The organism is Mycolicibacter sp. MU0102 (genome assembly GCF_963378105.1).
Taxonomy (GTDB): Bacteria; Actinomycetota; Actinomycetes; order Mycobacteriales; family Mycobacteriaceae; genus Mycobacterium; species Mycobacterium holstebronense.
In genome coordinates, this window is sequence record NZ_OY726398.1 from 1199467 (window position 1) to 1256432 (window position 56966).

At 68.0% G+C, this 56966-nt stretch carries 53 protein-coding genes, 3 pseudogenes and 1 riboswitch (2 of these 57 only partly in view); of the genes and pseudogenes, 37 read left to right on the top strand and 19 right to left on the bottom strand.

Going from position 1 to position 56966, the window contains the following annotated elements; translation table 11 throughout:
- Both metE and RCP37_RS05680 read right to left on the bottom strand, forming a co-directional pair.
- Positions 1-12 carry the start of a 5-methyltetrahydropteroyltriglutamate--homocysteine S-methyltransferase gene (gene metE, locus RCP37_RS05675; protein ID WP_373693110.1) on the bottom strand. It extends 2292 nt beyond the left edge of the window, so 12 of the gene's 2304 nt are visible here — the first part of the coding sequence; its start codon is at positions 10-12; the stop codon falls past the left edge of the window.
- A gap of 121 nt (positions 13-133) precedes the next feature.
- Positions 134-347: riboswitch (cobalamin riboswitch) on the bottom strand.
- 44 nt (positions 348-391) lie between these two features.
- Positions 392-1052 (bottom strand): annotated as a pseudogene (locus RCP37_RS05680) (SDR family oxidoreductase).
- Between the two features lie 114 nt (positions 1053-1166).
- Here RCP37_RS05680 and RCP37_RS05685 point away from each other — a divergent pair.
- The 4 genes from RCP37_RS05685 to RCP37_RS05700 all read left to right on the top strand — a co-directional run bounded on the left by RCP37_RS05685 (position 1167) and on the right by RCP37_RS05700 (position 4430).
- The gene (locus RCP37_RS05685) at positions 1167-2312 is read left to right on the top strand and encodes a thiolase family protein (RefSeq protein WP_308485990.1); all 1146 of its coding nucleotides are present in this window, start codon (positions 1167-1169) and stop codon (positions 2310-2312) included.
- Positions 2309-3106, top strand: a complete 798-nt coding sequence (locus tag RCP37_RS05690) for a crotonase/enoyl-CoA hydratase family protein (RefSeq protein WP_308485991.1) — start codon at positions 2309-2311, stop codon at positions 3104-3106. The genes RCP37_RS05685 and RCP37_RS05690 overlap by 4 nt, the downstream gene beginning before the upstream one ends.
- Before the next feature lie 5 nt (positions 3107-3111).
- A complete protein-coding gene (locus RCP37_RS05695) occupies positions 3112-3630 on the top strand; it encodes a gamma carbonic anhydrase family protein (RefSeq protein ID WP_308485992.1) in 519 nt (172 codons plus the stop codon).
- An 80-nt stretch (positions 3631-3710) separates the two neighbouring features.
- A complete protein-coding gene (locus RCP37_RS05700) occupies positions 3711-4430 on the top strand; it encodes a CPBP family intramembrane glutamic endopeptidase (RefSeq protein ID WP_046284411.1) in 720 nt (239 codons plus the stop codon).
- A 13-nt stretch (positions 4431-4443) separates the two neighbouring features.
- Here the strand turns inward: RCP37_RS05700 and RCP37_RS05705 are convergent, their stop codons facing one another.
- Positions 4444-5253 (bottom strand): enoyl-CoA hydratase, encoded by an 810-nt coding sequence (locus RCP37_RS05705; RefSeq protein WP_308485993.1) that lies wholly within the window; start codon positions 5251-5253, stop codon positions 4444-4446.
- A gap of 51 nt (positions 5254-5304) precedes the next feature.
- Between RCP37_RS05705 and RCP37_RS05710 the strand changes: the two genes are divergently transcribed.
- Genes RCP37_RS05710 through RCP37_RS05720 form a run of 3 tightly spaced genes read left to right on the top strand, consistent with a single transcriptional unit; the run spans position 5305 to position 8224 of the window.
- On the top strand, positions 5305-6390 hold the full coding sequence (locus RCP37_RS05710; RefSeq protein WP_046284419.1) for a CaiB/BaiF CoA transferase family protein: 1086 nt from the start codon (positions 5305-5307) through the stop codon (positions 6388-6390).
- A gap of 42 nt (positions 6391-6432) precedes the next feature.
- A complete protein-coding gene (locus RCP37_RS05715; protein ID WP_308485994.1) occupies positions 6433-7185 on the top strand; it encodes a 3-hydroxyacyl-CoA dehydrogenase in 753 nt (250 codons plus the stop codon).
- A gap of 40 nt (positions 7186-7225) precedes the next feature.
- The gene (locus tag RCP37_RS05720) at positions 7226-8224 is read left to right on the top strand and encodes an NAD(P)H-dependent flavin oxidoreductase (RefSeq protein WP_308485995.1); all 999 of its coding nucleotides are present in this window, start codon (positions 7226-7228) and stop codon (positions 8222-8224) included.
- Between the two features lie 57 nt (positions 8225-8281).
- Here RCP37_RS05720 and RCP37_RS05725 read toward each other — a convergent pair whose 3' ends face one another.
- The 3 genes from RCP37_RS05725 to RCP37_RS05735 are packed head-to-tail and all read right to left on the bottom strand — an operon-like array spanning position 8282 to position 10979.
- A complete protein-coding gene (locus tag RCP37_RS05725) occupies positions 8282-9238 on the bottom strand; it encodes a fumarylacetoacetate hydrolase family protein (protein WP_308485996.1) in 957 nt (318 codons plus the stop codon).
- Positions 9235-10341, bottom strand: coding sequence for a VOC family protein (locus tag RCP37_RS05730; RefSeq protein ID WP_065039383.1), 1107 nt, complete (start codon positions 10339-10341; stop codon positions 9235-9237). Before RCP37_RS05730 ends, RCP37_RS05725 begins: the two co-directional genes overlap by 4 nt.
- Positions 10338-10979 carry a TetR/AcrR family transcriptional regulator gene (locus RCP37_RS05735; RefSeq protein ID WP_065039384.1) on the bottom strand — a complete coding sequence of 214 codons (642 nt, stop codon included), beginning with the start codon at positions 10977-10979 and terminating at the stop codon, positions 10338-10340. Before RCP37_RS05735 ends, RCP37_RS05730 begins: the two co-directional genes overlap by 4 nt.
- Before the next feature lie 90 nt (positions 10980-11069).
- On the opposite strand from RCP37_RS05735, the gene RCP37_RS05740 reads away from it, so the two are divergent.
- From RCP37_RS05740 to RCP37_RS05755, 4 genes are read left to right on the top strand one after another with little or no spacing between them, the layout of a single operon-like run.
- Complete coding sequence (locus RCP37_RS05740; protein WP_308486952.1) at positions 11070-12602, top strand: bifunctional 3-(3-hydroxy-phenyl)propionate/3-hydroxycinnamic acid hydroxylase; 1533 nt, start codon at positions 11070-11072, stop codon at positions 12600-12602.
- Positions 12599-13453, top strand: a complete 855-nt coding sequence (locus RCP37_RS05745) for an alpha/beta fold hydrolase (protein WP_308485997.1) — start codon at positions 12599-12601, stop codon at positions 13451-13453. The genes RCP37_RS05740 and RCP37_RS05745 overlap by 4 nt, the downstream gene beginning before the upstream one ends.
- The gene (locus tag RCP37_RS05750; RefSeq protein ID WP_065039387.1) at positions 13450-14466 is read left to right on the top strand and encodes a VOC family protein; all 1017 of its coding nucleotides are present in this window, start codon (positions 13450-13452) and stop codon (positions 14464-14466) included. The genes RCP37_RS05745 and RCP37_RS05750 overlap by 4 nt, the downstream gene beginning before the upstream one ends.
- Positions 14467-14480: 14 nt before the next feature.
- The gene (locus RCP37_RS05755; RefSeq protein WP_308485998.1) at positions 14481-15512 is read left to right on the top strand and encodes an amidohydrolase family protein; all 1032 of its coding nucleotides are present in this window, start codon (positions 14481-14483) and stop codon (positions 15510-15512) included.
- A 74-nt stretch (positions 15513-15586) separates the two neighbouring features.
- Here RCP37_RS05755 and RCP37_RS05760 read toward each other — a convergent pair whose 3' ends face one another.
- A complete protein-coding gene (locus RCP37_RS05760) occupies positions 15587-15712 on the bottom strand; it encodes a hypothetical protein (RefSeq protein WP_096867583.1) in 126 nt (41 codons plus the stop codon).
- A 143-nt stretch (positions 15713-15855) separates the two neighbouring features.
- On the opposite strand from RCP37_RS05760, the gene RCP37_RS05765 reads away from it, so the two are divergent.
- Positions 15856-16494 (top strand): class I SAM-dependent methyltransferase, encoded by a 639-nt coding sequence (locus tag RCP37_RS05765; protein ID WP_308485999.1) that lies wholly within the window; start codon positions 15856-15858, stop codon positions 16492-16494.
- Between the two features lie 7 nt (positions 16495-16501).
- On the opposite strand, the gene RCP37_RS05770 is transcribed toward RCP37_RS05765, so the two are convergent.
- On the bottom strand, positions 16502-17215 hold the full coding sequence (locus tag RCP37_RS05770) for an SIR2 family NAD-dependent protein deacylase (protein WP_308486000.1): 714 nt from the start codon (positions 17213-17215) through the stop codon (positions 16502-16504).
- A 28-nt stretch (positions 17216-17243) separates the two neighbouring features.
- Between RCP37_RS05770 and RCP37_RS05775 the strand changes: the two genes are divergently transcribed.
- Positions 17244-17627, top strand: coding sequence for an Rv1152 family transcriptional regulator (locus tag RCP37_RS05775; RefSeq protein WP_308486001.1), 384 nt, complete (start codon positions 17244-17246; stop codon positions 17625-17627).
- On the opposite strand, the gene RCP37_RS05780 is transcribed toward RCP37_RS05775, so the two are convergent.
- Together RCP37_RS05780 and RCP37_RS05785 are read right to left on the bottom strand one after the other, a co-directional pair.
- Positions 17624-18445, bottom strand: coding sequence for a class I SAM-dependent methyltransferase (locus RCP37_RS05780; protein ID WP_308486002.1), 822 nt, complete (start codon positions 18443-18445; stop codon positions 17624-17626). The genes RCP37_RS05775 and RCP37_RS05780 overlap by 4 nt on opposite strands.
- Positions 18446-18470: 25 nt before the next feature.
- Positions 18471-18986 carry a DUF1697 domain-containing protein gene (locus RCP37_RS05785; protein ID WP_308486003.1) on the bottom strand — a complete coding sequence of 172 codons (516 nt, stop codon included), beginning with the start codon at positions 18984-18986 and terminating at the stop codon, positions 18471-18473.
- 63 nt (positions 18987-19049) lie between these two features.
- Between RCP37_RS05785 and RCP37_RS05790 the strand changes: the two genes are divergently transcribed.
- Both RCP37_RS05790 and RCP37_RS05795 read left to right on the top strand, forming a co-directional pair.
- The gene (locus RCP37_RS05790; protein ID WP_308486004.1) at positions 19050-19493 is read left to right on the top strand and encodes a PPOX class F420-dependent oxidoreductase; all 444 of its coding nucleotides are present in this window, start codon (positions 19050-19052) and stop codon (positions 19491-19493) included.
- 44 nt (positions 19494-19537) lie between these two features.
- Complete coding sequence (locus RCP37_RS05795) at positions 19538-19711, top strand: DUF5302 domain-containing protein (RefSeq protein ID WP_308486005.1); 174 nt, start codon at positions 19538-19540, stop codon at positions 19709-19711.
- Positions 19712-19720: 9 nt separating this feature from the next.
- Here RCP37_RS05795 and RCP37_RS05800 read toward each other — a convergent pair whose 3' ends face one another.
- Positions 19721-20017 carry a DUF732 domain-containing protein gene (locus RCP37_RS05800; protein ID WP_308486006.1) on the bottom strand — a complete coding sequence of 99 codons (297 nt, stop codon included), beginning with the start codon at positions 20015-20017 and terminating at the stop codon, positions 19721-19723.
- 223 nt (positions 20018-20240) lie between these two features.
- On the opposite strand from RCP37_RS05800, the pseudogene RCP37_RS05805 reads away from it, so the two are divergent.
- From RCP37_RS05805 to RCP37_RS05820, 4 genes and pseudogenes are all read left to right on the top strand, one after another.
- Positions 20241-20309: pseudogene (locus RCP37_RS05805) on the top strand (DUF2510 domain-containing protein); the annotation flags it as partial.
- Positions 20310-20420: 111 nt separating this feature from the next.
- A complete protein-coding gene (locus RCP37_RS05810) occupies positions 20421-20927 on the top strand; it encodes a DUF4352 domain-containing protein (protein ID WP_308486953.1) in 507 nt (168 codons plus the stop codon).
- A gap of 275 nt (positions 20928-21202) precedes the next feature.
- Complete coding sequence (locus RCP37_RS05815; protein WP_308486007.1) at positions 21203-21814, top strand: HhH-GPD-type base excision DNA repair protein; 612 nt, start codon at positions 21203-21205, stop codon at positions 21812-21814.
- Complete coding sequence (locus tag RCP37_RS05820) at positions 21811-21957, top strand: DUF1059 domain-containing protein (protein ID WP_308486008.1); 147 nt, start codon at positions 21811-21813, stop codon at positions 21955-21957. The genes RCP37_RS05815 and RCP37_RS05820 overlap by 4 nt, the downstream gene beginning before the upstream one ends.
- Here RCP37_RS05820 and RCP37_RS05825 read toward each other — a convergent pair.
- A complete protein-coding gene (locus RCP37_RS05825; RefSeq protein WP_308486009.1) occupies positions 21951-22820 on the bottom strand; it encodes a DUF4349 domain-containing protein in 870 nt (289 codons plus the stop codon). The two genes, RCP37_RS05820 and RCP37_RS05825, sit on opposite strands and share 7 nt — an antisense overlap.
- Complete coding sequence (locus tag RCP37_RS05830; protein ID WP_308486010.1) at positions 22778-23773, bottom strand: Rv1157c family protein; 996 nt, start codon at positions 23771-23773, stop codon at positions 22778-22780. The genes RCP37_RS05825 and RCP37_RS05830 overlap by 43 nt, the downstream gene beginning before the upstream one ends.
- Before the next feature lie 186 nt (positions 23774-23959).
- Between RCP37_RS05830 and RCP37_RS05835 the strand changes: the two genes are divergently transcribed.
- On the top strand, positions 23960-25255 hold the full coding sequence (locus RCP37_RS05835) for a mannosyltransferase (RefSeq protein WP_308486011.1): 1296 nt from the start codon (positions 23960-23962) through the stop codon (positions 25253-25255).
- On the opposite strand, the gene RCP37_RS05840 is transcribed toward RCP37_RS05835, so the two are convergent.
- Positions 25233-25517 carry a 4a-hydroxytetrahydrobiopterin dehydratase gene (locus RCP37_RS05840; protein ID WP_308486012.1) on the bottom strand — a complete coding sequence of 95 codons (285 nt, stop codon included), beginning with the start codon at positions 25515-25517 and terminating at the stop codon, positions 25233-25235. The two genes, RCP37_RS05835 and RCP37_RS05840, sit on opposite strands and share 23 nt — an antisense overlap.
- A 33-nt stretch (positions 25518-25550) precedes the next feature.
- Between RCP37_RS05840 and RCP37_RS05845 the strand changes: the two genes are divergently transcribed.
- The 14 genes from RCP37_RS05845 to RCP37_RS05910 all read left to right on the top strand — a co-directional run bounded on the left by RCP37_RS05845 (position 25551) and on the right by RCP37_RS05910 (position 43122).
- Positions 25551-25955, top strand: a complete 405-nt coding sequence (locus RCP37_RS05845) for a (deoxy)nucleoside triphosphate pyrophosphohydrolase (protein ID WP_308486013.1) — start codon at positions 25551-25553, stop codon at positions 25953-25955.
- Positions 25956-26108: 153 nt separating this feature from the next.
- Positions 26109-29831 (top strand): nitrate reductase subunit alpha, encoded by a 3723-nt coding sequence (locus RCP37_RS05850; protein WP_308486014.1) that lies wholly within the window; start codon positions 26109-26111, stop codon positions 29829-29831.
- Positions 29832-29835: 4 nt separating this feature from the next.
- Positions 29836-31443, top strand: coding sequence for a nitrate reductase subunit beta (gene narH / locus RCP37_RS05855; protein ID WP_308486015.1), 1608 nt, complete (start codon positions 29836-29838; stop codon positions 31441-31443).
- Positions 31440-32108, top strand: coding sequence for a nitrate reductase molybdenum cofactor assembly chaperone (gene narJ, locus RCP37_RS05860; protein WP_308486016.1), 669 nt, complete (start codon positions 31440-31442; stop codon positions 32106-32108). Before narH ends, narJ begins: the two co-directional genes overlap by 4 nt.
- The gene (gene narI / locus RCP37_RS05865) at positions 32105-32854 is read left to right on the top strand and encodes a respiratory nitrate reductase subunit gamma (protein WP_308486017.1); all 750 of its coding nucleotides are present in this window, start codon (positions 32105-32107) and stop codon (positions 32852-32854) included. The genes narJ and narI overlap by 4 nt, the downstream gene beginning before the upstream one ends.
- Positions 32851-33168, top strand: coding sequence for a DUF732 domain-containing protein (locus RCP37_RS05870; protein ID WP_308486018.1), 318 nt, complete (start codon positions 32851-32853; stop codon positions 33166-33168). Before narI ends, RCP37_RS05870 begins: the two co-directional genes overlap by 4 nt.
- A gap of 8 nt (positions 33169-33176) precedes the next feature.
- Positions 33177-33560 carry a RidA family protein gene (locus RCP37_RS05875; RefSeq protein ID WP_308486019.1) on the top strand — a complete coding sequence of 128 codons (384 nt, stop codon included), beginning with the start codon at positions 33177-33179 and terminating at the stop codon, positions 33558-33560.
- A 39-nt stretch (positions 33561-33599) separates the two neighbouring features.
- On the top strand, positions 33600-33989 hold the full coding sequence (locus RCP37_RS05880; protein ID WP_125079740.1) for a MarR family winged helix-turn-helix transcriptional regulator: 390 nt from the start codon (positions 33600-33602) through the stop codon (positions 33987-33989).
- A 61-nt stretch (positions 33990-34050) separates the two neighbouring features.
- Entirely contained in the window at positions 34051-35934 is a 1884-nt protein-coding gene (gene typA / locus RCP37_RS05885; protein WP_308486020.1) for a translational GTPase TypA, read from the top strand.
- A gap of 65 nt (positions 35935-35999) precedes the next feature.
- Entirely contained in the window at positions 36000-37907 is a 1908-nt protein-coding gene (locus tag RCP37_RS05890; RefSeq protein WP_308486021.1) for an ABC transporter family substrate-binding protein, read from the top strand.
- Between the two features lie 227 nt (positions 37908-38134).
- Positions 38135-38950: a hypothetical protein gene (locus RCP37_RS05895; RefSeq protein WP_308486022.1), complete on the top strand. Its 816-nt coding sequence runs from the start codon at positions 38135-38137 to the stop codon at positions 38948-38950.
- Positions 38951-39012: 62 nt separating this feature from the next.
- On the top strand, positions 39013-39918 hold the full coding sequence (mshB, locus tag RCP37_RS05900; protein ID WP_373693160.1) for an N-acetyl-1-D-myo-inositol-2-amino-2-deoxy-alpha-D-glucopyranoside deacetylase: 906 nt from the start codon (positions 39013-39015) through the stop codon (positions 39916-39918).
- A gap of 174 nt (positions 39919-40092) precedes the next feature.
- Complete coding sequence (locus RCP37_RS05905; RefSeq protein WP_308486954.1) at positions 40093-40497, top strand: hypothetical protein; 405 nt, start codon at positions 40093-40095, stop codon at positions 40495-40497.
- A 78-nt stretch (positions 40498-40575) separates the two neighbouring features.
- A complete protein-coding gene (locus RCP37_RS05910; protein WP_308486024.1) occupies positions 40576-43122 on the top strand; it encodes a bifunctional FO biosynthesis protein CofGH in 2547 nt (848 codons plus the stop codon).
- Between the two features lie 66 nt (positions 43123-43188).
- Here RCP37_RS05910 and RCP37_RS05915 read toward each other — a convergent pair whose 3' ends face one another.
- The 4 genes from RCP37_RS05915 to RCP37_RS05930 form a co-directional block, all read right to left on the bottom strand.
- Positions 43189-45708, bottom strand: coding sequence for a PE family protein (locus RCP37_RS05915; RefSeq protein ID WP_308486025.1), 2520 nt, complete (start codon positions 45706-45708; stop codon positions 43189-43191).
- A gap of 437 nt (positions 45709-46145) precedes the next feature.
- On the bottom strand, positions 46146-49613 hold the full coding sequence (locus RCP37_RS05920) for a PE family protein (protein ID WP_308486026.1): 3468 nt from the start codon (positions 49611-49613) through the stop codon (positions 46146-46148).
- Positions 49614-50069: 456 nt separating this feature from the next.
- Positions 50070-52085 carry an NADPH-dependent 2,4-dienoyl-CoA reductase gene (locus RCP37_RS05925; protein ID WP_308486955.1) on the bottom strand — a complete coding sequence of 672 codons (2016 nt, stop codon included), beginning with the start codon at positions 52083-52085 and terminating at the stop codon, positions 50070-50072.
- Positions 52086-52131: 46 nt separating this feature from the next.
- Entirely contained in the window at positions 52132-52680 is a 549-nt protein-coding gene (locus tag RCP37_RS05930) for a PadR family transcriptional regulator (protein WP_308486027.1), read from the bottom strand.
- A 164-nt stretch (positions 52681-52844) separates the two neighbouring features.
- Between RCP37_RS05930 and dapC the strand changes: the two genes are divergently transcribed.
- On the top strand, positions 52845-53945 hold the full coding sequence (gene dapC / locus RCP37_RS05935; protein ID WP_308486956.1) for a succinyldiaminopimelate transaminase: 1101 nt from the start codon (positions 52845-52847) through the stop codon (positions 53943-53945).
- 8 nt (positions 53946-53953) lie between these two features.
- Here the strand turns inward: dapC and RCP37_RS05940 are convergent.
- Positions 53954-54640, bottom strand: a pseudogene (locus RCP37_RS05940) (HNH endonuclease family protein); the annotation flags it as partial.
- Between the two features lie 93 nt (positions 54641-54733).
- On the opposite strand from RCP37_RS05940, the gene RCP37_RS05945 reads away from it, so the two are divergent.
- Together RCP37_RS05945 and pruA are read left to right on the top strand one after the other, a co-directional pair.
- Entirely contained in the window at positions 54734-55636 is a 903-nt protein-coding gene (locus RCP37_RS05945; RefSeq protein ID WP_308486028.1) for a pseudouridine-5'-phosphate glycosidase, read from the top strand.
- 36 nt (positions 55637-55672) lie between these two features.
- Positions 55673-56966, top strand: partial view of an L-glutamate gamma-semialdehyde dehydrogenase gene (gene pruA / locus RCP37_RS05950; RefSeq protein WP_308486029.1) — the 5' portion only. 338 nt of this gene lie beyond the right edge of the window; 1294 of the gene's 1632 nt are visible here — the first part of the coding sequence; it begins with the start codon at positions 55673-55675; its stop codon lies beyond the right edge, outside the window.

Below are 56966 nucleotides of genomic sequence, written 5' to 3' on the forward strand. Positions count from 1 at the left end.
TTGATCCTTCAATTGACGAGGGTGGGTCAACGCCAGCAGTCGCCCAGCTGATCCGGTCCCGTGCCTATATATAAAGCACTATAACCCTCAAAACCAGACGCCTATTCCGCGAGGCGTTGATCCGCCGGGCGCGGCGCGCCCAGCACAACGGGCAGGTATTCGGACTCGCAGGCGCGCACCGAGGTGCTCCTAATGGCCGTCGCTTCCCAGTCCGTGGGCGAGCCCGTGACCAGTGCTTATGACGGCGGTCGTTCCTGCATACCGCTGCGGGACAGTCCCGGATTCTCACCGGGTTCCCTCTTGCGCTCCATGGAAAACTGCGTAAACCGTGGTGCGCTCGATGCCGAGGCCGCCTGGCGGCGACAACGGCAAACCAGTTGCGTGATCGAGATTACTCGGCTCGACCGGCCGCGAGTGCCTCCGGGATCGGGGTCTGGCCGTCGTTGAACTCGATGGTGCGACCGACGGTCGACGTGTCGGCCAGGCACGCCGCGATCACCTGTGCGACGTTGCCGCGGGAGACCTGCCCCTTGCCGGTATCGGGGCCAACAGCGATCCGGCCGGTCGCCGGATCCAGGGTGAGCCGGCTCGGGCCCAGCACCGTCCAGTCCAGATCGGTGGCACGCAGATGGGCGTCGGCGGCGGCTTTGGCCTGCGCGTACGGAAAGAACGGATCGTCGTCGGGAACTCCGTGATCGGGACCCGCGCCGAAGTAGGACACCATCACGAATCGCCGCGCGCCGGCTTTTGCGGCGGCGTCGATGCTGCGAATGGCGGCGTCGCGGTCGACGGCGTAGGTGCGTGCCGGGTTGCCGCCGCCGGCGCCGGCGGAGAACACCACCGCATCGTGGTCGGCCACGAGTCGCGCCAGGGCGTCAGTGTCGAGCTGCTCGATGTCGGCCACCACCGGAACCGCACCAGTGACCGCGACCTCCTCGGCGTGGTCGGGGTTGCGGAACACCGAACTGACCTGGTTGGCCGCTATGGGCGAGGATGCGGGCGAGCAGCAGGGCAATCTTGCCGTGGCCGCCGATGATCGCGATGCGTGCCATGGATTCGACGGTACGCGGAAGCCTGGAGTGACCCCCGTTGACGCCGGCCGAGCGCGCCGGTCGACAATCGAGGCAACAAGACCCGAACGAACTGAAACGAATTAAGGAGCACCCATGGCTGAAGCCGTCATCGTCGAAGCGGTGCGCGCGCCTGTCGGCAAGCGCAACGGCGGACTGTCCGGGGTACACCCGGCCGAGCTGTCCGCCCAGGTGCTCAACGGGCTGGTCAACCGGGCCGGCGTGGACCCGGCGCTGGTCGACGACGTGATCTGGGGTTGTGTCATGCAGGCCGGTGAGCAGGCCTTGGACATCGGCCGCACGGCGGTGCTGAGTGCGGGATGGCCGGAGAGCGTGCCCGCGGTGACCGTGGACCGCCAGTGTGGATCCAGCCAGCAGTCGGTGCACTTCGCCGCCGCCGGTGTGATCGCCGGACACTACGACGTCGTGGTCGCCGGTGGCGTCGAGTCGATGTCGCGTACCCCGATGGGTTCCTCGCTGGCTAACGGCGGCCGGCCGTACGGGGATTCCTTCAAGGCGCGCTACAGCCAGACCCCGAACCAGGGCATCGGTGCCGAGATGATGGCCACCCAGTGGGGGTTGAGCCGTACCGCGCTCGACGAGTTCGCGCTGGCGTCGCACGAAAAGGCCGGTGCCGCACAGGATGCCGGCGCCTTCAAGGACGAGATCGTCTCGATCACCGACTCCGAAGGCAACGTCGTCAGCGAGGACGAGGGCATCCGCCGCGGTACTACGCTGGAGAAGATGGCCCAGCTCAAGCCCGCCTTCAAAGAGGACGGCGTGATCCACGCCGGTAACTCCAGCCAGATTTCCGACGGCTCGGCGGCGCTGCTGTTCATGTCGGCGGCTAAGGCACGTGAACTGGGCCTGACCCCGCTGGCTCGGGTGCACACCGCGACGCTGGCCGGCTCTGACCCGGTGATGATGCTGTCCGGCCCGATCCCGGCGACTCAGAAGGCGCTGCAGCGCTCGGGTCTGAGTGTCGACGACATCGGCGTGTTCGAGGTCAACGAGGCGTTCGCCCCCGTGCCGATGGCCTGGCTGGCCGAGATCGGTGCCGACCCGAAGAAGCTCAACCCCAACGGCGGGGCGATCGCGCTGGGCCACCCGCTCGGCGGATCCGGCGCCCGGATCATGACCACCATGCTTTACCACATGCGCGCCAACGGAATTCGCTACGGTTTGCAGACCATGTGCGAAGGCGGCGGCCAGGCCAACGCCACCATCCTGGAGCTGCTGTGAGTGAAGGGGCCGTTCTGGTAGAACGGCTTGGACAGCTGGGCAACGTCCTATTGATCACGATCAACCGGCCCGAGGCCCGTAACGCGATCAACGGCGCCGTCAGTGCCGGCATCGGCGACGCCTTGGCGCAGGCTCAAGACGACGACGAAGTGCGCGCGGTAGTGCTCACCGGCGCCGGCGACAAGTCGTTCAGTGCCGGAGCCGACCTCAAGGCGATCGCCAACCGGGAGAACATCTACCACCCGGAGCACCCGGAGTGGGGTTTCGCCGGCTTCGTGCAGCACTTCATCGACAAGCCCGTCATCGCGGCGGTCAACGGCACAGCACTGGGCGGCGGCACCGAGATCGCGTTGGCCAGCGACCTGGTGATCGCCGAGCAGCGCGCCCAGTTCGGGTTGCCCGAGGTCAAGCGTGGCTTGATCGCCGGTGCCGGCGGGGTGTTCCGCATCGTCGACCAGTTGCCCCGCAAGATCGCGCTGGAACTGCTCTACACCGGGGAGTCCATCTCGGCGGCCGACGCGGCCCGCTGGGGACTGGTCAACCGGGTGGTCGAGGACGGCGGGGCACTGGAGGCAGCCCTGGAACTGGCCGAACGGATCACCGGCAACGCGCCGTTGTCGGTGCGGGCCAGCAAGCGGATCGCCTACGGCGTCGATGACGGCGCCATCCCCGGCGAAGTGGACGGTTGGGCCCGCACCGGCCGGGAATTCTCCGCGGTGCTGCGGTCCGAGGACGCCAAGGAGGGACCCCGGGCGTTCGCCGAGAAGCGCGCACCAGTGTGGAAGGCGCGTTGAGCGGCGTGCCCGAGCCGCTTCTCATCTCCATCCGCGGGCGCGCCCCGCAGCTACACCCGGAGGCCTGGGTGGCGCCCAACGCCAGCCTGATCGGCCAGGTCAGCCTGGCCGCCCGGGCCAGCGTCTGGTACTCGGCGACACTGCGTGCCGAGGTCGAACCGATCGAGATCGGCATCGACACCAACATCCAGGACGGCGTGACCGTCCACGTCGACAAGGAGTTCCCCTGTCGAGTGGGGGCGCACGTCAGCGTCGGGCACAACGCGGTGCTGCACGGCTGCACCATTGAGGACGACTGCCTGATCGGGATGGGAGCGATCGTCCTCAATGGCGCCGTCGTGGGGGAGGGCTCGCTGGTCGCGGCCGGTGCCGTCATCCCGCAGGGGATGGTGGTGCCGCCGCGGTCACTGGTGTCGGGGGTGCCGGGACGGGTGCGGCGCGACCTGAGCGAGGCCGAGGTCCGCAACAATCGGCACAACGCCGCGGCCTACCGGCGACTGATCGAAGTCCATCGAGCGAACTAACGCATTTGGGCCACCGGCCGCCGTTCGGCCGCTACGTTTTAGGGACGTTGCTTAACCCGCCGCTGATGGGACGTCCTCCTATGACCCAGATCAGTCCAACCCGCCCCGGCCTGCTGCGTGAGATCACCGACATCATGACCAGGGTCGCCCTGCCCTATCACGAGCCACGGGCAGTGGTGCAACGGCGGCGCGCCGTCGTCGGAGTGGTCGTGGTGATCGGCGCCGCGGTACTGGCCGCCATGCACAGCAAGCTTCCAGGCGACGCGGCGTTCTACTGGCTGTCGCTGGTCTTGGCCGTGGTGTGGACGGTGGGGGCGGTGGTAGCCGGACCGCTGCACCTGGGGGTGTTGCGGTTCCGCGGACGCAACGAGCGGCCGGTGTTCACCGGAACCGGCGTCGGCCTGGTGCTCGGCGGGGTGTTCCTACTGGGCGGGCTTGCCGTGCAAGACATTCCGCCACTGGCCGACCAGGTGGTCGCCATCTTGGCCTACACCACCGAAGTCTCCTGGCGGCTGGTGGTGCTGATCGCTCTGGTCAACGCGATCGCCGAGGAGTTGTTCTTCCGCGGCGCACTGTTCAGTGCGTTCGGTCGCCGCTCCCCGCTGGTGTTCTCCACCCTGCTCTACGTCGCGGCGATGATGGCCGCGGGCAACCTCATGGTGGGGGTGGCCGCGCTGGTGCTCGGTACCGTCTGCGCCCTCGAGCGGCGCGCTACCGGTGGGGTGCTGGCTCCGGTGCTGACCCACCTGGTGTGGGGGCTGGTGATGGTGCTGGCGCTGCCCCCAATCTTCGGGATGTAGGCGCCCTCAACCTTTACGAGTCGGTGAAATTGGGGGAGCGCCGCTCCTGAAACGCACGAGCGCCTTCGCGGAAGTCGTGGGCGTTCAACAGGATTGACTGCCCCACGTATTCGCGGTCCAGGGTGGCATCCAGCTCGGTCAGCGTCGCGGTGTTGATGGCGTGCTTGGTCTTCGCGTACGCCGCGGCGGGCCCGGCCAGCAAGCCGGCCAGCAGCTTGTCCACCTCGGCGTCGAACTCCTCGGCCGGGTACACCGCGCTGATCAGCCCCCAGTCCAAAGCGTCGGCGGCCGACAGCCGTTCAGCCAGCAGCGCCAACCGCATGGCACGGGTCCGGCCCACGGCCGCGGCGACCAAAGCGGACGCGCCACCGTCGGGCATCAACCCAATCTTGGTGAATGCCAACAGGAAAAAGGCCTTGTCCGAGGCCACGATCAGATCGCAGGCCAGGGCCAGTGACACACCGATACCGGCCGCCGGGCCCTGCACTACGGCCACCACCGGCCGCGGCAACGCGACGATCGCCCGGATCGCGCGATTGGCCTCGACGATGATCTCCGTTGCCAGTTCATCGCTTGCATCCTCGGCACTGATCCCGGCACCGGAGCAGAAGCCGCGCCCCGCCCCGCCGAAGCGCACCGCACGCACGCGCGGGTCGCGGCCGGCGGCTTCCATAGCGTCGGCGATACCGGCCAGCACACCGGTGGTCACCGAGTTGAGGCTGTCGGGGCGGTCGATGGTCACCGAGAGCACCCCGTCGGTCAGGGTGACGGACACGCCCGCCACCGGGGCCAGGGTGTCGATGCCGGAGTCGATTGCAGTCATGGCCCTCACCCTAGGATGCACATCACACAGGCACACGACGAGGAGGCAGATATGGCGGGACCACTGGCGGGGCTGCGGGTCATCGAACTGGCCGGGATCGGGCCGGGACCACACGCAGCGATGATCCTCGGCGACCTGGGCGCCGATGTGGTCCGCGTGGAGCGGCCGCCGAAATTCGGTGGCGGTGCCAGCAAGGACACCATGCTGCGCAACCGCCGCTCGGTGACCGCCGACCTGAAGTCGCCGGAGGGCCGCGACCTGGTACTGCAGCTGGTCGCCAAGGCCGATGTGCTGATCGAGGGATTCCGTCCGGGTGTCACCGAGCGACTCGGCCTGGGCCCGGAGGACTGCGCCAAGGTCAACGAGCGGCTGATCTACGGCCGGATGACCGGCTGGGGGCAGACCGGCCCCCGCGCTCAGCAGGCTGGCCACGACATCAACTACATCTCGCTGAACGGCACTTTGCACTCCGTCGGCCGCAAGGGGGAGCGCCCCGTGCCGCCGCTGAACCTGACCGGTGACTTCGGCGGTGGGTCGATGTTCCTGCTGGTCGGCATCCTGTCCGCGCTGTGGGAGCTGCAGCGTTCCGGCAAGGGGCAGGTGATCGATGCGGCGATGGTCGACGGGGCCAGTGTGCTCTCGGCGATGATGTGGAGCTTCCGCTCGCAGGGACTGTGGAGCGACGAGCGTGGCGTCAACATGCTCGACACCGGTGCGCCCTACTACGACACCTACGAATGTGCCGACGGGAAGTACGTGTCGGTCGGCTCGATCGAGCCGCAGTTCTACGCCGAACTGCTGGCGAAGCTGGAGCTCGACCCCGCCGAGTTGCCGGCGCAGAACGACGTCAGCGGTTGGCCGGTGCTGCGGGAGAAGCTGACCGCGGCGTTCGCCGCCCACGACCGTGACCACTGGGCCAAGGTGTTCGCCACCTCCGATGCCTGCGTGGCGCCGGTGTTGGCGTTCAACGAGGTGCAGGCCGACTCGCACATCACCGAGCGCGACACGTTCTACGACGTCGACGGTTACTTGCAGCCGATGCCCGCGCCGCGGTTCTCCCGCAGCGTTCCCGACGTCCCGACCCCGCCCGCCGTTCTGGGAGCCGACAACGAGTCCATCCTGAGCGACTGGGTATAGTCCCGACCAACCAGACGGTTGGGACTGAGAGGGGCCAAGAGAGTGCAGATCAAGGACGCGGTAGCCGTTGTCACCGGCGGTGCCTCCGGGTTGGGATTGGCGACGGCAAAACGCCTGCTGGACGCCGGTGGGCAGGTCGTGGTGATCGACCTCAAGGGCGAGGACGTGGTCTCCGAGCTCGGTGACCGGGCTCGCTTCGTGGAGGCCAACGTGGCCGACCCCGAGGCGGTCGGTGCGGCCCTGGACGTCGCGGAATCTCTTGGCCCCGTGCGGATCAACGTCAACTGCGCCGGAATCGGCAACGCGATCAAGACGCTGAGCAAGGACGGTGCCTTCCCGCTGGATGCCTTCACCAAGATCATCCAGGTCAACCTGATCGGCACGTTCAACGTGCTGCGCCTGGCGGCCGAGCGGATCGCCAGGACCGAGCCGATCAACGGCGAGCGCGGCGTGATCATCAACACCGCCTCGGTGGCGGCGTTCGAGGGCCAGATCGGGCAGGCCGCCTACTCGGCGTCCAAGGGCGGCGTGGTCGGCATGACGCTGCCGATCGCCCGTGACCTCTCGCGTGACCTGATCCGGGTCTGCACCATCGCTCCGGGCCTGTTCAAGACGCCGCTGCTGGGCTCGCTGCCCGAAGAGGCGCAGAAGTCGCTGGGTGCGCAGGTGCCTCACCCGTCGCGGCTCGGTGACCCCGACGAGTACGGCGCCCTGGCCGAGCACATCATCAACAACCCGATGCTCAACGGCGAGGTCATCCGCCTCGACGGTGCCATCCGGATGGCACCCCGATGAGCGCTTGCGCGAAGAGCATCAAGCAGAGCTAGGAGTCCTTATGGCAATTACAACGAAGTTCACCGAGACGTTCGGGGTCGAGCACCCCATCGCCCAAGGCGGCATGCAGTGGGTGGGTCGCGCGGAGTTGGTGGCGGCGGTCGCCAACGCCGGGGCGCTGGGTTTCCTCACCGCGCTCACCCAGCCGACGCCGGCTGACCTGGCCAACGAGATCGCCAAGACCCGGGATCTCACCGACAAGCCGTTTGGGGTCAACCTGACCATCCTGCCGGCGATCAACCCGCCGCCCTACGACGAGTACCGCCAGGTGATCGTCGACGCCGGCATCAAGATCGTCGAGACGGCGGGCTCCAACCCGGCGCCGCACCTGCCGATGTTTCACGACAACGGAATCAAGGTGCTGCACAAGTGCACCTCGGTGCGGCACGCCGTCAAGGCGCAGAGCCTGGGCGTGGACGGCATCAGCATCGACGGGTTCGAATGTGCCGGTCACCCGGGTGAGGACGACATCCCGGGCCTGGTGCTGATCCCGGCTGCCGCGGCGCAGATCGAGATCCCGATGATCGCCTCCGGTGGGTTCGCCGACGCTCGCGGCCTGGTCGCGGCGCTGGCCCTGGGTGCCGACGGCGTCAACATGGGCTCGCGGTTCATGTGCACCGTGGAGTCCTGCATCCACCAGAACGTCAAGGAAGCCATCGTCGCCGGCGACGAGCGCGGCACCGAGCTGATCTTCCGCTCGCTGCACAACACCGCGCGGGTGGCCAGCAACGCGGTGTCTCGCGAGGTCGTCGAGATCCTCAAGAACGGCGGTCAGTTCCCCGACGTCCAAGAGCTGGTGGCCGGTGTGCGCGGCCGCCGCGTCTTCGACGAAGGCGACGTCGACGCCGGAATCTGGACGGTCGGCACCGCGATGGGGCTCATCAACGACATCCCGACCTGCGACGAACTGGTGTCGCGGATGGTGTCCGAAGCCGAGGAGATCATCCTCGGACGCCTGGGCAACATGGTCGAGGACGACGACGAGGAGAACGTCGCCTAGCGACTGCCGGAGTTTGCGTAGAGGGCTGCGATCCGATTCGGGTCGCAGCCCTTTGCGTTAGGCGCCGGTTGCAGAGGCGGCGTAGCGCACGGTGTTGCGTTGGGCGCCCAAGTCGATCGCCCCGTCGTCGGTTGCCACGGCGGCTTCGACGATGTCGCCGTCGCGCAGGTAGCGGGGATTGCCGGCCTGCCGTTTGAAGAAGGCCTTCCACTTCAGTGCCGGTGGCAGTAAGGAGCCGAGGATCTCGATCGGCTTGGGCGGGGCGCTGAGCGCGGTGCCGGCCGGAGTGCCGGTCAGGATCAGATCACCGGCGGCGAGATTCTGGAATCGGGTCAGGCTCTGCAGGGCCTGGAGGGGCCGATACACCATGTCGCCGTCCACGGTCATGTCCTGACGGATCTCGCCATTGACCGCCAGGCGAAGGCGCAACTGCCCGAACCGTGCCCAGTCTGCGGCGTCGAGCAGCACCAGAGCCGGGCCGACCGGGGTGAATCCGGGGTAGGACTTGGCCTCGTAGAACTGGGTCTGGGGCAGTTGGACGTCACGGGCGGACACGTCGTTGGTGACGACCAGGCCGGCGATCAGCTGCGGCAGGTCGGCCTCGGAAATCGTTGCACCGACCGGGATATCACGACCTACGACGAGGCCGATCTCGACTTCGTAATCGAGCAGGCGGACATGGCTGGGCTTGACCACGTCGTCGAACGGGCCGGTGATCGACGCGGAGGCCTTGCGGAAGAAGGTCAGCGGCACCGACGCGGGGTTCATGCCGGCGTCTTTGATGTGCGAGACGAAGTTGGTCATCTGGGCTATCACCCGGCACGGCACTGTCACCGGGGAGAGCAGGGCGAGCCCGTCCACCGGCACGCTGTCGTGACTGCCCGCCGCGGCTTCGATGGCGGCCCGATCGGCCAACAGCTCTCCGGTAGTGGTGGCGCGCGAATCGATCCGGGCGGCTCCGGTCGGCGTACGCACCCACCAGCCGTCGGCGGTGCGAAGTACGGAAACGGTCATGAGGAGGCAACTTTCAGTAGGCCGGCCAGCCGGCGGACGTCGAACTCGTTGTCGCCGCGCAGTGCGGCCAGGATCGCGCGCGCCTCACTGGGCGCCGTCCGCACCTCGGTGCCGAGGAAGTTCTTGCTGGCCGGTGGTCCCCACTGGGCCAGCCCGGACGCGGTGAAGGGCGCCCAGCCCGGCTCCACGGTGTTGTCGAACATGTCACCGTCGGTGAAGTGTTCCACCAGAAAGCCGTCGGGATCGCGCCAGTAGTCAAAGATCTGGCTGCCCTGGATGTGGCGGCCGACGCCCCAAGACCGGTGATATCCCAAATCTTTGAGGTACTCGCCGCCGGCGGCCAGGGCATCGAGGTCGCAGACCTGATACGCCGAATGCACGTAGCGGTCGGCTGGGCCCAGCGCGATCGCCAGGGTGTGGTGGTCGGCCGGGGTGGTGCCCCGATCGCAGCGGATAAAGCTCATGGTCGGTCCGCGCTCGCGTTGCCCGGGGAAGTACTGAAAGTCGCTGACGATCATCCCGAGGGTGTCCAGGTACCAGTTGAGCGTCTGAAGGTATCGGGTGCTCTGCAATACCACGTGGCCAAGGCGTTGCACGATTGCCGGTGTGCGCGTCGGGCGTTGGGTGGCGTTGGACCTGCGCACCGTGTGGCCGACGTTGAAGAGCTGCGGGGTTTGCGCCGGCAGGGCGTCGAGCTTGTGGGTGGACGATACGACCCGGACCACCATGCCGTTGGGATCGAGCAGGTTGACGCTGACCCCGCCGAGCGATTCGGGCAGCGGGGCGACGCGGCCGTCGGTGGCGGATGCCAGCCGAGTCAGGTCCGCCGTGTCTTGCGCACGAAAAGCAGCCCCGCGAAAACGGTTTCGGCTCCCGCGTCGGATGATGACGCACGGTTCGGCGGCGTCCGCGCCCCGCAGATGCAGTTCCTGCTCGGTCCGCAGTGCGGTGGCGAACCCGAATGCGTGGGCAAACTCCTCTGCGCGCGCCAAGTCGGGCTTGTCGAACTCCAGCCACGCCAGGTCCTCGACCTTGATGATCGGCTTGGTTGACCGGCCGATGTGTTCACCGCGGTGTGCGCCCTGGGTGCTGTGCAGCGTCATCGTCCGGCGTTCTCGGCGTTCTCTGAGAGCAGGCGCAGCGCCGTGCTGTAGAGCGCATTGGCGTGCATGTCGAACATCTCGATGAGATCGATGGCCTGCTCGTCGACTTCGTTGGCGATGAACAGGCCGTCGGCGCCGGCGATGGCATAGGTGACCAGCTGACGCATCTGGGTTTCGGTGAGTCCCGGGGTGAGTTCGCCCAAAGTCTGGGTCAGTGCAACGGCAGTCTGGGTACGGGCCTGGATGAACATCGCCCGTGCCCGCGCCTCGATGGGCCGGCGTTCCAGCGCCAGCATCAGCCCGAGTCGGATGAAGTCCGGTGATTCCAGCAGGGCCTTGGCGATCTGCATCGCCAGCCCCTGAACCCGCTCGTGTGCGGTGCCCTCGGCGGGGACCTGCCAGGCGCTGAGCCAGCTAACGAAACTGCGCTCGATGACGGCGGCGATCAGATCGTCCTTGTTCTTGAAGTGCCAATAGATCGAGCTGGCGGGCAGCTCGCACTTGGCGCTGACCAGGGCGATGCTGGTGCCTTCGTAGCCGCGCTCGGCGGCGATCTCGGAGGCGGCATCGAGGATGCGCTCGCGAGAGAGCTCGCCGTCAACCCGTTTGCGTCGCTGTGGCTGACTCGTTTTCGCCATCGCGTCTCTCCTGGAGCCTTGACTCTGTAGTGATCGCTACATTACCGTAGCGATCACTACAGAACAAGTTTCTCGGAAGCGAGAGCGGGCATCGTGAGTACAGACACCTACGACGTGGCGGTGATCGGCTATGGGCCCACCGGTGCCACGGCCGCCAACCTCTTGGGTCAATTCGGCCTGAAAGTGATTGTGGTCGAGCGTGATCCGGATATATATGGCCGTGCCCGCGCGATTTCCACCGACGAAGAGGTCATGCGTGTTTGGCAGTCGGTCGGTCTGGCCGAGCGACTGCAGCAGGACATGCTGCCCGACCTTCCGTTGAATTTCGTTGACGCTGCCGGTGTCCCGTTCATCGATCTGAAGATCACCTCGCGTGGGTGCGGGCACCCGCCGCAGCAATTCCTGTACCAACCGGCCGTCGATCGCGTCCTGCGTGAGGGCGTGCAGCGCTTCGCGAATGTCGAGGTGTTGCTGGAACACGAATGCCTGCGCCTGCTGTCCACGGGTGACGACGTCGAGCTCCTCTGCGCCGACCTTGGTACCGACACCTTCAAGAGGCTCCGCGCCCGCTACGTGATCGCTGCCGATGGGGGAGCGTCGCCGACCAGGGGACAGTTGGGGATCGGCTATTCGGGTCGCACCTACGGCGAGCGCTGGGTGGTCATCGACACCAAAGTCCTGCAGGAGTGGGATGGCTACGACCGGTTGCGGTTCCACTGCAATCCCGCCCGGCCGATGGTCGACTGCCCGACCCCGTTGGGGCACCACCGCTGGGAGTTCCCCGCCCGAGCCGGTGAGGACGAGCAGAAACTCCTACTCGAGGAAGAGATCTGGAAGGTCCTGGGTGTCCAGGGCATCACCCCCGAGCACGTCAAGATCCTTCGGGCGGTGATCTACAGCCATCATGTCCGTGTCGCCGATCGCTGGCGGGTGGGCCGGGTTTTCCTGGCCGGCGACGCCGCGCACGCCATGCCGCCGTGGATCGGACAGGGTATGTCCTCCGGCGTGCGTGACGTGGCCAACCTGTGCTGGAAGCTCGCGGCGGTACTCAACGGGCTGGCGCCGGAAGGGCTGCTGGACTCCTACCAACTAGAGCGCAAGCCGCACGTCACCGAGACCACCCGGCGTGCCCGGATGGTCGGGCGAGTCATCACCGAACGTAACCGGGCCATAGCCGTAGTGCGCAACCATGCCATGCGTGCGCTGACGCGCGTGCCCCTGGCACGTTCCGCGTCACAACGCCGGATGTGGGTTCCCGAAGCCCGCTACGCGGAGGGCTTCTTCTCCGAGAGTCGACATCGTGCCGTTGGATGGCAGGTCCCGCAGCCGTGGATCACCGCCGGCGACGGCACCAGCATTCGCCTCGACGATTTGCTGGGCGGCGACTGGGCCATCCTGCACACCGGCCAGCTACCACCGGGCGCGGACGACTGGATGGAACTGGGTATCCCAGCGCACCGGATCTCCGATCCCGGCCTAGTGCGTTGGCTGCGCAGCAGAAAGGCAACCACGGTGGTGCTTCGCCCGGACGGATTCATCTACGCCGCAGCCGGATCCGGAAAATCACTGCCCGCGCCCCCAGACGGCTACTCCGCCGCAGTAAGAAATGAGGTAGCCGCATGACCGCCACCGACATGATCGAGCGCACCGTCGCCGTGGCCGGCCGACCGATATTCCTCACCGAGGCCGGCAGCGGGCCCGCGGTAGTGCTGCTGCACGGCGGGGGACCGGGCGCCACCGGGGTGTCGAACTATTCGCGCAACATCGACGCACTGGCGCAGAACTTCCGCGTCATCGTGCCCGACATGCCCGGCTACGGGCGCTCTGGCAAACACGTCGACCAGGCCGACCCGTTCGGCTATCTGGCGGCCACGGTCCTTGGCCTACTTGATGAACTCGACATCGGCACCGCGCACCTGGTCGGCAATTCCTACGGCGGGTCATGCGCGCTGAGACTGGCCCTGGACAACCCGGCCCGAGTGGGCAAGCTCATCCTGATGGGCCCGGGCGGCATCGGGACCACCCGTGGCCTTCCGACCCCTGGACTGCGAAGTCTGTTGTCCTACTACGGAAGCGACGGGCCCAGCCGCGCCAAGCTGGAAGCCTTCATCCGTACCTATCTGGTCTACGACGGCGGCTCGGTTCCCGACGATCTGATCGATCTGCGCTACGCCGCCTCCATCGATCCAGAGGTGGTGGTCAACCCGCCGCTTCGCCGGCCTTCGGGACCGACGGCGCTGCGGACACTGTGGCGGATGGACCTGACTCGCGATAAGCGCCTGAAGGAATTGGCCACCCCGACTCTGGTGCTGTGGGGACGCGACGACAAGGTCAACCGGCCCGCCGGCGGCCCGCTGCTGGCGAACCTGATGCCCAACGCCGATCTGGTGATGACCGCCCGCACCGGGCACTGGATGCAGTGGGAGCGCGCCGAACTGTTCAACCGCATCGTCACCGAGTTCCTCGCACCATGACCACCATCGCCGCACCTTCGCTATTCGGCAACGTCCGCCTGGGGTACGTCGCCGTCGAGACGCAACGGTTCGCCGATTGGCGACGATTCGGTCGCGACGCCATCGGCATGCACGTCGACGACACGCTGCCCGATGTGATGCGGTTCCGGCTCGACGACAACGCATGCCGATTCCTACTGCGTCGCGGCCCGGCCGAGGACGTCACCGCGCTCGGCTGGGAACTGGATGACCACAGCGGTTTCGATGAGGTCGCCGCGCGGGTGGCGCGGCACGCGGTGCCGGTTGTCCAGGGGACCGCGGAGGAGGCAGCGCTGCGCGGGGTCGAGCGGCTGGCGCGATTCCCCGGACCCAACGGTCTGGTCCAGGAGATCTTCACCCGGCCCCAAGCCGCCGACGGGCCGTTGGAGGCCGCGGTGCGCGGGGGATTTGTCACCGGCGAAGGCGGTATCGGCCACGTCGCCATCACCACCAAGCGGCCGCAACAGATGCGCGGCTACTACGCCACGGTGTTTGACGCGCGGCTCTCCGATCTCATCGACGAGACGATCAGCGGGGTCAAGGTCAAGATCCGATTCCTGCGGGTCAACCAACGCCACCATTCGGTGGCGATTGCCGCCGTGAACCGCCTGCCGATCAACCCGATCCGCACCCGCGTGCAGCACGTCAACATCCAGGTCGCGGAGCTGGACGACATGACCGCGTCCTATCAGCGGGTCAAGCAACTGGGTTTCGACATGGCACTGGCCGTCGGGCAGCACACCAACGACCGGGAGCTGTCGTTCTACGCCAAGACGCCGTCCGGTTTCGAATGGGAAGTCGGGTGGAACCCCCTCGTCGTCGACGAAACCACCTGGGAGCCCACCACACATCAGGGCATCAGCACCTGGGGCCACACTCCCGAAGGCCACACCGTCATCGACAAGCTCAAGCAATTCGGGGCGGGCGCGGCATCGCTGCTCCACCGCGAAGACATGGTCGCCGCCTTGTCGGGGGCAGGCATTCCCGACAACTGATCCGAGGAGCCCCGATGCTGCGAATCGACACCCATCACCACCTGATCCCACCCGACTATCGCAAGGCTCTGCGCAAAGCCGGGATCGACGAAGCCGGGGGACGGGCGCTCCCGGAATGGAGCGCGGACGCGTCGCTAGAGGCCATGGCCGACCTTGATGTAGCCACCGCGATCTTGTCGGTGTCGACCCCTGGCACCACCTTCGTATCCGGCACGGACGATGCCGCGGCGTGGGCGCGCGACCTCAATGACTACACGGCGGCCCTGGTCGCCGCGCATCCCGACCGGTTCGGCTTCTTCGCCACCATCCCTATGCCGCATCTTGATGCGTCGGTGGCCGAAGCCACCCGCGCACTGGACGAACTCGCCGCCGATGGTGTGGTGCTGCTGGCCAACAGTGCCGGCGTGTACCTGGGCCAAGACGGGCAGGACGAGCTGTTCACCGCGCTGAATGAGCGCTCGGCCGTGGTGTTCATTCACCCCGCCGATCTGCCGGGGCCGGCCGTACCCGGGGTTGCCCCGTTCGCCACAGATTTCCTGTTGGACACCACACGCGCCGCTTACCTGTTGGTGCGCAACGGTATTCGTCGCCGCTACCCGAAGATTCGTTTCATATTGAGCCACGCCGGGGGTTTCGTGCCGTATGCGAGTCACCGGATGGCGGTCGCAATCATGGGCGACACCGGCCGGAGTCCCGCGGACAGCCTCGATGATTTCGCCAGCTTCTACTTTGATACTGCGTTGTCATCCAGCGCCGCTGCGCTGCCGACCCTGTTGGCCTTCGCGAAACCCGGGCATGTCACCTTTGGCTCGGATTGGCCGTTTGCGCCGATCGCCGCGGGGAGATTGTTCGCTGCTGGTCTGGAGACCTATGCCGGTCTGGATCGAGCCGACCGTGATGCGATCGACCGGACAAATGCGGTGGGGCTTTTTCCTCGGCTCGGCGTTGGTGCCGCTGCGATCCGCCAGCCGGTGATGCAGAAGCTGCGGCACTCAGCCAGTCGTTACGCTGTGCGGTCCTTGGCGCGCATGATCAGTCAAAGCTGAGGTGTCGTCCGCAAGGCGGCGACCTGCGCGCAACCGCACCTATTGAAAGGCGCCGCTGTCGCGGCGCCGATCAATCAGCTGGCCAGCGAATGCAGGCCGTCGAACTGCTCCGAGGTGTCGCCCTCGACGAGGAAATCGCCGTGGTAGAGGGCCTCGAAGTCAACCTTGATGACGTCGGCACTTGAGTCGTCGATCCACATGAGCCTGAGCTTATTGGTCACTATTAAGGAATCATTGAGTCACGTTTCGGGAAATGGTGGCAATACTACTGACCGGTAGCCTTTGCGGGGCCTGTGCTCGGGGACCTGCCAGCGACCCGCTCCACCGAGCTAGGGTGGCTGCCATGAGCGCACCGGACACCCTGGACAACCCGCTGTTCGCCCGGATCTGGACCTTCATGTCCAGCCGCGAGACCGACTGGTTGCGGGACCGCCGCCGAGAAAACCTCGAGGGTTTGTCCGGGCGGGTGCTCGAGATCGGAGCCGGCACCGGCAGCAACTTCGGCTTCTACCCGGACACCGTGACTGAGGTGGTGGCCGCCGAACCCGAGTCACGGCTGCGGGATGCCGCCGTGTCTGCTGCTGCGGCCGCGTCGGTGCCGATCACCGTGGTGGCGAGCACCGTGGAAGCCTTGGACTCCGGGGAGCCCTTCGACGCGATCGTGTGCTCGCTGGTCTTGTGTTCGGTCGATCGTCCCGAGGACGTGCTGCGCCAGCTGTTCGCCTTGCTGAAGCCCGGCGGGGAGCTGCGCTACTTCGAGCATGTCGCCAGCGCCGGGATGCGCGGCGGACTGCAACGGCTGGCCGACGCCACCTTCTGGCCCCGCCTGTTCGGCAACTGCCACACCCACCGTGACACCGAGCAGATGATCACCGCTGCCGGCTTCGTCGTCGACAGGGCGCGGCGCGGGCATCAGTTCCCGGCGTGGGCGCCGGTGCCGGTGTCGGAGTTCGCGCTGGGCTCGGCCAGCCGCCCGGCCTGATACAGGGTCAGCCCAGCAGAAACGGCAACCGCTGCGCCATGCCCGGCAGTGCTGCCGAGGCGGTGGTTTGCAGGAACACCGTGGCTCGCTCCGACAGCGGCGTCGGCTCCGGGTTCACCTGGATGACGGTCTTGCCCAGCTCCAGCGCTCGTTCGGGCAGGCTGGCCGCCGGATACACCAAGCCAGATGTGCCGACCACGATCAGCGCATCGGCGGCGTCGACGGCCTCGACCGCTGCGTTCCACGGCTCGTCGGGTAGCTGTTCGCCGAACCACACCACGTCCGGGCGGATCAAGCCGCCGCACTCGCACTGCGGGGGCATGATTTCGAGTACGGGCTCTGCCAGCTCGGGCAGCTGCGTGTCGTGCGGTTGCTCGCAGTCCGAGCAGCGGAACGTGAACATCCGGCCGTGCAGATGGTGAACCGAGGAACTGCCGCCGCGCTCGTGCAGATTGTCGACGTTCTGGGTGATGACCTGGACGTCGGCGTGCTGTTCCCAGTCCGCGATCGCGGTATGGCCCAGGTTCGGCTCATAGCGGCGGGCCAGCTGGCAGCGCCACACATACCAGCCCCAGACCAGTTCCGGCTGCCGATTCCAGCCGTCGATGCTGGAGACCTCGTAGGGGTCGTACTGCGACCACAGCCCCTTCTCGTCATCGCGGAAGGTAGGTATCCCGCTCTCCGCTGAGATCCCTGCGCCACTGAACACCACCACCCGCACGCCACCAAGATAGCGGGATACTGGCCAAATGGACTTCGCCGACCTGCTGGTAACCGACGTGCATGCCGACGTGCCGCTGTTCGAGCAGATCAGGGTCGCGCTGATCGAGGCGGTCCGGGCCGGATCACTGCCCGCGGGAACCCGGTTGCCTACGGTGCGTGAGCTGGCGAGGCAATTGGGCCTGGCGGTCAACACCGTCGCGCGCGCCTACCGCGAGTTGGAAGCCGGCGGCGTCGTCGAGACGCGGGGCCGATTCGGCACCTTCGTGGCAAGCAGTGACCCGGCCGATGCGGCCATGACCCAGGCGGCAAGCGCTTTCGCGGCCGCGGCCCGGGCGGTCGGTTTGAGCAAGGCCGATGCGCTGCGCTACCTCGACACGGCCTTCGACAGCGCCGGAAGCGGTGCTTCTTAGCCGAATTCGAGCAGGGTCAGGGACGGACGGACCGGGTCTAGGAAGCGCAGCCGATAGGCGCTCGAGAGCAGGGTGTTGAACAGCCAGCCGCGCCCGGCCGGCAACGGCAGATCGCGAACGGCCCGGATGCCGGGCATGGTGTTCACCAGATCGGCGGCCTCGCTCACCGACAGGTTGAACGGCATCGGCGGCGCCTTGTACCGCAACGAGGTCCACACCCCGCGGCGGATCAGCATCGCCATCAACGGCGGCGGCACATCGAAGAGCAGTCGCCCGCCCGGGAAGCGGCGGGCACACTCGGCGATCAGGGCGAGCGACTGCTCAGGCTGCAGGTACATCAGCAGGCCCTCGGCGCTGATGAACACGCCCTTGTCCGGGTCGACCTGGTCCATCCAGCTGTAATCCAACGCGGATTGGGCGCACACCGAAACCTGCGGCGACGCCGGCAGAAGCCGGGTGCGGATGTCGACGATCGGTGGGAGATCGACGGTGAGCCAGCGGAACGCGGCGTCGGGAACGCTTGCGCTCACCCGCCAGAAGCTGGTCTGCAAGCCCTCGGCCAGGGCCACCACGGTGCCCGACGGGTGCTGGCGCAGGAACTGTCGGGTCTGGTCGTCGAAGGCCAAGGCGCGCAGCGCGATGTCTTGACGTGTCGGCCCGAATTTCGCGAAATCGAAGTCGATCGACTCGGCCAGGCTGATCGCCATCGGGTCATCGATGATCCCGTCGGGACGGCGGGCCTCTCTGGCCCGAGCGTTCAAGGTCAGCAACGCGGTTTCGGAGACCCCGGTCAGGGTGACTTTCTGTGCCTGGCTCACGTCTGCGACCTTACCGGTGCGCGGCTCAGCGCAGCATTTTGTTCAGGGTGCGCAGGTTGCGGGTGGTGGTGGTCGACTTGTACCGCTTGTTGCCCATCGTCTTGCCCACGGTGCTGGTCAGGGTGTCGCCCTTGGGGATCTGCCAGTAGATCACCCCGTCGCCGGGGGCGATCTTCTCGTCGGTATCTGCTGCCAGCTTCGACAGTTCAGTCAGCGCCGCGTTGTCGGCGACGAACGTGACATAGGAGTGCACGTCGGGAATCTCGGGTTCGAAGGGATAGGCCGCCACGATGTCGCGCACCGTCTCCACGTCGTAGACCAGCACCCAGGCCTCGTAGCCGAAGCGCTCCCGCAACGCGGCCTCGGCGGCGGCGCGCACTTTCGCGGCATCGGCGGGCGAGTCCAGCAGCACGTTACCGCTGGCCAGCAGCGTGCGGACCTCGGTGAATCCGGCAGCGGCCAGGGTGGCGGCGACGTCGGCCATCTTGAGGTTGACGCCGCCGACGTTCACGCCGCGCAGAAACAGCGCATACCGGGTCATGAGGCGACCTCCAATCGGTGGAAGAACGGTGGCAATAACCGGACGCGTCGGTAGGCTTCGATCATGGGACGCCAGGTATTCGACGACAAGTTGCTTGCCTTGATCAGCGGGAACTCGCTCGGCGTTTTGGCCACGCTCAAGAAAGACGGGCGCCCCCAACTGTCGAACGTGCAGTACTACTTCGACCCGCGGTCTCTGGTGGTGCAGGTGTCGATCACCGAACCGCGCGCCAAGACCCGTAATCTGCGCCGCGATCCCCGGGCGTCGCTGCTGGTCGATTCCGACGACGGCTGGTCCTATGCCGTCGCCGAGGGGGATGCGCAGCTGACGCCGCCGGCTGCCGCGCCCGATGACGACACCGTCGAGGCGCTGATTGCGTTGTACCGCAACATCGCTGGGGAGCATCCGGACTGGGACGAGTACCGCCAGGCTATGGTGACCGACCGTCGCGTGCTGCTGAAGCTGCCGATCCATCACCTGTACGGCATGCCGCCGGGCGTGCGCTGAGCATCTCCCACCGGTAGGCCATGCGCTGGGCTAGGCTCCTGGGTATGCCCGAATCAGATTCCGCCGCAGACGAGAACAAGCGCAAGTTCCGGGAGGCGCTGGAGCGTAAGAAGGCGAAGTCGGCGGGCGGCTCCGACCACAAGGACGGCGGCGCCAAGCAGTCACGGTCGCACGGGCCGCTGGAGAGCCGTCGGGAATTCCGCCGCAAGAGCGGGTAGTTCGGGCCGTTACTGCACCGGGCAGGCGTACTTGCGCGCCACGTCCATCGCCCGCTGGTTCGCTCCGGGTCCGACGACCCCTTGCGCGGCCAGTTCCCACCCGATGTAACCGGGCAGGCCGCCTTCGCACGCCTGGTGGGCGAGGCGCCAGGCGGTGTCCGGGTTCAAGTTGAACCCGTTGCGCTCCAGACCCTCCATGTAGGTGTCGAACTCTGGGGTGCCCTGGTCCGGTATCGCACCGGCCGTGGCTGCCAGACATACAGCCGTAGCCATCGCTGCGAACAGCGCTGCTACTACACGTCTCATGGTCCTTCTCCTGGAGGTGCTTCTGCTCGTGGTCGCTACACGGTTGCACACTCCACCGACACAGACCAACGGAACGCTTTAGTTGGCCGGGGTTGCTGCCGGAGCCCGGGAGGTCCCCACATCGGCCCTTCGATGCGGCAACTCGGCATCTTTTAGTGGAAGGCGGTAGTTATGCTGTCGACTGGCACAGGGGTGGTGTCAGCTATATAGGACGAGGAGACTCATGACGCAGCCGACAGCCGGTTGGTTCCCAGATCCATCCGACCCAAGTCGTAGGCGCTACTTCGACGGCACAAGGTGGACGGACGATTACGCCCCAGCGGAGGCTCCCCCAGCGGGCGCTGGTCAGCCTGCGAAACCGGGTCTGTCTAGCTTCGCGAAGATCGCACTCGGAGTGGGTGGGGTGATCCTGGCGTTGGTCGTTCTCGGCTCCATCGGCGACAGCGGCAAGAGGGACAAAGAGACCTCGTCGACCTCCACGTATTCGAATTCGTTGAGTACCACCAGAACCACGCAAGCTAAGCCGTCCGGCCCCGTTGTAGCCCCGGCTGGCAGCTCAGTGCGGGATGGCAAGTTTGAATTCCAGGTGCTCGGCGTCGAACGGTCAGCTTCGAAGGAAGGAATCTTCAGCCCGGAGCAGGCCAAGGGCGAGTTCCTCATCGTCAAGCTCAGGATCACGAACATCGGTGATGAAGCGCGGACGTTCTTTGCCAGCAACCAGAACCTGCTTATCAACGGCAAGAAGTACGAGGCTTCGAGCGCCCTCAGCGACGGCGGTTTTATGGAGGAAATCAACCCCGGCCTTGGTATCGAGACGGAGGTGGCGTTTGACATCCCGCCCGGCGCGGTGCCCGATGAAATCGTGTGCCACGACTCGGCGTTCTCGGGCGGCGCTCACCTGGCTCTTTAAGGACGCCGGTCGAGTTTGATTTCGAGCAAGGCGGTGCCGTACTTACGCTGCGATAGACGCGAGTATTGGCTCGAGCATCGGACTGTATCTTCGCCCCCGGCGAGTGGCGGACGTGGAGTGTATGAGTCGTTCCCGCAGTTTGTCGGGCACCCGGGCCAGTACACGTCCGGCCGCTGCGGCGGGACGGTGTACGGCTGTGATCGATCATGGTTACGCTCTCCTCAGTTGGTGTAACGCGGGCGCATGACCGTCCGCTGTCTGTCGAGAGGTGGTTGGTGAGTCCGAAACTCTGCCTCGTTCAAGAACCCGAGGCCGACGCACTGCTCTCGGGAGATCCGTTCGCGCTGTTGGTCGGAATGCTGCTCGATCAGCAGATCCCGATGGAGGTAGCGTTCGCCGGCCCGAAGAAGCTCGCGGAGCGGATGGGTGGGCTGGACCCGCACGACATCGCCGTGCGCGACCCGGACGAGTTCGCCGCGTTGTTCGCCGAAAAGCCTGCGGTACACCGGTTTCCGGGTTCGATGGCGGGTCGGGTCCAGGCCCTGGCCAAAGCCATCGTCGATCAGTACGGCGGCGACACGACCGCATTGTGGACGGTCGGTGAGCCCGATGGCGCCGAGGTGCTCAAGCGCCTCAAGGCACTGCCCGGCTACGGCGAGCAGAAGGCTCGGATCTTTCTGGCCCTGCTCGGCAAGCAATACGGTGTGACCCCGTCGGGTTGGCGGGAGGCTGCCGGGGCATACGGTGAGCCCGGAACACATCTGTCGATCGCCGACGTCGTGGATGCGTCGTCGCTGCAGCAGGTGCGATCCACCAAGAAGGCCCAGAAACTGGCTGCGAAGACCGGCCGGGACGGTCGGAAAAATGTAGGAAAGGCGACGACGTGAAAACTCACCTGAACTGTCCGTGCGGCGAGGCGATGACCGGCAAAGACGAGGACGAACTGGTCGTGGTGGTGCAGAAGCACCTCGCCGATGTGCACCCCGGTATGGAGTACGACCGGGACGCCATCTTGTTCATGGCCTACTGACGCCGCCGTCGGGTCCTGCGGCGCAGGACCACCACGACGCCGGCGATCACCACGATCACCGGCAGCCAGGGCAGTAGGAAACCCGCGACCGAGATCAGGCCGTGGGTGAACGACAGCAGGGCATGCCAGCCGTGGCGAACCGACGCGACGAATCCGGGCGAGGTCGACTCGAACTCGGAGGCCAGTGAAACGGTGAGCGTCGCGTAGCTGATCTGGTCGCCGAGCTGGGTGCGTTGCGCCCGCAGGCTGTCGAGATCGGCCTGCCGTGACGTCAGCTCCTTCTCGGCCTGCAGCAGATCGGCCGTGGTGGAGGCAGACTTGATCAGCGCGGTCAACCGGTCCACCGACGCCTGCAACGCGGCGACCCGCGCATCGAGGTCCACACGCTGTCCGGTGACGTCGTCGTGCCGCAACGCGATCGACGAGACATCCCCCAGTTGCTTTGCGTCATCGAGGAATTCATCGACCTTTGCGGACGGGATACGCAGGGTCAGCTCGGCGGTGTGGGACTGACCCGGTGCCGTGCTTTCGGTGCGGTCGTCGATGCGGCCACCGAGTCCGATGGTCAGGTCGATGAGTCGCTCCACCGATGCGCCGACGTCGCTCACCGCGATATTGAGGCTGCCGGTGGTCACGACATCCCGTTGCAGCTGCTGAGTCGGCGGGCTCATCGGCGCCGGCGCGGAAACCGCGTCCGCGGACGGCGACCGTTCCGGCGACGGCCGTTCCCCGGCGCAACCGCTGATCGCCAGGAGCAACATCGCAGCCAGGCCGATCAACAACGTCCACGGTGCCGACGCGCGGGGGACGGTCATGGCTGTCAGGGCACCACCGTCGAGCCGATGGTGGGCAGGAAGTTGCACTGGTGGTCCTTGGTGCTGACCTGACCAAAGATCGTCGACATGATGCTGCCCGAACCGGTGTCGACGATCGCGGTCAGCGTCGTCGGCCCCTCGGGGTTGATGTCGGTGCGCGGCTGCAGGGTGGCGCTGCCGGACTTGCCGGTGGTCAGGTTCACCCACGTGACGTTCAGCGGTAGCTTCTGCGTCTCGGCCGGGCCCGGGGTCCCCATCGCGGTGAACACGTAGGCCGTCTGGCCGGGCTTGGGGCCGGGGGTCGGAATCGTGGCCGGGCCGGCCACCGACAGTGCAGTGGCGATGACAGTGCCGCCGTCGGCCTGGCAGTTCTGGCCGATGGAGGGGTACATGAAGTCCTGGGTCGGAGGGGCGTCCGGGCCGAAGCCGGGGGTCGCCGCGTCGGGTGCCGCGACGGTCGAGGCGGCTTCGGGAGCTGCCGGGAGCGCGTCAGGGAGGGCTTCGGCGGGCGCGGGCAGGGCTTCGGGCGCATTGATTGCGGCCTGCGGCACCGGGCCCACCGACTTGGCCGGGTTGACGCCGCTGGGCAGGTGGGCCACCAGCCCGGGTTCCGAGCCGGCCGTCGGTACGTGGTTGCTCGGCAGCGCCTCGGGCGGCGACTGCACGAACTGCGCCACCGAGTCGGCCACCTGCCGCGAGTTCGCGGGCGTGTTGGAGTTTCCGGTGAATGCGGCGGCCGCGGCCATCAGCAGCGACGTCGCCCCGGCGGGGTCGGCAGCGGCCTGCTGGATCACCGGGCTCAACTGCTCGATGGCGGGCAGCCCGGGAAATCCGGCGGTGGGCAGCGGCAGTGCCGGCATGGCCGGGTCGGCCATGGCCACCCCACCGACGGCGCCGAGGACCAGCACGGCCGACGATCCGGCGGCGATGGCCGCCTTAGCGGCGGTGGCACGCTGCGTCTTGAAATGCGTCGTGGCGAACAGCGTCCGGAGGCGCGACATGACTTCCCCAATCGTCGGCAATGACTTGCTGAAAACCGAAGTTAGCCTGTTGCTGGTGAGGCTCAAGTGACACGTGTGTCATTTATAGAACCGTTACGGACCCGAACCGCGACGGTGATCTGGCGGCCGTTCGCTAGAGTCGTGCCGGTAGACACCACTCTCGACACCCCGCCTGCGCGTTCGCTGATGAATCGCCTGACTGCGTGGGCGCCATTGCTGCTGGCGATCAGCATCGCTGCGCGACTCGCCTGGACCTACCTCACCCCGCACGGCGCCAACTTCGTCGACCTGCACGTCTACATCAGTGGCGCGGCCGCGCTGGCCCAGCCCGGCGCGCTGTATGACTACGTCTACGCCGACCAGACCCCGGACTTTCCGCTGCCGTTCACCTACCCGCCGTTCGCCGCGGTGGTGTTCTACCCGCTGCATTTCCTGCCGTTCGGGCTGGTCGCGCTCTTGTGGCAGATCGGCACGGTGGCCGCCCTGTATGGAGTGGTGCGGCTGTGCCAGCGCCTCCTCGGCGGAGCCTCGCTGAACCGCTCGGCTGATGCGGCGGTTCCAGCTTCGCCTCTCCTTCGTCGAGCCTCGCTGAACCGCTCGGCTGATGCGGCGGTTCCAGCTTCGCCTCTCCTTCGTCGAGCCTCGCTGAACCGCCGGGTCGCGATGGTGTGGACGGCTGCCGGGATCTGGACCGAACCGTTGCGCAGCACCTTCGACTACGGCCAGATCAACGTGATCCTGGTGCTGGCGGTGCTTTATGCCGTCTACAGCCAGCGGTGGTGGATGTCGGGGCTGTTGGTCGGGCTGGCCGCCGGGGTGAAGCTGACCCCGGCGATCGCCGGGGTCTATCTGGCCGGGGCGCGGCGCTGGGCCGCCGCGGTGTTCTCGGCCGTCGTCTTCGCCGGCACCATTGCGGTGTCGGTGTGGGCCACCGGCGATCAGGCCCGCCGCTACTTCACCGAGTTACTCGGTGACGCTCACCGGGTAGGGCCGATCGGAACCTCGTTCAACCAGTCCTGGCGGGGCGGGATCTCGCGCATCCTCGGACACGACGCCGGTTACAGCCCGCCGGTGCTGATCGCGATCGTCGTCACCGCGGTGCTGGCCGTACTTGCCTGGCGGGCGTTGAACAGTACTCCTGCCGGACCCGATGTCTTGGGGTCGTTGTTGGTGGTCGAGCTCTTCGGGCTGCTGGCGTCACCGATTTCCTGGACCCATCACTGGGTGTGGCTGCTGCCGCTGATGATCTGGCTGTTCTACGGGCCCTACTCGGATCGTCCGGGCGCCCGCATCCTGGGTTGGGTCTGGTTGGCGCTCACCCTCATCGGGGTGCCATGGCTGCTGAGCTTCTTCCAGCCGACAATCTGGCAGGACGGCCGGCCCTGGTACCTGGCCTGGGCCGGCCTGGTCTACATCGTCGGTGCGCTGGTCACCTTGGGCTGGATGGCGACCACGCGGGTCACGCCGCGAGAAGCCGGTTGATCTCGCCCGCCATCGCCACATCCTTGTCGGTGATCCCGCCTTCGGAGTGCGTCACCAGCACGAACGTCACAGTTCGCCAGCGGATATCGATGTCGGGGTGGTGATCGGCCGCTTCGGCGCGCTCGGCGACCTGCCGGACGGCGTCGATCCCGGCCAGAAACGAGCCGAACTTGACCGAGCGCCGCAGCGTTCCGTCGGCGAGTTCCCAGCCTTCGAGGTCGGACAGCGCCGCATTCACCTGATCGTCAGTCAACAAAGCCATACCCGACGGTAGGACGGTATAGCCTCACACGCCATGTCACCCCAGATCGTTGTCGCCGGAGCCGTGCTCGCCGAATCCGCGGCCGGGCGCACGGTGCTGATCGCGCAGCGGCGCCGCCCGCCGGAGCTGGCCGGTCGTTGGGAGCTGCCCGGCGGCAAGGTCATGCCGGGGGAGAGTGAACCCGCCGCGTTGGCCCGCGAGCTCGGCGAAGAGCTGGGTCTCGATGCAGGCGCCATCAAGGTGGGCGAGCGCCTGGGTGCTGATGTGCCGCTGAACCCGGAGATGATCTTGCGCGCGTACCTGGTCGGGCTGACCAGCGGCGAGCCGCAGCCCCATGACCATCAGGCCCTTCGCTGGGTGACGGCTGTGCAACTGGCCGACGTTGACTGGGTACCTGCTGATCGAGCTTGGCTGGCGGAGCTGGCTCAGGCACTCTGATGAAAAGGCTCTGTTAAATCTTCCCGACGGATTAGCTCGTCGAGCGATATATCCCGCTACGCTGGTGTTTCGGGCCTGATATGGCGCGCGGCGGTGGCTCAGGCCTACGTGAAATCCGTCGCGGCGCGGCGACCCGCGAAGGAGAATTCGGAGATGACACGCGCAGCGCGACCGCCCACCACGGGAATCGGTGGCCCACTCGAAGAACTGCTGGAACGCAGCGGGCGGTTCTTCACCCGGGGACAGGTCTCGTCGGACCTGCGCACCGTCACCCACCGGGGCGGTCGGGAGGCCGACACCTTCTACCGGGACCGCTGGAGCCACGACAAGGTGGTCCGGTCCACTCACGGGGTCAACTGCACCGGGTCGTGTTCCTGGAAGATCTTCGTCAAGGACGGCATCATCACCTGGGAGAACCAGGCCACCGACTATCCCTCGGTGGGCCCGGACCGGCCCGAGTACGAGCCCCGCGGCTGCCCGCGCGGCGCCTCGTTCTCCTGGTACTCCTACTCGCCGACCCGGGTGCGTTACCCCTACGCGCGCGGCGCCCTGGTCGAGATGTTCCGAGAGGCCAAGGCGCGCCTGGGCGACCCGGTGCTGGCGTGGGCGGACATTCAGGCCGACCCCGAGCGTCGTCGGCGCTACCAGCAGGCCCGCGGCATGGGCGGCCTGATCCGGGTGTCCTGGGCCGAAGCCACCGAGATGATCGCCGCCGCCCACGTGCACACCATCAAGACCTACGGCCCGGACCGGGTGGCGGGGTTCTCCCCGATTCCGGCGATGTCGATGGTGTCGTTCGCCGCCGGGTCACGCTTCATCCAGATGCTCGGCGGCGTGATGACGTCCTTCTACGACTGGTATGCCGACCTGCCGGTCGCCTCACCCCAGGTGTTCGGCGACCAGACCGACGTCCCGGAATCCGGGGACTGGTGGGACGCGGCCTACCTGATGATGTGGGGCTCCAATGTCCCGATCACCCGCACGCCCGACGCGCACTGGATGGCCGAAGTCCGTTACCGCGGCACCAAGGTGGTCACCGTCAGCCCGGACTACGCCGACAACACCAAGTTTGCCGACGAGTGGATGCCGTGTGCGGCCGGCACCGACGGCGCGCTGGCGATGGCGATGGGCCACGTCATCCTCACCGAGTGCTACGTCAAGCAGGAGGTGCCGTTCTTCACCGACTACGTGCGCCGCTACACCGACCTGCCGTTCCTGATCAAGCTGGAGGAACGCGACGGCCGACTGATTCCCGGAAAGAACCTGACCGCCGCCGACCTGGGCGGGGACCAGGCAAACGTCGAGAACGCGGCGTTCAAACCGGCCCTGCTGGATGAGGCCACCGACACCGTTGTGGTGCCGCACGGCTCGCTGGGCTTCCGCTGGGGCGACGACGGCATGGGCAAGTGGAACCTGGACCTCGGTGAGCTGCGGCCGGCGTTGACCGTCAAGAACCCGAAATTTCTCAACGGCGATCAGCCCGCCGCGCTGGTCTCGCTGCCCGGCTTCGACACCGTGACCGGTCACGGCACCGTCGTCGAGCGCGGGGTGCCGGTGCGTCAGGTCGGTGAGCACCTGGTCTGCACGGTGTTCGACCTGATGCTGGCCAACTACTCGGTGCGCCGGCCCTGGCTGCCCGGCGAATGGCCGACCGGTTACGACGACGACACACAGGTCAACACCCCGGCGTGGCAAGAGTCGATCACCGGGGTCTCGGCCTCGCAGGCGATCCGGATCGCGCGCGAATTCGCCCGCAACGCAGAAGAATCCGGCGGCCGGTCAATGATCATCATGGGCAGCGGCATCTGCCAGTGGTTCCACGGCGATGCCACCTACCGGGCGGTCCTCGCGCTGCTGATGCTCACCGGATCGATGGGACGCAACGGTGGCGGCTGGGCACACTACGTCGGCCAGGAGAAGGTGCGCCCGCTGACCGGATGGGCCACGATGGCCGCGGGCAGCGACTGGACGCGCCCGCCGCGTCAGGTGCCGGGCACCTCCTACTGGTATGCCCACACCGATCAGTGGCGCTACGACGCCTACGGCGCCGAGAAGCTGACCACCCCGCTCGGACGCGGCCGATTCGACGGCCGGCACACGATGGACATCCTGGCGTCGGCCACCGCGATGGGCTGGAGCCCGTTCTACCCGCAGTTCGACCGGTCCAGCCTGGATGTGGCCGACGAGGCCGACACCGCCGGCCGTGACGCGGGGGAGTTCGTCGCCGAGCAACTCGCCGCCGGTGACTTGAAGCTGTCGGTCACCGATCCGGACAACCCGGTGAACTGGCCGCGCGTGCTCACGGTGTGGCGGGCCAACCTCATCGGCGCGTCTGGCAAGGGCGGGGAGTACTTCCTCAAGCACCTGCTGGGCACCGACGCCAGCGTGATCGGCGAGCCGCCCGCCGGCGGGGTGAAGCCGGCCGATGTGCGCTGGGACAGCGACATTCCCGAGGGCAAGCTCGATCTGCTCATGTCGATCGACTTCCGGATGACCTCGACCACCCTGATGTCCGACATCGTGCTGCCGGCGGCTACCTGGTACGAGAAGGCCGACCTGTCGTCGACCGACATGCACCCCTACGTGCACTCGTTCAGCGCGGCGATCGACCCGCCCTGGGAGACCCGCAGCGATTTCGACGCATTCGGCGCGATCGCGAGGACGTTCAGCGCCTTGGCGGTTAAGCACCTGGGCGTGCGCAACGACGTCGTGCTGACCGCGATGCAGCACGACACCGCGGACGCGATGGCCTACCCCGACGGAACCGAGCGTGACTGGTTGCGTAACGGCGAGACGCCGATTCCCGGCAAGACCATGCCCAAAGTGACTGTGGTGGAGCGTGATTACACCGCCATCGGCGACATGTGGCAGTCCCTGGGCCCGCTGGTGGACACCTTGGGGCTGACCACCAAGGGCTACACCGTGTTTCCGCACGAAGAGGTCGAGGAACTGGCCGCCAAGTTCGGGGTGATGAAATCCGGCGCCGGCACCGGGCGCCCCGCGCTGACCACCGCGACCCGGATGGCCGACACCGTGCTGGCGCTGTCGGGCACCACCAACGGCCGGATCGCGACGGAGGGTTTCCGGGAGCTGGAGAAACGCACCGGCCAGCGACTGGCACACCTGTCCGAGGGCAGTGAGGAGAAGCGGATCACCTACGCCGACACCCAGGCGCGGCCGGTGCCGGTGGTCACGAGCCCGGAGTGGTCGGGCAGCGAGACCGGGGGGCGGCGCTACGCCCCGTTCACGATCAACATCGAATGCCTCAAGCCGTTCCACACCCTGACCGGCCGGATGCACTTCTACACCGCCCACGACTGGATCGAGGAGCTCGGCGAACATTTGCCGGTCTACCGCCCGCCGCTGGACATGGCGCGGCTGTTTGACGCCCCCGAACTCGGCGAGACCGGGGACGGCATCGGAATCACCGTGCGGTACTTGACCCCGCACTCGAAGTGGTCGTTCCACTCCACCTACCAGGACAACCTGTACATGCTGTCGCTGTCGCGCGGCGGCCCCACCATGTGGATGAGTCCGGGCGATGCCGCGAAAATCGGTGTCAAGGATAACGATTGGATTGAAGCCGTCAACGTCAACGGCGTGTTCGTCGGTCGCGCGATCGTCAGTCAGCGGATGCCGGACGGGGTGGTGTTCGTCTACCACGTGCAGGAGCGCACCGTGGACACCCCGCGGGCCGAGACCAACAACAAGCGCGGCGGCACGCACAACTCGTTGACCCGGATCCGGGTCAAGCCCAGTCACTTGGCCGGTGGCTACGGCCAGCACGCGTTCGCATTCAACTACCTGGGACCGACCGGCAATCAGCGCGACGAGGTGACAGTGGTGCGGCGCCGCAGCCAGGACGTGAGGTATTAGAGCGATGAAAGTAATGGCGCAGATGGCCATGGTGATGAACCTGGACAAATGTATTGGGTGCCATACCTGTTCGGTGACCTGCAAACAGGCCTGGACCAACCGCGAGGGAACCGAGTACGTCTGGTTCAACAATGTCGAAACTCGCCCCGGCGGTGGCTATCCGCGGACCTATGAAGACCAGGGCCGCTGGAAGGGCGGTTGGACGCTGGACAAGAAGGGTCGATTGCGTCTGCTGGCCGGTGGCCGGCTCCACAAGCTGCTGAACATCTTCGCCAACCCCAACCTGCCCGGCTTGAAGGACTACTACGAGCCGTGGACCTACGACTACGAGAACCTGACCGCTGCGCCGCTGGGAGACACCATTCCGGTTGCGGCGCCGAAGAGCTCGATTACCGGCGAGCCGATGAAGATCCAGTGGGGACCCAACTGGGATGACAACCTCGCTGGGGCGCCGGAGACCCTGGTCAACGACCCGATCCTGGCGAAGGTCAGTGACCAGGTCAAAAGCGACTTCGAAGATACCTTCATGTTCTACCTGCCGCGGATCTGTGAGCACTGCCTGAATCCGTCGTGCGTGGCGTCGTGTCCGACCGGCGCCATCTACAAGCGTGAAGAAGACGGCATCGTGCTGGTCGACCAGGACCGCTGTCGTGGTTGGCGGTTGTGTGTGTCGGGATGCCCGTACAAGAAGGTGTATTTCAACCACAAGACCGGCAAGGCCGAGAAGTGCCATTTCTGTTACCCGCGTATCGAAGTCGGCTTGCCGACGGTGTGCTCGGAGACCTGCGTGGGCCGGCTGCGCTACATCGGCCTGGTGCTCTACGACGCCGACAAGGTGCTCGAGGCGGCTTCGGTCGACGACGACACGCACCTGTATGAGGCGCAGCGCGGCGTGTTCCTTGACCCGACCGACCCGCAGGTGATCGCGGGAGCGCGCGCCGAGGGGATCTCCGATGCCTGGATCGAGGCGGCGCAACGGTCGCCGATCTACGCGCTGATCAACACCTACAAGGTGGCGTTGCCGTTGCATCCGGAATACCGGACCATGCCGATGGTCTGGTACATCCCGCCGTTATCGCCGGTGGTCGATGCGGTCAGCCGCGACGGGCACGACGGGGAGGACCTGGGCAACCTATTCGGGGCCCTTTCGGCGCTGCGTATCCCGATGGCCTATCTCGCCGAGCTGTTCACCGCCGGTGACACCGGCGTGATCGAGGGTGTACTGCGCCGGCTCGCGGCGATGCGCTCCTACATGCGCGACATCAGCCTGGGCCGCGAGACCCAGCCGCACATTCCCGCCTCGGTCGGAATGACCGAGGAAGAGATGTACAACATGTACCGCCTGCTCGCGATCGCGAAATACGAAGAGCGTTATGTGATTCCCACCGCCTACAGCCAGCAGGCGCACGACCTCGAACACCTGGGCTGCTCGATCACCGGCGGACCGGAGGGGTACGAGGAGGATCCGTTCGTCGGCGCCGATGATGTGGCGAAGACGTCGTTCCATCTGGTCGAGAACGGGCACGCGCAGCGGCCGCGGGGCCGGACCAACCTGCTCAACTGGGGTGGCGGCGAGCAGGCCGTGCCGGAGATGTTCCCGGAGCACCAGTGAAACGATTCATTCACTCCCTGCGACGCCCAGCCGGTGGACCCGCCGACAGGGCGGTGTGGCAGTCGGCGTCGCTGCTGCTGTCCTACCCCGACGAGCAACTGCCCCAGCGGCTCGACACCGTCGAGGCACTGCTCGCCCACGCCGACGCGCCGGCGGCGAATCTGTTGCGGCGCACGGTCGCCGCGCTGCGCGTAGCGGACCCGATGACCGCCGCCGTCGACTACGTCGAAACCTTCGACATGCGGCGGCGCTCGACGATGTTTCTGACCTACTGGACCGGTGGTGACACCCGCAACCGCGGGATGCAGATGCTGGCCTTCGCCGCCGCCTACCGCGAGGCCGGCGCTGAGCCGCCCGTGGGGGAGGCGCCCGACCACCTGCCGGTGGTGCTGGAGTTCGCCGCCACGGTGGATCCGCAGGCCGGCCGACGGCTGCTGCTGGCGCACCGCACGCCGATCGATGTCCTGCACCGTGCGTTGAGCGAAGCGGGGTCGCCGTATGCCTTCGCCGTGGGCGCGGTCTGCGAGACGCTCCCGGCGGCAACCGATCAGGAGGTGCAGAACGTGAGTCAGCTGATGGCGTCCGGGCCGCCCGCGGAAGCCGTTGGGCTTCAACCCTTCACGGCAGCCGTTTCGCTCGGGATGCCGAAGGTGCCGACCCGATGACCGACGTCACCCTCATCAGCCCCGCGGAGCTGTGGTGGGACATCGTGCCGTACTTCGTGCTGGCCATTGCGGGCGTGGCCACCTGGTGGCGGTATAAGTACGACAAGTTCGGGTGGACCACCCGCTCGTCGCAGCTATATGAGTCCAAGCTGCTGCGGATCGGCAGCCCGATGTTCCACTTCGGCAGCTTCGTGGTGATCGCAGGGCACATCATGGGGCTCTTCGTCCCCGAGTCGTGGACCGAAGCGCTGGGCATGAGCGACCGGCTCTATCACCTGCAGGCGCTGATCCTGGGCCTACCTGCCGGCATCGCCACCCTGGTCGGGGTCGGGTTGCTGATCTACCGGCGTCGTACCGAGCGCTCGGTGTTCAAGGCCACCAGCGTCAGCGACAAGCTGATGTATGCGGTGCTGGTGTGTGCGCTGGTGGTCGGGATGAGCTGCACCCTGATGGGCACCACCGCGTACGGCGAGGCGCATGACTACCGGCAGACGGTCTCGGTCTGGTTCCGGTCGATCTTTACGCTCGATCCGCGGGGCGATTTGATGCTGCAGGCGCCGCTGTATTTCCAGGTTCACGTCATGATTGCGTTGACTTTGTTCGCGCTGTGGCCGTTCACTCGTCTGGTGCACGCATTCAGCGCGCCGATCGGGTATCTGTTTCGGCCGTACATCGTCTACCGCAGCCGCGACGTCGCTAGGAGGAATCAGCCGATGGGTTCACGACCACAACGGAGGGGTTGGTGAAAATCCGCGCGGCGCTGCTCGGCGCGCTCGGCTGTGTCTGCTTCGCGTCGCCGGCTCAGGCTGATCCGTCCGAAACCGACACCAATTTCCTGGTGTCCCTGCGGGCGGCCGGAATCACCTACAACAACGCTGACCAGGCCATCATCACCGCGAAAATGGTGTGCGGGTTCATCTCCGAGGGCCAGCCCAGCCCGCAGGTGCTTGAGGGTCTCAAGGCGCGAAACCCGGGCTTGACGACCGAGCACGGAACCCAGTTCGTCGGGATCGCCGCCCAGGTGTACTGCCCCGATCAGCTGGTGCGCAACGGCACCTAGGAGCATCCATGAAGGTCGTGATTCCCGAGTGGATGAAGCCGATCTACGCCAACTTTCACTACGCGCCGGCCGTCATCGTCGGAGATCAGCTGCGCTGCTCGGGCATGATCGGCATCCGGCCGGACCTGTCCGTGCCGGAAGACCCGACCGAGCAGATCACCCTGGCCTTCGAGAATCTGCGCGGTCTGCTCGGCGAGGTGGGCCTGACCTTCGCCGACGTCGTTGAGATGACCACCTACCACGTCGGGCTCTCTGCGCAGATCGACCGATTCATCGCTGTCAAGGACACCTACGTGGCCGCCCCGTACCCCGCGTGGACAGCCGTCGGGATCTCCGAACTGGCCATCCCGGGGGCGGTGGTTGAAATTCGGATCACCGCAGAGCTGAGCTGAGCTGCGCGCGCTGGCGGAGCTCGGCATAAAGTTACAGACGTGCCACTGCCTGACGAGGTCTATTCCCGACTGCTTGCGTTCCGCACGCGGTTGCGGCGCTTTGAGCGGTGGAGCGCCGACCAGGCGCAAGCGGCCGGACTCACCCCTGCGCAGCACCAGTTGCTGCTGGCGATCCGGGGCCACGGTGACTCGCGAGGGCCGACGGTCGGCGACATCGCGGAATACCTGCTGTTGCGCCACCACAGTGCCGGAGAGCTGATCCAGCGGGCCGAAGCGGCCGGCCTGGTCACCCGGGTCCGCGACAGCGGCGACCAGCGGGTGATCCGGCTTCAGCTCACCGAAACGGCGGCGCAATGCCTGCAATCGCTGACCGAACTGCACGTCAAGGAGCTCGAGAGGTTCTCCGCGGAGTCCCCACTGGGGCTGTGACCTTCATTGCTCTAGGCTTCACGTTTTCGCGATTGACAGGGTGCGCTGGCAGAATCGCCCGGTGAACTTTCGTAACGTCGCCATCGTCGCGCACGTAGACCACGGCAAGACGACTCTGGTCGACGCCATGCTCCGCCAGTCTGGCGCCCTGCAGGAACGCGGTGAGGCGCAAGAGCGCGTCATGGACTCCGGGGACCTGGAGCGGGAAAAGGGCATCACGATCCTGGCCAAGAACACGGCCGTGCATCGCCACCACCCCGATGGAACCGTCACCGTCATCAACGTGATCGACACCCCGGGCCACGCCGACTTCGGCGGCGAGGTGGAGCGCGGGCTGTCGATGGTCGACGGCGTGGTCCTGCTGGTCGACGCGTCCGAGGGGCCGCTGCCGCAGACCCGATTCGTACTGCGCAAGGCGCTGGCCGCGCACCTGCCGGTGATCCTGGTGGTCAACAAGACCGACCGGCCCGACGCCCGTATCGCCGAGGTGGTCGACGCCAGCCACGACCTGCTGCTCGATGTGGCCAGTGACCTCGATGACGAGGCGCAGGCCGCCGCGGAACACGCCCTGGGATTGCCCACGCTGTATGCCTCCGGCCGGGCCGGGGTGGCCAGCACCACCGCGCCCGCCGACGGTCAGATTCCGGATGGCGACAACCTCGACCCGCTGTTCGACGTGCTGCTCGAGCACGTCCCGCCGCCCTCGGGTGACCCGGAGGCGCCGCTGCAGGCGTTGGTCACCAACCTCGATGCCTCGCCATTCCTGGGCCGGCTCGCTTTGATCCGGGTCTACAACGGCCGCATCCGCAAGGGCCAGCAGGTTGCCTGGATGCGGGAGGTCGACGGCGAACCGGTGACCACCACGGCGAAGATCACCGAGCTGCTGGTCACCGAGGGTGTCGAACGCACCCCGACCGAAGAGGCCGGCGCCGGGGACATCGTCGCCGTGGCCGGTATCGGCGACATCATGATCGGTGACACGTTGGCCGATCTGGCCACTCCGGTCGCGCTGCCACGCATCACCGTCGACGAGCCGGCGATCTCGGTGACGATCGGCACCAACTCCTCGCCGCTGGCGGGCAAGGTCTCCGGCCACAAGTTGACCGCGCGGATGGTCAAGTCACGTCTGGACACCGAGCTGATCGGCAACGTCTCGGTCCGGGTGGTCGACATCGGCCGTCCCGACGCCTGGGAGGTGCAGGGACGTGGCGAGTTGGCTCTGGCCATCCTGGTCGAGCAGATGCGCCGCGAGGGCTTCGAGCTGACCGTCGGCAAGCCGCAGGTGGTGACCCGCAAGGTCGACGGCAAGGTGCACGAGCCGTTCGAGCACCTCACCGTCGACTGCCCCGAGGAGTACGTCGGTGCCATCACCCAGCTCGCGGCCGGCCGCAAGGGCCGGATGACCGAGATGGCCAACCACACCACCGGGTGGGTGCGGATGGAGTTCATCATCCCCAGCCGTGGCCTGATCGGTTGGCGCACCGACTTCCTCACCGAGACGCGCGGCACCGGTATCGCCAATGCGGTGTTCGAGGGCTACCAGCCGTGGGCCGGCGAGATCCGCGCCCGCCACACCGGGTCGCTGGTGTCCGACCGGGCCGGGTCCATCACCCCGTTCGCGCTGATCCAGTTGGCCGACCGTGGGCAGTTCTTCGTCGAGCCGGGCCAGGACACCTACCAAGGCATGGTGGTGGGGATCAATCCTCGGGCCGAGGACCTCGACATCAATGTCACCAAGGAGAAGAAGCTCACCAACATGCGGTCGTCGACGGCCGACGTGATGGAGACGCTGGCCCGACCGATCGAGCTTGATCTGGAACAGGCGATGGAGTTCTGCGCGGCCGACGAGTGCGTCGAGGTCACCCCCGAAGTGGTCCGGGTCCGCAAGGTCGAACTGGACTCAACGCTGCGGGCGCGCAGCCGCTCCCGGGCCAAGAACCTCTAGGTTTGGGCGCGGTTTTGCGCGCTGCTCGACGGTCTTCGCGTCGAAATCGCCGCCCGGATACCCTGGTGGCCGTGCCGAGACCAGCCCGCCGCGCCCATGTCACGGCGGGGGCACTGGTTTCGGCGACGATGCTGGTGCTGACGCAGGCGCTCTCGTCGTGCACGGTGAACCCGCCGCCGGCGCCGCAGAGCACCGAGACGCCGAAGAGCGCAGCGCCGCCGCCTCCGCGAATCAGCCAGATCATCATGGGCATCGATTCCATCGGGGCCGGCTTCAATCCCCACCTGCGTTCGGACCTGTCGGCGGTCACCGCGGCGATCAGCGCGCTGGTACTGCCCAGCACGTTTCGGCCCATCCCGGACTCCAGTACCCCCACCGGATCGCGGTGGGAGATGGACCCGACGCTGTTGGTGTCGGCCACCGTGACTTCCGAGGCGCCGTTCACGGTGACCTACCGGATCCGGCCCGAGGCGTCCTGGACCGACAACGCGCCGATCGCGGCCGACGACTTCTGGTACCTGTGGCAGCAGATGGTCACCCAGCCCGGTGTCGTCGACCCGGCGGGCTATGACCTGATCACCGGTGTGCATTCCGTCGAAGGCGGCAAGCAGGTGGTGGTCACTTTCGCCAAGCCGTACCCGGCGTGGCGGGAACTGTTCAACAACATCGTCCCGGCGCACATCGTCAAGGACGTGCCCGGCGGATTCCCCGCCGGCCTGGCGCGGGCCCTGCCGGTCACCGGTGGTCAGTTCCGGGTGGAGAACATCGACCCGCAGCGCGACGCGATCCTGCTCGCCCGCAACGACCGCTACTGGGGCCCGCCGGCCAAGCCGGACCTGGTCTTGTTCCGCCGCGCTGGGTCAGCGGCAGCGCTAGCCGACTCCATCCGTAATGGGGACACTCAGGTGGCTCAGGTGCACGGCGGCTCGGCGGCGTTCGCGCAGCTGTCGGTGATCCCCGGGGTACAGACCACCCGGGTGGTCACGCCCCGCATCATGCAGCTCGCGCTGCGGGCAGCGGAACCCAAGCTGACCGATGTGCGGGTGCGCCGGGCCATTCTGGGACTGCTCGACGTCGGCCTGCTGGCCACGGTGGGCGCCGGCAGCGACAACACGGTCACCTTGGACCAGGCCCAGATCCGCACCCCAAGCGACCCCGGCTATGTGCCCACCGCACCGCCGGCGATGTCCGAATCGGCCGCGCTGGCACTGTTGCAGGCGGCCGGCTACCGAGTCGAAAAGGATGCGCCGCCGTCCGCGCTGGTTCCCCCGGCCGGCTCCGCCACCGGTGTGCCGCACCCGCCGGAGATCACCCGGGGGCGGATCAGCAAGGGCGGGGAACAGCTGTCGCTGGTCATCGGGGTGGCGGCCAACGATCCGACCTCGCAGGCCGTGGCCAACACCGCTGCCGACCAGTTGCGCAACGTCGGTGTTGCCGCCACAGTCCTCGCGCTGGACCCGGTGAAGCTCTACCGGGAAGCACTGGTCACCCACCAGGTCGATGCGATCGTCGGCTGGCAGCAGGCCGGCGGCGACCTGGCGACGCTGCTGGCTTCGCGCTACGGCTGCGGTGCATTGGCTCCCACAACGGTGCCCACCTCGGTCAGCCCGGTACCGGGGTCATCGGCGACTTCCGCCCCGCAGCCCCCGGCGCCCGCACCGGCCACGACGACCTCGAAGGTTCCGCCCCGCTCCGCCGCGCCCGGGGCGCTGATACAGGCTCCGTCGAATATCACCGGCCTCTGCGACCGTGCCATCCAGGCTGAGATCGATGCGGCCATCGATGGCAGCAAGTCCATCGGCGACGTGATCGCCTCCGTTGAACCCCGGCTGTGGAATATGGCGACGGTGCTGCCGATCCTGCAGGACACCACGATCGTGGCCGTGGGTCCGAGCGTGACCAACGTCAGCCTGACCGGGGCGGTACCGGTGGGCATCGTCGGCGGGGCCGGAAACTGGGTCAAGCTGCCCTAGCGATGTACCCGGGCGTTAGGCTTGCCCGGGCTGGTGGTCCACGGGGGAGCAACAGGTGGACACCAGCTGGAATCGGCATTAACGAAGTCTTGCGCACAGGCAATTCTTGGGTAAGATTAAGCAAACCTGCGCTGGACTCGTCGGAGGGGGATTTGTCCATGGAACACCTCGCTCACCGTTGCGCCACAGTCGCGGCCGCAGCTCTTGGTGTCGGAAGTCTGGTCGCAGTGCTGACATCGATGACCCCGGCGCTGCCCGATGTACAGATTCGCGACATCGACCTGGCTGCGGCAAACGTCGACGTGAGCCCGGGTCTGGACGTCATCGAAAACCACGTTCGCCCGGACTTCGTCGGCGGGGGCGCCGGCGACCAGGAGATCAACCTGGGCTCTCTGCTTTTCGACAGCGGTGACGGCGCCTACGGAGTCGGCTCCACGTTCGACGGGGGCGAGCTGGACGGGAGCGCGTTGAACGAGTTGTCCGGGGGCAGCTTCGACCCGCAGAACCTGCCGCTCGGGTTGCCTTCTTTCCTGCCTGACCTGGGTGGGCTGGAGATCCCGGGCACCGGAGCGTTCAGCGGCGGAACCGGGCAGGCTGCCAACATTGCTGCAGCCGACGTGGCAACCGGCCTCGGTCTCATCATGCAGGCGATCCCGGACGCGCAGCAGGCGATGAACTCCGCCATCATCGCGATGGAGGCGGAGTTCAACAGTGCGCTTGTCGCAGCGCAACAGGCCGCCGCCGAGCGGCTGTTCGGCGACAACCCCGAATTCAACGACGCCGTGAACTGGATCTTCAGCATCAACAACACGGTGCTGGCGCAGAATGAGGCCGCGTTCAACGAGCTGTTTGGGATCAGCTTCGATACCCACGACAGCCTGCTCGGCCACTTCGACCCGGCGATCCTCGACACCGACTGGACCACCCTGCTCGGGTTCAGTCCAGACGAGTTCAACGAAGTCGTCAACGCGATTCAGGGTGACAACCTCGCGCTGCTGTTGGGCAGCATCGACTGGGATGCGCTGTTCGGCGGCCTGTTCTGATCGGAGTCCGGGCCGCCGATCCATTCGGCGTGCGGCGGTAGGGTTTTGGCGTGTCGGATCCGATTCCACGGTTGCTGTTCGTGCATGCCCACCCCGATGACGAAACCCTGACCACCGGGGCGACGATCGCCCACTACGCCGCCCGCGGCGCCGACGTGCATGTGGTGACCTGCACGCTGGGGGAGGAGGGCGAGGTCATCGGGGACCGTTGGGCGCGCCTGGCGGTGGACGGGGCCGACCAATTGGGCGGCTATCGGATTGGTGAACTGACTGCGGCGCTGCAGGCGTTGGGAGCCGGCCCGCCGCAGTTTCTCGGCGGCGCGGGACGCTGGCGTGACTCGGGGATGACGGGCACCCCGGCGCGCCGACAGCAGCGGTTCATCGACGCCGACGACGCCGAGACCGTCGGGGCGCTGGCCGCCATCGTCCGGAAGCTACGCCCGCACGTGGTCGTCACCTACGACCCGAACGGTGGGTACGGCCATCCCGACCACATACACGCCCATCACGTCACCACCGCGGCGCTGGCCGCAGCGGCAGAGGACGGCTCCGAACCCGGGTGGGCCACGCCGAAGTTCTACTGGACGGTGACCGCCGGCAGCGCCCGACGAACGGCCCTGCAAGAGCTGCGAGACGCCGATCGGCTGCCGCATTGGACGGCGGCCGCTGCGGCGGCCGCGCAGGCTGTTGGGGACTTCTCCGACGACCGGATCGATGCGGTGATCGAGGCCGCGGAGGCACGCGCGGCCAAGGTGGCAGCCATGAACGCTCACGCCACCCAGATCACCGTCGGGCCGACCGGCCGGGCGTTCGCGTTGTCGAACAACGTGGTTCAGCCGATCTTGGACGCTGAGCATTACGTCCTGGTCGCCGGTGATCCCGGTCCGCGCGACAGCCGGGGATGGGAAACCGATCTCCTGGCCGGACTTCGCCTCGATGACGACGGTCACAAGGTAGGCTCCTGCTGAGCAGTTTTGTAGAGGCAAGGACTTAGGTGGTTTAGGCATGGATCCCGATCTGGACCCGAACTTGGAGCACTGGCAGTGGTGGCTCGACAGCTACCAGTGGATGGTCGGTTCGTTGGTCAGCCAGCTGGAGAGCATCCCCACTTGAGCCCCGTCGCGTCGCTCACCGAGCCCGCGATGCCCACTGATGCGCCGGCATTCAACTTCGTCGTGCTGGCGCTCCTCGCCCTCGACGGCGCGCTCTGCGCCGTGGCCACCGCGCTGCTGTTGCCTGCGCACATCGGTGCCGTCCCCTTTCCGCTCAGTGCCCTGATTGGGGGCCTGGTCAACGCCGGCCTGGTGTGGGTGGCGCAGCGCTGCACCGAGTCGCTGCGGTTGGCGGTGCTGCCGCTGTGGACCTGGTTGTTGACCATCGCGCTGATGACCTTCGGTGGTCCGGGCGACGACCTGATTTTCGCCGACCGCGGCGTGATGGCCTACGGCGTGCTGCTGATGATCGTGCTGGGCAGCGCGCCGCCCGGGTGGGTGCTGTGGCGGCGTCGTCAGGCGCTGACCGCGCCCGCGACGGCCAGGCAGGCCTGACGGGCCGACGGGCGCGGACTGCGCGCCGGGCTACCTGAAAGGCCCGATTGGCGCGGCGACTACTGTGACGTTTATGGCATGCGCGAGATTCCGGATGCGGGTGACGCGCGGATGACGAACTCGTCGGCACTGCGCCGCGTACTGCGACGGGCCCGCGACGGCGTGCTCCTCAATCCCGAGGAAACCGCGATCGCCCTGACCGCGCGCGGCGGCGACCTGGCCGACCTGTGTGCGAGCGCCGCCCGGGTCCGAGACGCCGGTTTGGTGTCGGGAGGCCGGCGCGGGCCGGGCGGACGGCTGCCGGTCAGTTACTCGCGCAAGGTGTTCATCCCGGTCACCCACCTGTGCCGCGACACCTGCCACTACTGCACCTTCGTCACCGTGCCCGGCGTGCTGCGAGCGCAGGGTAAGCAGATGTATCTGGGACCCGACGAGATCCTCGACATCGCCCGCCGCGGCGCCGAGTTGGGTTGCAAGGAGGCGCTGTTCACGCTGGGCGACCGGCCCGAGGACCGCTGGCCCGAGGCGCGGCAGTGGCTCGACGAGCGCGGCTATGACAGCACGCTGGCCTACGTACGCGCGATGGCCATCTTGGTGCTGGAGGAGACCGGCCTGCTGCCGCACCTGAACCCAGGGGTGATGAGCTGGTCGGAGATGTCGCGACTCAAGCCGGTGGCGCCGTCGATGGGCATGATGCTCGAGACCACCTCCCGGCGGCTGTTCGAGACCAAAGGCCTGGCGCACTACGGCAGCCCGGACAAGGATCCGGTGGTGCGCCTGCGCACGCTGGCCGACGCGGGCCGGCTCTCGATCCCGTTCACCACCGGCCTGTTGGTCGGCATCGGTGAGACGCTCGCCGAGCGGGCCGACACCCTGCACGCGATCCGCAAGGTGCACAAGGAGTTCGGGCACATCCAGGAAGTCATCGTGCAGAACTTCCGGGCCAAGGAGCACACCGCGATGGCGGCGGTGCCCGACACAGGTTTCGAGGATTTCCTGGCTACGGTGGCGGCGACCCGGCTGGTGCTGGGCCCCAAGATGCGGGTGCAGGCACCGCCCAACCTGGTGTCGGCCGAGGAATGCCTGGCGCTGATCGGCGCCGGGGTCGACGACTGGGGCGGGGTGTCGCCGCTGACCCCCGACCACGTCAATCCGGAGCGACCCTGGCCGGCACTGGACGACCTGGCCGCCATCACCGAACAAGCCGGCTACGACCTGGTACAGCGACTCACCGCGCAGCCCGACTACGTGCTGGCCGGTGCGGCGTGGATCGATCCGCGCGTACGCCCACACGTGACGGCGCTGGCCGACCCGGACACCGGCTGGGCCCGCGACATCAATCCGGTCGGCCTGGCCTGGCAGGAACCCGACGAGGTGCAGTCCGCCGGCCGGGTGGATCTGCACACCGCGATCGACGTCGACGGCCGGGCCACCGAGACGCGCAGTGATCTGGGCAGCGCCTTCGGGGACTGGGAGTCCATCCGCGAGCAGATCAACGACCTGGCGGCTCGTGCGCCCGAACGCGTCGACACCGATGTGCTGGCCGCGCTGCGTTCAGCCGAGCGTGACCCGGCCGGCTGCACCGATGCCGAGTATCTGGCATTGGCCACCGCGGACGGGCCGGCCATGGATGCCGTTGCCGCCCTGGCCGATTCGCTGCGCCGAGACGCCGTCGGCGACGACGTGACCTACGTGGTCAACCGCAACATCAACTTCACCAACATCTGCTACGTCGGCTGCCGGTTCTGTGCCTTCGCCCAGCGCAAGGGCGACGCCGACGCATTTTCGCTGTCGAACGCCGAGGTCGGCGAACGTGCCTACGAGGCGCATCTGGCCGGCGCCACCGAAGTCTGCATGCAGGGCGGCATCGATCCGGAGCTGCCGGTCACCGGCTATGCCGATCTGGTCCGCGCGGTCAAGGCGCGGGTGCCGTCGATGCACGTGCACGCGTTCTCTCCGATGGAGATCACCAACGGGGTGTCCAAGAGCGGCTTGAGCATTCGAGAGTGGCTGATCAGCCTGCGTGAGGCGGGCCTGGGCAGCATCCCGGGGACCGCCGCCGAAATCCTCGACGACGAGATCCGCTGGGTGCTCACCAAAGGCAAGCTGCCGACCTCGATGTGGGTGGAGGTGGTCAGCACCGCCCACGAGGTGGGGCTGCGGTCCAGCTCGACGATGATGTACGGCCACATCGATTCCCCGCGGCACTGGGTCGGACACCTGCGGGTGTTGCGTGGCATTCAGGACCGCACCGGTGGTTTCACCGAGTTTGTGCCGTTGCCGTTCGTGCATCAGAGCTCGCCGCTGTATCTGGCCGGCGGGGCACGGCCCGGCCCGAGTCATCGCGACAACCGCGCGGTGCACGCGTTGGCGCGGATCATGCTGCACGGGCGGATTCCCAACATCCAGACCAGCTGGGTCAAATTGGGAGTGGAGCGCACCCAGGTGATGCTCAACGGTGGAGCCAACGACCTGGGCGGCACGCTCATGGAAGAGACCATCTCTCGGATGGCCGGTTCCGAGCACGGGTCGGCCAAGACCATCGCGGAGCTGACGACGATCGCCGAGGGGATCGGCCGCCCGGCCCGTCAGCGCAGCACCGACTACGCACCGCTAGCGATCTGACCCTATTGCGATTTCGGCGCGGTTTCTCCCACTCAGTGGGAGAAACCGCGCCGAAATCGCGTGAGATCAGGCGGCCGGCGGACCCGACCAGCCGTTAGAGCCGGTGGCGCCGGTCTTGCCGTCGGCACCGTTCAGACCTAGGTTCCCGACGCTGCCCTTATAGCCGCCCGAGGGTATTTCACCCGCAGCGCCCCTGGCTCCGCCGCTTCCGCCCGCTCCGCCGGTTCCCCCTACACCGCCCGTGCCGCCTTCACCGTGCGCGCCATCGTTGCCGGCGCCGAGGGCGATGCCGCCTGCGCCGCCTGCGCCCCCTGCGCCGCCGTCCCCACCGGCTCCGCCGTCCCCACCGTCGCCGCCGTTACCGCTGATGGAGCAGCCGCAAATCCCCCTCCCGTCGCCGCCGTTGCCGCCGTTGCCGCCGTTTCCGCCGCTGTCGCCGTTTCCACCTGCGGCGCCGTTTCCGCCGGCTCCACCGATGCCGCCGTCGCCGCGGATCACACCGCCGGCTCCACCGGTCCCTCCCGCTCCGCCCGCCCCTCCAGCCGTTCCGGCGGCGCCGTCTCCGCCCGCGCCGCCGTCTCCGCCGTAGCCGCCGGTGTTACCGATACCGCTGGTGGGATAACCCAGTGTCAGGGCGTACCCGCCCCTACCGCCGTTGCCGCCGTTGGCGCCGTCACCGCCGTTGCCGCCGTCACCGCCGGTACCGAAATCGCTGCCCTGATCACCACCGTTGCCTCCGGTGCCGCCGTTGCCGCCCGCGCCACCGTTGCCGCCGTCTCCGCCATCCCCGCCGTGGGCAGTGCTGCCGTAGTTAACGGTGTCGGCGAGGGCATCGCCGCCGCGGCCACCGATGCCGCCGTTGGCGTGGTCGGCGCCGTTACCGCCGTCACCGCCGTTGCCGCCGTTGATGGTTCCAGGCCAGAACTGGGTCATTTCTCCGGCTCCGCCGTATCCGCCGTCGCCGCCGCGTTGGCCGACGGTGCTGCCATTGGCACCGGCTGTGCCGCTTGAGCCATCTCCACTACCGTCGGGCGCTCCGTTTAATTTGCCGTTGGTCCCTCTTGTGGCGGCGCCGGTCTGGTTGAAGGCGGGATTGACTCCGTTGGTGCCTGCTGAGCCGTTGCCGCCGTTGCCGCCGTTTCCGCCGTTGCCGATGTTGCCGCCTGCGCCGCCGTTGCCGGCGTTGCCGCCGGTTCCGCTGGTGGTGTTGTCGGCGGTGAGGTAGCCGTTGCCGCCATTGCCTCCGTTACCGCCGTTGCCGCTGAAGGCGTCGTCGGATCCGCCGTAGCGGCCGTCGGTGCCGTTGGCGCCGGTGGTGGCGCCGTGGCCGCCTTGGCCGCCTTGGCCGATGGTTCCGGCGTCGCCGCCGTTGCCGCCGTTGCCGCCGTTGCCGCCTTGGGTGGTTCCATCTCCGGCGTTGCCGGCATTGCCGCCGTTGCCGCCGGTGCCGCTGTCGCCGCCGTTGCCTCCTGCGCCGCCGTTGCCGTCGGAGGCGGGTGAACGTAGGCCGAAGATGCCGGTCTTGCCTCCTGCGCCGCCGTTGCCTCCTGCGCCGCCGTTGCCTCCCGCGCCGCCGGTTCCTCCGGTGCCGCCGTCGCCACCGTTGCCGCCGGTGGCGGTCACGGCGTTGTCGATGGTGGTGTGGTCGGCGGTGGTTCCGGTGGCGTTGCCGCCGTTTCCGGCGTTGCCGCCGTTGCCTGCGGCGGTGCCTGCGCCGCCGTTTCCGCCGGCGCCGCCGATACCACCGATGCCGGCGGCGCCGAACACTGCGGAGCGGCCGCCTGCGCCGCCGTCGCCGCCGCTTCCTCCGGCGAAGCCGGCTACGCCGTTGCCGCCGGTGGCGCCGTTGCCGCCGTTGCCTCCGGTGGCGGTGGCGCCGGTGATGGCGTGGGCTGATCCGCCGTCGGCGCCGTTGCCGCCGTCGGCGCCGGTTGCCCCGGTGCCGCCTTTGCCGCCGTTGCCGCCGACTGCGTTGGTCAGGGCGTCGTCGCTGAGGCTGGCTTGACCGTTGCCGCCGTTGCCGCCGGCTTGGGCGCCGGTGTCGTTGAGCGTGCCGTTGGTGCCGTTGCCGCCGTTTTGGCCGGGGGCGTTGAGGGCGGGCTGGATGCTGCGGTCGGCGCCGTCGGTGGCTCGCCCGTCGAGGATGGCGGCGATCCCGTCGGCGCCGCGACCACCGGCGCCTCCGGCACCGCCAATGCCGCCGTCGCCGAATAGGTAGCCGGCGGCGCCGCCGTTGCCGCCATGGCCGCCGTTGCCGCCGATTCCGTCGATTCCGTTGAAGCCCGCGCCGCCGGCTCCGCCGGCCCCGCCGTCGCCCAAAAGCCAGCCGCCGTTTCCTCCGTTGCCGCCGTTGCCGCCGGCGGCCTCGATATCGGTGCTGTCCAGGCCAGCGCCGCCGTCGCCGCCGTTGCCGATCCATCCGGCGTCGCCGCCGTCGGCGCCGGCCGCTCCGGTGCCGCCGTCTCCGAACAGGAAGCCGCCGTCGCCGAGGTCCCCGAAGGCCCCTGAGCTGCCGAACACTGAGTCATTGGTTCCGGTGAAGCCGTCGATGCCGTCGCCGATGAGGACGCGGCCGAACAAATGCACAAATGGCTCATTGATACTGGTAATGAACTGTCCGACAAAAGGATCAGCCAACGCGGACTGGCCTGCGTCGTGAACTGCACCGACAAACCACTGATCAAATCCGGTCACCAACTCACCTAGGGCCGGTCCCGCAGACGCCTCAGCCCAGCTGAAATCCAGTCCGTCCCACCAGTTCGCCGAATCCCATTGTGGTGACTCCCACCCAGACGGATCGAACAAATCAGCCAACCAGTCCAAACCATCGGCCTGAGCCGACGGCGCCCCCACCACCCCCAACGCTAAAAACGCCCCAACACCCGCACGAACCCGGCTACCACCGCGGCCGCCCTTCACATCCTGCCTACGCGCCATAACATCTCTCCTTCCACGATTCAGAGGACAACCCCGGTGAAATGCCCTGCATGCCTAGGCATGCAGGGCATTTCGATACCGAGCTGTCAGCTTGTCGGCGAACCGGCCTGGCCGCTCGATCCGGTTGCGCCGGTCGCGCCGGAGTCGCCGTCCGCGCCGGCTGTTCCGGCGGTGCCGACGATGCCGCCCGTGACCACCGTGCCGGCCGTGCCCGCTGCGCCGCCGGTGCCGCCGCTTCCGCCGGTGCCGCCGTTTCCGCCGATGCCCGCGTAGCCGCCCGCGCCGTCATCGCCCGAACCGAGCGCTTTGCCGCCCGCTCCGCCATTGCCGCCCGTCCCACCGGTGCCACCTGCGCCACCAGTGCCAGCGTTGCCGCCGTTGCCGCCGTTGCCACTGGTACTGCCGGAAAGCTGGCCGGCCCCGCCGGTGCCGCCGGTGCCGCCGTTGCCGCCGACGTCGCCGGTGCCGCCGGTGCCGCCTGTGCCACCCGCGCCGCCGATCCCACCATTGCCGCTGATCGTGCCGCCGTTGCCGCCGGCGCCGCCGACCCCGCCGGAGCCGCCGCTCTGTCCGGTTGCGCCGGTGCCGCCGGTGCCGCCGTTGCCGCCGTTACCAGCGACGCTGAAACCGGGGTTCTCGACGCTGGCGCCGATCGCGCCGCCGGCGCCGCCGTTTCCGCCGTTGGCCCCGGCGCCGCCGTCACCGCCATCGCCGCCGTCTCCACCGAAGCCGCGGTTGGCGATCGTCGATGTCGTGCCGACGCCGCCGCCGGTACCGCCGTTGCCGCCGGCGCCTCCGTCACCGCCATTGCCGCCTTGGCCCCCATCGCCGCCGTTGGCGGTGACGATTCCCGAGTTCCTTCCAGCGGCGACGCCGCCGTTGCCACCATTGCCACCGTTGGCGAGATCGCCGCCGTTGCCGCCGTTGCCGCCGTTGCCGGCGTTGGTGCTGGTGAGGGTGCCGCCGGTGACGAAGGCGCCCTGGCCGTTGCCGCCGTTGCCGCCGCCCTGGCCCACGGTGCTGCCGTTGGTGGCGTTGCCACCATTGACGCCCGTGCCGCTGGAACTGCTGCTCGATTGGCTGGTTCCGTTCGCGGCAGTGCTGGTCTGGTTGGCGATCGGGTTGACGCCGTTAGCGCCGGTACCGCCGTTGCCGCCGAGGCCGCCGTTGCCGCCGTTGCCGATGATTCCCGCGTTACCACCGGCCCCGCCAGCGCCGCCGTCGGCGCCCGGTGCGGTGGCATCGGAGCCGTTGCCGCCATCACCGCCATTGCCACCGGTGGCCTGTGCGCCGTCGGCGCCTGCGGTGCCGTCGGTGCCACCGGCGCCCCCGGTGCCTGCCGCCCCCGCAGTCCCGCCGATGCCTGCGGAGCCGCGGTCACCGCCGTTTCCGCCGCGGCCACCGTCGAGGTTGATGGTGTCGCCGTCGGCGCCTGTGCCGCCGTTGCCGGCGTTGCCGGCATTGCCGGCGTTGGCACCGTTTCCGCCGTTGCCGTTGGTTCCTTGGGCGCCGTGAGTGGTGCTGCCGGCGTTGCCACCGGCACCACCGGCGCCCCCGTTTCCACCGGCACCGCCGTCGCCGCCGTCGTGGCCCGCACCGTCGTCGACCCCGGTCACGCCGGCGGCACCGTTGCGGCCGTGGCCGCCGTTGCCGCCGGTAGCGCCGTTGCCGCCGTTACCGCCGTTACCGGCGTTACCGGCCACCGAGCCACCGTCACCGCCGTTTCCGCCGGCCCCGCCGGCGCCGCCGTTGCCGCCGCTGGTTCCGGACTCACCGAAGTCGACGCCATTGACGCCGTTGGCTCCGGTTGCGGCGTGGCCGCCGGTACCGCCGTTGCCGCCGTTGCCGATGTTTCCGCCGGCGCCGCCATTGCCGCCGGCACCACCTACGCCGCCGTTGCCGGATTGGGTTGGGTTCAGGGTGGGCAGGTAGCCGTTGCCGCCTGCGCCGCCGTTGCCGCCGTTGCCGCTGATGGTGTTGGTTGCGCCGTAGAGGCCGTCGGTGCCGTTGGTACCTGCGGTGGCGCCGTGGCCACCTTGGCCGCCGAGGCCGATTGCTCCGGCGTTGCCGCCTGCGCCGCCTGCGCCGCCGTTGCCGCCCTGGGTGGTTGCATTGCCGGCGGCTCCGCCGTTGCCGGCGTTTCCGCCGGTGCCACTGTTGCCGCCGGCGCCGCCGGCGCCGCCGTCTCCGTCAGCGGCTGACGGGCGCAGTCCGAAGATTCCGGTCCTGCCGCCGGCGCCACCGTTACCGCCGGCACCACCATTGCCGCCGGCACCTCCGACGCCGCCGTTGCCGCCGACACCGCCGTTTCCGCCGGTAGCGGTCACGGCGCTGTCTGCGGTGGTGCCATCGGGTGTGGTTCCAGCGGCCAGGCCGCCCGCGCCACCGGCTCCGCCGTCGCCGCCTGCGGTGCCCACGCCGCCGGCCCCACCGGCACCACCGATTCCACCGATACCGGCGGCACCGAACAGGCCGGAGCGGCCGCCGGCGCCACCATCACCGCCGGCACCGCCGGCGAAGCCGGCCACGCCGTTGCCGCCGTTGCCGCCGTTGCCTCCGTCACCGCCGGTGGCGGTCGCGTTGCCGAATGCCTGCGCTGAGCCGCCCGCGGCGCCGTTGCCGCCGGCCGCCCCTGTTGCTCCGGCGCCACCGGACCCGCCGGCACCCCCGATGGCAGCAGTAATGCCGTCGTCGCTTCGGCTGTCCTGGCCCAGGCCGCCGTGGCCACCGGCTTGGGCGCCGGTGTCGTTGAGTGCGCCGTCGCTGCCGTTGCCGCCGGCCAGACCCGCCGCGTTGAGCGCGGGCAGTGTCCCGCCGTCGGCGCCATCAGCGGCCCGCCCGTCGAGGACTGGCGCGATCCCGTCAGCGCCGCGCCCGCCGGCGCCGCCGGCACCTCCGGTGCCACCGGCGCCGAACAGGTAGCCGCTGGCACCGCCGTCGCCGCCGGCGCCTCCCGCACTTCCGGCGCCGGCGATGCCGTCGAACCCAGTCCCGCCGGCCCCTCCGGCGCCGCCGTTGCCCAGCAGCCAGCCGCCTGCGCCGCCGTTGCCGCCGTTGCCGCCGGCTGCCGCGGCATCGGTGCTGTCCAGGCCGGCGCCGCCTGCGCCGCCGTTGCCGATCCAGCCGGCGTCTCCACCATCGGCGCCGGCTGCCCCCAGGCCGCCGTTACCGAACAGGAAGCCGCCGTCACCAAGGTCGCCGAAGATTCCTGAGCTGCCGAACAATGAGTCGTTGGTTCCGGTGAACTCATCGATGCCGTTGCCGAGCAGTTCGCGGCCGAACAGGTACACGAACGGGTCATTGACCACCGAGACGATCTGCGAGACAAACGGATCGGTCAACACCGATTGGCCCACTCCGTTAACGGTCTCGACCAGCCACTGATCGAAATCGGTCAGGGAACTGCCGAAGGCCGCTCCCGCCAACGGGTCATTCCATGCCAGATCCAGGCTGTCCCACCAAGGTGTTGAGTCCCAGGCCGATGCCGACCACACGCTCGGATCGAACAGGTCGGACAACCAGTCCAGTTCATCTGCCTGGGCTGGCGGCGCCACCACCGACCCTAAGGCCAAGAACGCGCCCACACCCACCGCAGCGGACCCGCGCCGGACACTCCCACGCGCACCAACCCACCCAACGCTGGGACTACCCTTCACGCCCTGCCGACGCGCCATGACACCGCTCCCTCCGAGCTGCAAAACCGCAAACCAACCTGAGAACGCCTCAAGTTGCGCTAAGGGAACCGGATGTCGAAAACCGTGTCCACCCAATGCATCACCATGAAAGAAATGCGCAGGGCTCGGATGTAGAGAAATCCGCCAAGGCGTTACGGCGTCAACTCGACCGGCAGTTCAGATCGGCCTTGCGGGGGCTGATTATGCTGGTGGACAGCAGAATTAGATTTACGCGCATCAAGAGATGAATTCGGCTCTGCGCGTCATTCGGCCTATTTCCCTGCCGCGCAAGGACATATGCTAAGGGCTCATCGCTCGCACCTGCAGTGACGCTCGTTACAGTCGCGCGGCGAGCTCGGTTCCCTGCTTGATGGCCCGCTTGGCGTCGAGCTCCGAGGCCAGTGCCGCCCCGCCGATGATGTGCGGTGTCATGCCTCGCGCCCGCAGTCCGTCCTCGAGGTCGCGCACCGACTCCTGCCCGGCGCAGATCACCACGTTGTCCACGGCTAACGATTGCGGGCGTGACTTGTTCGGGCCGTAGCTGATGTGCAGCCCGTCATCATCGATGCGGTCGTAGTTCACCCCGGAGAGCTGCTGGACGTTCTTGGCTTTCAAGGACGCCCGGTGCACCCAGCCGCTGGTCTTGCCCAACTTGCGGCCCTGGGCGCCCGCGGTGCGGGCCAACAGGTAGACCTGGCGGGCCGGGGGCGCCGGGTCCGGCGCAATCAACGCGCCTCTGGCCTCCCAGGGATCGGCGGCACCCCACTCGGCCTTCCATTTCTTTAGGCCTTGCGGGCCATGCGTCGGCGAGGAGTCGGGTGAATCCAGGACCAGGAACTCGCTGACGTCGAAACCGATGCCGCCGGCGCCCACCACCGCCACCGAGGAGCCGACCGGTGCGCCCGCGATCGCCTCGGCATACGACATCACCATCGGATGCTCGATGCCCGGGATCTGCGGGATCCGCGGTCTGACCCCGGTGGCCAGCACCACCTCGTCGAAGCCGGCCAACTCGTCGACGTGGGCGCGGCTGCCCAGACGCACCGTCACCGCGTACTTGTCCAGCATGGCGGTGTAGTAGCGGATCGTCCCGGCGAACTCCTCTTTGCCCGGAATCCGCCTGGCCAAGTCGAATTGGCCGCCAATGAACTCGTTCGCCTCCAACAGTGTGACCTCGTGGCCGCGTTCGGCGGCCGACACCGCCGCCGACAACCCGGCCGGCCCGGCGCCCACCACCGCGATGCGCCGGCGCCGCCGCGTCGGACCAAGCACCAGCGTGGTCTCGTGACCGGCTCGGGGATTGACCAGGCAGGAGACCTTCTTGTGCATGAAGGCGTGGTCCAAACAGGCCTGATTGCACGCGATGCAGGTGTTGATCTCCTCGGCACGGTCGTCGGCGGCCTTGCGCACCCAGTCCGGGTCGGCCAGCATCGGTCGGGCCATCGAGATCAAGCGCACCGAGGTCTCGGCGAGGACCTGTTCGGCGGCCTGCGGCATGTTGATCCGGTTGGATGCCACCACCGGGATCGTGACGTGATCTGCGACGGCGCTACTGATGTCGACGAACGCATTGTTGGGAACCGAAGTCACGATGGTCGGCACCCGCGCTTCATGCCAGCCGAAGCCGGAGTTGATCATGGTGGCGCCGGCGTCCTCGACTTCGGTTGCCAGCGTGAGGATCTCCTCCCAGCTCTGGCCATCCTCGACGTAGTCGGCCATCGACATCCGATAGCAGATGATGAAGTCGTCGCCAACGGCCGCACGTGTGTGAGCCACGATCTGCACCGGGAAGCGGCGCCGATTGGCCGCACTTCCGCCGTAGCCGTCGGTGCGCCGGTTGGTGCGCGCTGCCAGGAACTGGTTCAGCAGGTAGCCCTCGCTGCCCATGATCTCCACGCCGTCATAGCCGGCCTCGCGTGCCAATTCGGCGGCTCGGGCGAAGTCGTCGATCGTCGACTCGACCCCGCGGGTGGACAACGCCCTGGGCCGGAAGGGATTGATCGGGGCCTTGATGCTCGAGGCGCTGACCGAAAACGGGTGGTAGGCATAGCGTCCCGCATGCAGAATCTGCAGCGCGATCTTGCCGCCGGCATCGTGCACGGCGTCGGTGATGCGCCGATGGCGTCGCGCGTCGGCGCGGGTGGTCATGGCTGAGGCGAACGGCAGTAGCCAACCCGACCGGTTCGGGGCGTATCCGCCGGTGATGATCAGCCCGACGCCGCCGCGGGCACGTGCCGCGAAGTACTCGGCCAGTTTGGCGGTGTCGCCGGCGCGGTCTTCCAGGCCGGTGTGCATCGAACCCATGACCACCCGGTTGGGCAGGGCGGTGAAACCCAGGTCCAGCGGGGACATCAAGAGCGGGTACGGATTGGTCGATTCTGTTGTCACAGTGGCCCCTTCACCTCAGTGCCTGTTCAACCTCGTCAAGCCAGTCGATTGCGCTCTCCTCGGCGCGAATGCCGCCGCGCAACACCAGGTACTGATGCAGCGCGGCGCCTTTCAGGGCGCGGGGATCCGGGAACTGCTTCTTCTCCAGTGCGCGGTAGACGTCTAATCGCTCGCCACGTTCGGCGCGCAGGTCCACGGCCTGTGCGCGCACCGTGGCGCGGTCGCTGTGGCCGGCGCCGCGGATTTTGACGGCCAGTTCGCGCAGCCGGTTGTCCACCACCGAGCTCCCGCGCCCGGCCAGCGGGGCTGCGATCCAGCGAGCCAGCTCTGCGCGGCCGGCCTCGGCGACGGTGTAGACCTTCTTGTCCGGGCGGCCCTGCTGGGCCACCTCGGTGACCTGGACCCAGCCGTCGGCCTCCATGGCTCGCAGTGTCCGGTAGATCTGCTGGTGCGTGGCGCTCCAGAAATAGCCGATCGAGCGGTCGAAGCGGTGCGCGAGCTCATAGCCCGAACCCGACTGCTCGCTCAGCGACACCAGGATCGCGTGCGGAAGTGCCACGCGGGGGAGCATAGGCAGCCATGACCCAGCTATGCAACTTGTTGCACAGCAACTGAGTGCATAGCCGCCTTCCCTCGACGGGCCGTGGTGGTCGCGACGCCGCAGCGGCCTCTACTATCAGGACCGATGAATCCGCCCTGCGTCGCCGCAGCCTCGTGAGTCCCGTGCGCGGCGGCAGATCGGCAGCACTGCCGACATTTCCGTGGGACACCCTGGCCGAGGCGACGGCGCTGGCCAAGGCGCATCCCGACGGCATCGTCGACCTGTCCGTCGGCACCCCAGTCGATGCGGTGGCCCCGGTTATCCGCGAGGCACTGGCTGCGGCGTCCTCCGCGCCGGGGTATCCCACCACCGCCGGCACTGCGGCGCTGCGCGCCTCGGCGGTCGCCGCGCTGCAACGGCGTTACGGAATCACCGGTTTGGCCGAGTCGGCGGTGCTGCCGGTCATCGGCACCAAAGAACTCATCGCGTGGCTGCCGAGCCTGCTCGGCCTCGGCGACCAGGACGTGGTCGTGGTCCCCGAACTGGCCTACCCGACCTACGAGGTAGGTGCCCGGCTGGCCGGGGCGCGGTGGGTGCGCAGCGATGTCCCGCAGTCACTCGACGGTCCGCCGCCGGCCCTGGTGTACCTGAATTCGCCGAGCAACCCGACCGGGGCGATCGCGACCGCCGACGAGCTGCGCGCCGTCGTGGGCTGGGCCCGCGAGCACGACGTCCTGGTGGTCTCCGACGAGTGCTACCTCGGGCTGGGCTGGGAGGACCCGGCGCCACTGTCGGTGCTGCACCCGGCGGTCTGCGACGGTGACCACCGTGGCCTGCTGGCAGTGCATTCGCTGTCGAAGACCTCTTCGCTGGCGGGCTACCGAGCCGGTTTCGTCGCCGGGGACGGCGCGGTGGTGGCCGAATTGCTCGCGGTACGCAAACACGCCGGGATGATGGTGCCCACCCCGATACAGGCGGCCATGGTCGCCGCCCTCGACGACGACGCGCACGAGCAGCAGCAGCGTGAGCGCTACGCCCGCCGCCGCGCGACGCTGCTGCCGGCGATGCAGGCGGCCGGCTTCACCATCGAGTTGTCCCAGGGCGGGCTCTACCTGTGGGCCACCCGCGGCGAGGCGTGCCGGAACACCGTCAATTGGCTGGCCCAGCGCGGCATCCTGGTGGCTCCCGGCGAGTTCTACGGCCCGGCCGGCGCGCAGTACGTGCGGGTGGCGCTCACCGCCACCGACGAGCGGATCGCTGCGGCGGCGGCCCGGCTGGGTTAGCCGCCCGGCGCGCCGCATTCGCCGGTGAGAATCCGCTCGATAGCGTCGTGCTCCGCCTGGGTCACCCACAGGCCGTAGCCGGACTTCACCGCGACGATCCGCGAGACGTAGGCGCAGCGATAGGACTTGTTGGGCGGTAGCCAGGTGGCTGCGTCGCCGTCGCCTTTCTGCTCGTTGACCGGCCCGCTGGTGGCCTGCAGGTTCAGCGGATCGTTGGCGAAGTTGCGGCGGGTCAGCTCATCCCACTGCTGGGCGCCTTTCTGCCAGGCATCCGACAACGCCACCAGATGGTCGATCTGCACGGCCTGGGAGGTACCCCGACCGCGCTGGAAAGCGATCGCGGTGCCGGTGTAGGGATCGTTCAAGACACCGGATGTCACCACGCAATCGGCGGTGCCCGCCTTGAACTCGATGTCGACCAGGTCGCGGCGCAGGATGTCGTTGCGGGTGTCGCAGCCGTTGTGCCCGCCGGGCACCGTGACGTCGTCGCTCCACGCCTGGCCGAACAGGACGCGCGAGTAGCCGGTCTTGGGGGCGCGGCCCTTGATCGGCAGCGCGTTGAGCATGGCCAGCTCGGCGGATCCGTCGGCGGCCCCGACCGGAACCGGGTCCGCGGTGGCGACCGGGGCCACGACCAGCAGGGCCGCGGTCAGCGCGGCAAAACAGCCCGGCCACCTGGGTCGCCGGTCGACCATGGCACCTCCAACCCCGTGAACAGTCGCGGACGCTACCAGCTTGGCCCGACACGATCGATGCGCGCTGATCGCCGCGCGCCATAGGCTGAGCGGATGCGCATTCATCCCGAGGTCGCCGAGGCGTTGGCCGCCGGGCGGGCTGTGGTGGCGCTGGAGAGCACGATCATCAGCCACGGTCTGCCGCGTCCGGACAATGTGCGCATTGCGCGTGCCATCGAGCATGCCGTGCGCTCGGCGGGCGCGGTACCGGCCACCATCGCGATCATCGACGGCCAGCCGCATATCGGCCTCGACGATGATGCGCTGCACCGCATCGCCATCGGAGGCACGGCGATCAAGGTCAGTGTCCGCGAGATCGCGATGCTGGCCGCGGTGGCCGGCGACGGTGCGACCACGGTCGCCGCGACCGCGCACCTGGCGGCGGCAGCCGGCATCACGGTGTTCGCCACCGGTGGATTGGGCGGTGTGCATCGCGGCGCGCAGCACAGCTACGACGAGTCCGCGGATCTGACTGCCCTGTCGCGCACCCCGGTGCTGGTCGTGTGTTCGGGCGTGAAGTCGATCCTGGACATCGGTGCCACGTTGGAGCGGTTGGAGACGCTGTCGGTGGGGGTGATCGGCTACCGCACCGACCGTTTCCCGGCCTTCTACCTCGCCGACTCCGGCCACCCGCTCGACTGGTGGGTCCAGACGCCGAAGCAGGCTGCCGCGGTGCTGCGGGCTCGCGACCGGCTGGGCACCGACGGCTACGGGCTGGTGCTGGCCAACCCGATTCCCGCCGACGCCGAGCTGGATCGCGAACTGCATGACCGGGTGCTGGCCGAAGGATTGGCCGCCGCCCGAGCCGCGGACATCCACGGCAAGGACGTCACCCCGTTCCTGCTGGACTATTTCCACCGCGAGACGCACGGCGCATCGGTGGCCGCCAATGTCGCACTGGTGTTGGCCAATGCGCGGGTGGCCGCCGAGATCGCGGTGGCTTACGCCGCCGGGTGACCGAGCGCGCCAGCGCATCTGGGCGCATCCTGGGTTATGGACGCCATCACCGAAGTACCGGTTCCGGTCAACGAGCCGGTCCACGACTACGCCCCGGACTCGGCGGAACGCACCCGACTGCGCACCGCGCTGGCCGCGCTCGCCGATCAACCCCGCGACTTGCCGCACGTCATCGCCGGCCGGCATCGGATGGGCGATGGTGCGCGCATCGACATCGTTCAACCGCACCGGCACGCCGCCGTGCTGGGCACGCTGACCAACGCTACCCACGCCGAGGCCACCGCCGCCGTTGAAGCCGCTGCCGCGGCCAAGAACGACTGGGCGGCAACTCCGTTCGATGAGCGCGCGGCGATCTTCCTGCGCGCTGCCGACCTGCTGGCCGGCCCGTGGCGGGAGACCATCGCCGCCGCGGGCATGCTCGGCCAGTCCAAGACCGTCTATCAGGCCGAGATCGATGCGCCGTGCGAACTCATCGACTTCTGGCGGTTCAACGTCGCGTTCGCCCGTCAGATCCTGACGCAGCAGCCACTCAGCAGCCCGGGCGTGTGGAACCGCAGCGATTACCGGCCGCTGGACGGGTTCGTCTACGCCATCACCCCGTTCAACTTCTCCTCGATCGCCGGCAACCTGCCGACGGCACCGGCGCTGATGGGCAACACGGTGATCTGGAAGCCGTCGGTCACCCAGACCCTCGCCGCCTACCTGACCATGCAGCTGTTGGAGGAGGCCGGACTGCCGCCGGGGGTGATCAACCTGCTCACCGGTGACGGCTACGCGGTTTCCGAGGTGGCGCTGGCGGATTCGCGACTGGCTGGAATTCATTTCACCGGCTCGACGGAGACATTCCGCGCGCTGTGGCGTCAGGTGGGCGCCAGCATCGACCGGTACGGCAGCTACCCACGACTGGTGGGGGAGACCGGCGGCAAGGATTTCGTGGTGGCGCACCCCTCGGCGCAGCCGGAAGTGCTGCGAACTGCGCTGATTCGCGGTGCCTTCGACTACCAGGGGCAGAAGTGCTCGGCCGCCTCGCGGGCGTACATTCCCCGCTCGCTGTGGCAGCGCTTCGGTGACGACCTGCTGGCCGCCACGGCACAGCTGCGCTATGGCGACGTCACCGACCTGACCAATTTCGGTGGCGCGCTGATCGACGGGCGGGCGTTCGCCAAGAACGTGCGCGCCATCGAGCGTGCCAAGGCCGCCCCCGGCGTCGAGATTGCGGTCGGCGGAGACTATGACGACAGCGTGGGCTATTTCGTGCGGCCCACGGTGCTGCTCTGCGAGGACCCGACCGACGAGATGTTCAGCACGGAGTACTTCGGCCCGTTGCTGT

Bases quoted from the DNA above. Each gene is read 5' to 3' on its own strand.
- RCP37_RS05685 (WP_308485990.1), top strand. From the start codon at position 1,167: ATGGCTGAAGCCGTCATCGTCGAAGCGGTGCGCGCGCCTGTCGGCAAG.
- RCP37_RS05700 (WP_046284411.1), top strand. From the start codon at position 3,711: ATGACCCAGATCAGTCCAACCCGCCCCGGCCTGCTGCGTGAGATCACC.
- RCP37_RS05705 (WP_308485993.1), bottom strand. From the start codon at position 5,253: ATGACTGCAATCGACTCCGGCATCGACACCCTGGCCCCGGTGGCGGGC.
- RCP37_RS05710 (WP_046284419.1), top strand. From the start codon at position 5,305: ATGGCGGGACCACTGGCGGGGCTGCGGGTCATCGAACTGGCCGGGATC.
- RCP37_RS05720 (WP_308485995.1), top strand. From the start codon at position 7,226: ATGGCAATTACAACGAAGTTCACCGAGACGTTCGGGGTCGAGCACCCC.
- RCP37_RS05725 (WP_308485996.1), bottom strand. From the start codon at position 9,238: ATGACCGTTTCCGTACTTCGCACCGCCGACGGCTGGTGGGTGCGTACG.
- RCP37_RS05730 (WP_065039383.1), bottom strand. From the start codon at position 10,341: ATGACGCTGCACAGCACCCAGGGCGCACACCGCGGTGAACACATCGGC.
- RCP37_RS05735 (WP_065039384.1), bottom strand. From the start codon at position 10,979: ATGGCGAAAACGAGTCAGCCACAGCGACGCAAACGGGTTGACGGCGAG.
- RCP37_RS05745 (WP_308485997.1), top strand. From the start codon at position 12,599: ATGACCGCCACCGACATGATCGAGCGCACCGTCGCCGTGGCCGGCCGA.
- RCP37_RS05750 (WP_065039387.1), top strand. From the start codon at position 13,450: ATGACCACCATCGCCGCACCTTCGCTATTCGGCAACGTCCGCCTGGGG.
- RCP37_RS05755 (WP_308485998.1), top strand. From the start codon at position 14,481: ATGCTGCGAATCGACACCCATCACCACCTGATCCCACCCGACTATCGC.
- RCP37_RS05760 (WP_096867583.1), bottom strand. From the start codon at position 15,712: ATGTGGATCGACGACTCAAGTGCCGACGTCATCAAGGTTGACTTCGAG.
- RCP37_RS05765 (WP_308485999.1), top strand. From the start codon at position 15,856: ATGAGCGCACCGGACACCCTGGACAACCCGCTGTTCGCCCGGATCTGG.
- RCP37_RS05775 (WP_308486001.1), top strand. From the start codon at position 17,244: ATGGACTTCGCCGACCTGCTGGTAACCGACGTGCATGCCGACGTGCCG.
- RCP37_RS05785 (WP_308486003.1), bottom strand. From the start codon at position 18,986: ATGACCCGGTATGCGCTGTTTCTGCGCGGCGTGAACGTCGGCGGCGTC.
- RCP37_RS05790 (WP_308486004.1), top strand. From the start codon at position 19,050: ATGGGACGCCAGGTATTCGACGACAAGTTGCTTGCCTTGATCAGCGGG.
- RCP37_RS05795 (WP_308486005.1), top strand. From the start codon at position 19,538: ATGCCCGAATCAGATTCCGCCGCAGACGAGAACAAGCGCAAGTTCCGG.
- RCP37_RS05800 (WP_308486006.1), bottom strand. From the start codon at position 20,017: ATGAGACGTGTAGTAGCAGCGCTGTTCGCAGCGATGGCTACGGCTGTA.
- RCP37_RS05830 (WP_308486010.1), bottom strand. From the start codon at position 23,773: ATGTCGCGCCTCCGGACGCTGTTCGCCACGACGCATTTCAAGACGCAG.
- RCP37_RS05835 (WP_308486011.1), top strand. From the start codon at position 23,960: ATGAATCGCCTGACTGCGTGGGCGCCATTGCTGCTGGCGATCAGCATC.
- RCP37_RS05840 (WP_308486012.1), bottom strand. From the start codon at position 25,517: ATGGCTTTGTTGACTGACGATCAGGTGAATGCGGCGCTGTCCGACCTC.
- RCP37_RS05845 (WP_308486013.1), top strand. From the start codon at position 25,551: ATGTCACCCCAGATCGTTGTCGCCGGAGCCGTGCTCGCCGAATCCGCG.
- RCP37_RS05850 (WP_308486014.1), top strand. From the start codon at position 26,109: ATGACACGCGCAGCGCGACCGCCCACCACGGGAATCGGTGGCCCACTC.
- narH (WP_308486015.1), top strand. From the start codon at position 29,836: ATGAAAGTAATGGCGCAGATGGCCATGGTGATGAACCTGGACAAATGT.
- narI (WP_308486017.1), top strand. From the start codon at position 32,105: ATGACCGACGTCACCCTCATCAGCCCCGCGGAGCTGTGGTGGGACATC.
- RCP37_RS05875 (WP_308486019.1), top strand. From the start codon at position 33,177: ATGAAGGTCGTGATTCCCGAGTGGATGAAGCCGATCTACGCCAACTTT.
- RCP37_RS05905 (WP_308486954.1), top strand. From the start codon at position 40,093: ATGCCCACTGATGCGCCGGCATTCAACTTCGTCGTGCTGGCGCTCCTC.
- RCP37_RS05910 (WP_308486024.1), top strand. From the start codon at position 40,576: ATGCGCGAGATTCCGGATGCGGGTGACGCGCGGATGACGAACTCGTCG.
- RCP37_RS05925 (WP_308486955.1), bottom strand. From the start codon at position 52,085: ATGTCCCCGCTGGACCTGGGTTTCACCGCCCTGCCCAACCGGGTGGTC.
- RCP37_RS05945 (WP_308486028.1), top strand. From the start codon at position 54,734: ATGCGCATTCATCCCGAGGTCGCCGAGGCGTTGGCCGCCGGGCGGGCT.